The 55,861-nt window shown below is 58.4% G+C and carries 51 protein-coding genes (1 of these 51 only partly in view); 14 read left to right on the top strand and 37 right to left on the bottom strand.

Annotated features, from left to right (window positions below):
• Window positions 1-1,540: the 3' portion of a transporter substrate-binding domain-containing protein gene (locus tag ACUZ9Q_RS10745; RefSeq protein ID WP_449247854.1), read on the top strand. It extends 287 nt beyond the left edge of the window; 1,540 of the gene's 1,827 nt are visible here — the last part of the coding sequence; its start codon lies off the left edge, out of view; its stop codon occupies window positions 1,538-1,540.
• Entirely contained in the window at window positions 1,474-3,756 is a 2,283-nt protein-coding gene (locus ACUZ9Q_RS10740; RefSeq protein ID WP_449247853.1) for a response regulator, read from the top strand. The genes ACUZ9Q_RS10745 and ACUZ9Q_RS10740 overlap by 67 nt, the downstream gene beginning before the upstream one ends.
• A 95-nt stretch (window positions 3,757-3,851) precedes the next feature.
• Here the strand turns inward: ACUZ9Q_RS10740 and ACUZ9Q_RS10735 are convergent, their stop codons facing one another.
• On the bottom strand, window positions 3,852-4,553 hold the full coding sequence (locus ACUZ9Q_RS10735) for an LrgB family protein (protein WP_192113714.1): 702 nt from the start codon (window positions 4,551-4,553) through the stop codon (window positions 3,852-3,854).
• Window positions 4,541-4,933: a CidA/LrgA family protein gene (locus ACUZ9Q_RS10730; protein ID WP_192113715.1), complete on the bottom strand. Its 393-nt coding sequence runs from the start codon at window positions 4,931-4,933 to the stop codon at window positions 4,541-4,543. Before ACUZ9Q_RS10730 ends, ACUZ9Q_RS10735 begins: the two co-directional genes overlap by 13 nt.
• Before the next feature lie 173 nt (window positions 4,934-5,106).
• On the opposite strand from ACUZ9Q_RS10730, the gene ACUZ9Q_RS10725 reads away from it, so the two are divergent.
• Window positions 5,107-5,994: a LysR family transcriptional regulator gene (locus tag ACUZ9Q_RS10725; protein WP_297147884.1), complete on the top strand. Its 888-nt coding sequence runs from the start codon at window positions 5,107-5,109 to the stop codon at window positions 5,992-5,994.
• A 171-nt stretch (window positions 5,995-6,165) separates the two neighbouring features.
• On the opposite strand, the gene ACUZ9Q_RS10720 is transcribed toward ACUZ9Q_RS10725, so the two are convergent.
• From ACUZ9Q_RS10720 to ACUZ9Q_RS10665, 12 genes are all read right to left on the bottom strand, one after another.
• Window positions 6,166-8,085, bottom strand: a complete 1,920-nt coding sequence (locus ACUZ9Q_RS10720; protein ID WP_192113717.1) for a sensor domain-containing diguanylate cyclase — start codon at window positions 8,083-8,085, stop codon at window positions 6,166-6,168.
• A gap of 312 nt (window positions 8,086-8,397) precedes the next feature.
• Window positions 8,398-9,084 carry a CBS and ACT domain-containing protein gene (locus tag ACUZ9Q_RS10715; RefSeq protein WP_192113718.1) on the bottom strand — a complete coding sequence of 229 codons (687 nt, stop codon included), beginning with the start codon at window positions 9,082-9,084 and terminating at the stop codon, window positions 8,398-8,400.
• A 96-nt stretch (window positions 9,085-9,180) separates the two neighbouring features.
• Entirely contained in the window at window positions 9,181-9,963 is a 783-nt protein-coding gene (locus tag ACUZ9Q_RS10710; protein ID WP_192113719.1) for a fumarate reductase iron-sulfur subunit, read from the bottom strand.
• A gap of 10 nt (window positions 9,964-9,973) precedes the next feature.
• Window positions 9,974-11,830: a fumarate reductase flavoprotein subunit gene (locus tag ACUZ9Q_RS10705; protein WP_240824972.1), complete on the bottom strand. Its 1,857-nt coding sequence runs from the start codon at window positions 11,828-11,830 to the stop codon at window positions 9,974-9,976.
• 9 nt (window positions 11,831-11,839) lie between these two features.
• Complete coding sequence (locus tag ACUZ9Q_RS10700) at window positions 11,840-12,469, bottom strand: fumarate reductase (protein WP_022657294.1); 630 nt, start codon at window positions 12,467-12,469, stop codon at window positions 11,840-11,842.
• Window positions 12,470-12,569: 100 nt separating this feature from the next.
• Window positions 12,570-13,133 carry a Fe-S-containing hydro-lyase gene (locus tag ACUZ9Q_RS10695; protein ID WP_215648004.1) on the bottom strand — a complete coding sequence of 188 codons (564 nt, stop codon included), beginning with the start codon at window positions 13,131-13,133 and terminating at the stop codon, window positions 12,570-12,572.
• Window positions 13,134-13,142: 9 nt separating this feature from the next.
• Window positions 13,143-13,988: a fumarate hydratase gene (locus ACUZ9Q_RS10690; RefSeq protein ID WP_449247852.1), complete on the bottom strand. Its 846-nt coding sequence runs from the start codon at window positions 13,986-13,988 to the stop codon at window positions 13,143-13,145.
• A gap of 32 nt (window positions 13,989-14,020) precedes the next feature.
• Entirely contained in the window at window positions 14,021-15,349 is a 1,329-nt protein-coding gene (locus ACUZ9Q_RS10685; RefSeq protein ID WP_449247851.1) for an SLC13 family permease, read from the bottom strand.
• A gap of 744 nt (window positions 15,350-16,093) precedes the next feature.
• Entirely contained in the window at window positions 16,094-16,717 is a 624-nt protein-coding gene (locus ACUZ9Q_RS10680) for a flavodoxin family protein (protein ID WP_449247850.1), read from the bottom strand.
• A gap of 338 nt (window positions 16,718-17,055) precedes the next feature.
• Window positions 17,056-17,982, bottom strand: a complete 927-nt coding sequence (locus ACUZ9Q_RS10675; RefSeq protein ID WP_449247849.1) for a WcbI family polysaccharide biosynthesis putative acetyltransferase — start codon at window positions 17,980-17,982, stop codon at window positions 17,056-17,058.
• 13 nt (window positions 17,983-17,995) lie between these two features.
• Window positions 17,996-18,409 (bottom strand): 6-carboxytetrahydropterin synthase QueD, encoded by a 414-nt coding sequence (gene queD / locus ACUZ9Q_RS10670; protein WP_449247848.1) that lies wholly within the window; start codon window positions 18,407-18,409, stop codon window positions 17,996-17,998.
• Window positions 18,406-18,573 (bottom strand): hypothetical protein, encoded by a 168-nt coding sequence (locus ACUZ9Q_RS10665; protein WP_022657287.1) that lies wholly within the window; start codon window positions 18,571-18,573, stop codon window positions 18,406-18,408. The genes queD and ACUZ9Q_RS10665 overlap by 4 nt, the downstream gene beginning before the upstream one ends.
• A gap of 154 nt (window positions 18,574-18,727) precedes the next feature.
• Here ACUZ9Q_RS10665 and ACUZ9Q_RS10660 point away from each other — a divergent pair, with 154 nt between their 5' ends.
• Complete coding sequence (locus ACUZ9Q_RS10660; RefSeq protein ID WP_449247847.1) at window positions 18,728-19,786, top strand: DUF1848 domain-containing protein; 1,059 nt, start codon at window positions 18,728-18,730, stop codon at window positions 19,784-19,786.
• A gap of 54 nt (window positions 19,787-19,840) precedes the next feature.
• On the opposite strand, the gene ACUZ9Q_RS10655 is transcribed toward ACUZ9Q_RS10660, so the two are convergent.
• The 7 genes from ACUZ9Q_RS10655 to rfbD all read right to left on the bottom strand — a co-directional run bounded on the left by ACUZ9Q_RS10655 (window position 19,841) and on the right by rfbD (window position 29,087).
• Window positions 19,841-20,671, bottom strand: a complete 831-nt coding sequence (locus ACUZ9Q_RS10655) for a radical SAM protein (RefSeq protein WP_233483171.1) — start codon at window positions 20,669-20,671, stop codon at window positions 19,841-19,843.
• A 174-nt stretch (window positions 20,672-20,845) separates the two neighbouring features.
• Complete coding sequence (locus tag ACUZ9Q_RS10650) at window positions 20,846-22,009, bottom strand: metallophosphoesterase (protein WP_449247845.1); 1,164 nt, start codon at window positions 22,007-22,009, stop codon at window positions 20,846-20,848.
• A 6-nt stretch (window positions 22,010-22,015) separates the two neighbouring features.
• Entirely contained in the window at window positions 22,016-25,504 is a 3,489-nt protein-coding gene (gene dnaE / locus ACUZ9Q_RS10645; RefSeq protein WP_192113728.1) for a DNA polymerase III subunit alpha, read from the bottom strand.
• Between the two features lie 173 nt (window positions 25,505-25,677).
• A complete protein-coding gene (locus ACUZ9Q_RS10640; RefSeq protein WP_192113729.1) occupies window positions 25,678-26,175 on the bottom strand; it encodes a hypothetical protein in 498 nt (165 codons plus the stop codon).
• Window positions 26,172-26,966 (bottom strand): HD domain-containing protein, encoded by a 795-nt coding sequence (locus tag ACUZ9Q_RS10635; RefSeq protein WP_227118867.1) that lies wholly within the window; start codon window positions 26,964-26,966, stop codon window positions 26,172-26,174. Before ACUZ9Q_RS10635 ends, ACUZ9Q_RS10640 begins: the two co-directional genes overlap by 4 nt.
• 67 nt (window positions 26,967-27,033) lie before the next feature.
• Window positions 27,034-28,203: a DUF3179 domain-containing protein gene (locus ACUZ9Q_RS10630; RefSeq protein ID WP_227118865.1), complete on the bottom strand. Its 1,170-nt coding sequence runs from the start codon at window positions 28,201-28,203 to the stop codon at window positions 27,034-27,036.
• Complete coding sequence (gene rfbD, locus ACUZ9Q_RS10625) at window positions 28,200-29,087, bottom strand: dTDP-4-dehydrorhamnose reductase (RefSeq protein WP_192113731.1); 888 nt, start codon at window positions 29,085-29,087, stop codon at window positions 28,200-28,202. Before rfbD ends, ACUZ9Q_RS10630 begins: the two co-directional genes overlap by 4 nt.
• A 196-nt stretch (window positions 29,088-29,283) precedes the next feature.
• Here rfbD and ACUZ9Q_RS10620 point away from each other — a divergent pair, with 196 nt between their 5' ends.
• Together ACUZ9Q_RS10620 and ACUZ9Q_RS10615 are read left to right on the top strand one after the other, a co-directional pair.
• Complete coding sequence (locus ACUZ9Q_RS10620; RefSeq protein WP_297147844.1) at window positions 29,284-30,075, top strand: sirohydrochlorin cobaltochelatase; 792 nt, start codon at window positions 29,284-29,286, stop codon at window positions 30,073-30,075.
• A 63-nt stretch (window positions 30,076-30,138) separates the two neighbouring features.
• Entirely contained in the window at window positions 30,139-30,918 is a 780-nt protein-coding gene (locus tag ACUZ9Q_RS10615; protein WP_225530084.1) for a hypothetical protein, read from the top strand.
• A gap of 332 nt (window positions 30,919-31,250) precedes the next feature.
• On the opposite strand, the gene ACUZ9Q_RS10610 is transcribed toward ACUZ9Q_RS10615, so the two are convergent.
• From ACUZ9Q_RS10610 to mqnE, 7 genes are all read right to left on the bottom strand, one after another.
• Window positions 31,251-31,946, bottom strand: a complete 696-nt coding sequence (locus ACUZ9Q_RS10610) for a Crp/Fnr family transcriptional regulator (RefSeq protein WP_192113734.1) — start codon at window positions 31,944-31,946, stop codon at window positions 31,251-31,253.
• An 88-nt stretch (window positions 31,947-32,034) separates the two neighbouring features.
• On the bottom strand, window positions 32,035-32,364 hold the full coding sequence (locus tag ACUZ9Q_RS10605) for a 4Fe-4S dicluster domain-containing protein (protein ID WP_192113735.1): 330 nt from the start codon (window positions 32,362-32,364) through the stop codon (window positions 32,035-32,037).
• Window positions 32,365-32,379: 15 nt separating this feature from the next.
• Entirely contained in the window at window positions 32,380-34,152 is a 1,773-nt protein-coding gene (locus ACUZ9Q_RS10600; RefSeq protein ID WP_449247844.1) for an adenylyl-sulfate reductase subunit alpha, read from the bottom strand.
• A 30-nt stretch (window positions 34,153-34,182) separates the two neighbouring features.
• Window positions 34,183-35,730 (bottom strand): SLC13 family permease, encoded by a 1,548-nt coding sequence (locus ACUZ9Q_RS10595; RefSeq protein WP_449247843.1) that lies wholly within the window; start codon window positions 35,728-35,730, stop codon window positions 34,183-34,185.
• 302 nt (window positions 35,731-36,032) lie between these two features.
• The gene (locus ACUZ9Q_RS10590) at window positions 36,033-36,884 is read right to left on the bottom strand and encodes a menaquinone biosynthetic enzyme MqnA/MqnD family protein (RefSeq protein ID WP_192113738.1); all 852 of its coding nucleotides are present in this window, start codon (window positions 36,882-36,884) and stop codon (window positions 36,033-36,035) included.
• Window positions 36,885-37,000: 116 nt separating this feature from the next.
• Entirely contained in the window at window positions 37,001-38,131 is a 1,131-nt protein-coding gene (gene mqnC, locus ACUZ9Q_RS10585) for a cyclic dehypoxanthinyl futalosine synthase (protein WP_192113739.1), read from the bottom strand.
• Window positions 38,128-39,267: an aminofutalosine synthase MqnE gene (gene mqnE / locus ACUZ9Q_RS10580; protein WP_240824994.1), complete on the bottom strand. Its 1,140-nt coding sequence runs from the start codon at window positions 39,265-39,267 to the stop codon at window positions 38,128-38,130. The genes mqnC and mqnE overlap by 4 nt, the downstream gene beginning before the upstream one ends.
• Window positions 39,268-39,351: 84 nt before the next feature.
• Here mqnE and ACUZ9Q_RS10575 point away from each other — a divergent pair, with 84 nt between their 5' ends.
• Window positions 39,352-40,197 (top strand): 1,4-dihydroxy-6-naphthoate synthase, encoded by an 846-nt coding sequence (locus ACUZ9Q_RS10575; RefSeq protein ID WP_449247842.1) that lies wholly within the window; start codon window positions 39,352-39,354, stop codon window positions 40,195-40,197.
• Window positions 40,198-40,341: 144 nt separating this feature from the next.
• A complete protein-coding gene (locus tag ACUZ9Q_RS10570; protein WP_449247841.1) occupies window positions 40,342-41,748 on the top strand; it encodes an MATE family efflux transporter in 1,407 nt (468 codons plus the stop codon).
• A 154-nt stretch (window positions 41,749-41,902) separates the two neighbouring features.
• Here the strand turns inward: ACUZ9Q_RS10570 and ACUZ9Q_RS10565 are convergent, their stop codons facing one another.
• The 5 genes from ACUZ9Q_RS10565 to ACUZ9Q_RS10545 all read right to left on the bottom strand — a co-directional run bounded on the left by ACUZ9Q_RS10565 (window position 41,903) and on the right by ACUZ9Q_RS10545 (window position 46,766).
• Complete coding sequence (locus tag ACUZ9Q_RS10565; RefSeq protein WP_449247840.1) at window positions 41,903-43,474, bottom strand: response regulator; 1,572 nt, start codon at window positions 43,472-43,474, stop codon at window positions 41,903-41,905.
• A 229-nt stretch (window positions 43,475-43,703) separates the two neighbouring features.
• Window positions 43,704-44,102 carry a hypothetical protein gene (locus ACUZ9Q_RS10560; RefSeq protein WP_449247839.1) on the bottom strand — a complete coding sequence of 133 codons (399 nt, stop codon included), beginning with the start codon at window positions 44,100-44,102 and terminating at the stop codon, window positions 43,704-43,706.
• A gap of 316 nt (window positions 44,103-44,418) precedes the next feature.
• The gene (locus ACUZ9Q_RS10555) at window positions 44,419-45,033 is read right to left on the bottom strand and encodes a bifunctional nuclease family protein (RefSeq protein ID WP_022657265.1); all 615 of its coding nucleotides are present in this window, start codon (window positions 45,031-45,033) and stop codon (window positions 44,419-44,421) included.
• Entirely contained in the window at window positions 45,027-46,382 is a 1,356-nt protein-coding gene (miaB, locus tag ACUZ9Q_RS10550) for a tRNA (N6-isopentenyl adenosine(37)-C2)-methylthiotransferase MiaB (RefSeq protein ID WP_215648584.1), read from the bottom strand. Before miaB ends, ACUZ9Q_RS10555 begins: the two co-directional genes overlap by 7 nt.
• A 9-nt stretch (window positions 46,383-46,391) precedes the next feature.
• The gene (locus ACUZ9Q_RS10545; protein WP_192113746.1) at window positions 46,392-46,766 is read right to left on the bottom strand and encodes a hypothetical protein; all 375 of its coding nucleotides are present in this window, start codon (window positions 46,764-46,766) and stop codon (window positions 46,392-46,394) included.
• A gap of 427 nt (window positions 46,767-47,193) precedes the next feature.
• Here ACUZ9Q_RS10545 and ACUZ9Q_RS10540 point away from each other — a divergent pair, with 427 nt between their 5' ends.
• Window positions 47,194-47,730, top strand: coding sequence for a hypothetical protein (locus ACUZ9Q_RS10540; RefSeq protein ID WP_192113758.1), 537 nt, complete (start codon window positions 47,194-47,196; stop codon window positions 47,728-47,730).
• Between the two features lie 110 nt (window positions 47,731-47,840).
• Here the strand turns inward: ACUZ9Q_RS10540 and ACUZ9Q_RS10535 are convergent, their stop codons facing one another.
• Window positions 47,841-48,119: a DUF5334 domain-containing protein gene (locus tag ACUZ9Q_RS10535; RefSeq protein WP_192113747.1), complete on the bottom strand. Its 279-nt coding sequence runs from the start codon at window positions 48,117-48,119 to the stop codon at window positions 47,841-47,843.
• On the opposite strand from ACUZ9Q_RS10535, the gene moaA reads away from it, so the two are divergent.
• Window positions 48,118-49,197, top strand: a complete 1,080-nt coding sequence (gene moaA / locus ACUZ9Q_RS10530) for a GTP 3',8-cyclase MoaA (protein WP_192113748.1) — start codon at window positions 48,118-48,120, stop codon at window positions 49,195-49,197. The two genes, ACUZ9Q_RS10535 and moaA, sit on opposite strands and share 2 nt — an antisense overlap.
• 86 nt (window positions 49,198-49,283) lie before the next feature.
• On the opposite strand, the gene ACUZ9Q_RS10525 is transcribed toward moaA, so the two are convergent.
• Window positions 49,284-49,949: an O-methyltransferase gene (locus ACUZ9Q_RS10525; RefSeq protein ID WP_449247838.1), complete on the bottom strand. Its 666-nt coding sequence runs from the start codon at window positions 49,947-49,949 to the stop codon at window positions 49,284-49,286.
• A gap of 92 nt (window positions 49,950-50,041) precedes the next feature.
• On the opposite strand from ACUZ9Q_RS10525, the gene ACUZ9Q_RS10520 reads away from it, so the two are divergent.
• The 4 genes from ACUZ9Q_RS10520 to ACUZ9Q_RS10505 all read left to right on the top strand — a co-directional run bounded on the left by ACUZ9Q_RS10520 (window position 50,042) and on the right by ACUZ9Q_RS10505 (window position 52,826).
• Window positions 50,042-50,725 carry a TetR family transcriptional regulator gene (locus ACUZ9Q_RS10520; protein ID WP_297147820.1) on the top strand — a complete coding sequence of 228 codons (684 nt, stop codon included), beginning with the start codon at window positions 50,042-50,044 and terminating at the stop codon, window positions 50,723-50,725.
• Window positions 50,726-50,786: 61 nt separating this feature from the next.
• Window positions 50,787-51,398 (top strand): Holliday junction branch migration protein RuvA, encoded by a 612-nt coding sequence (ruvA, locus tag ACUZ9Q_RS10515; RefSeq protein WP_192113759.1) that lies wholly within the window; start codon window positions 50,787-50,789, stop codon window positions 51,396-51,398.
• Complete coding sequence (gene ruvB / locus ACUZ9Q_RS10510) at window positions 51,398-52,390, top strand: Holliday junction branch migration DNA helicase RuvB (protein WP_192113751.1); 993 nt, start codon at window positions 51,398-51,400, stop codon at window positions 52,388-52,390. The genes ruvA and ruvB overlap by 1 nt, the downstream gene beginning before the upstream one ends.
• 58 nt (window positions 52,391-52,448) lie before the next feature.
• Window positions 52,449-52,826: an ACT domain-containing protein gene (locus ACUZ9Q_RS10505; RefSeq protein WP_192113752.1), complete on the top strand. Its 378-nt coding sequence runs from the start codon at window positions 52,449-52,451 to the stop codon at window positions 52,824-52,826.
• Between the two features lie 141 nt (window positions 52,827-52,967).
• Here ACUZ9Q_RS10505 and ACUZ9Q_RS10500 read toward each other — a convergent pair whose 3' ends face one another.
• Window positions 52,968-54,971 carry a heavy metal translocating P-type ATPase gene (locus ACUZ9Q_RS10500; RefSeq protein WP_225530085.1) on the bottom strand — a complete coding sequence of 668 codons (2,004 nt, stop codon included), beginning with the start codon at window positions 54,969-54,971 and terminating at the stop codon, window positions 52,968-52,970.
• Between the two features lie 15 nt (window positions 54,972-54,986).
• Window positions 54,987-55,415, bottom strand: a complete 429-nt coding sequence (locus ACUZ9Q_RS10495; protein WP_215648578.1) for an ArsR/SmtB family transcription factor — start codon at window positions 55,413-55,415, stop codon at window positions 54,987-54,989.
• Window positions 55,416-55,861 lie beyond the last annotated feature (446 nt).

Here is a 55,861-nt window from a genome sequence, read left to right as displayed (position 1 = left end):
CGACATCCACTTCAGCATGTATATCACTCCCGACAGAGCCCGCTGGGCAAAGTTTGGCCCGGCCATTTCTCCCGGTATGGGAGGGCTTTTGCTTTCAACCTCTGCCGGGCAAAGGATTACTGACCCAAGCCAGTTGGGGGATGCGACAATTGTCGTGCTTGAAGGCTCGTTGCAGGAAGATTACATGCGGGAGCATTTCCCCAGGGTTCAATTGATGGTGGTGCGCAACGGGGCAGAAATGTTCATGTCGGTGGCCAACGGGCTGGCAGACGGCATTTCGAGCAACTTTCCTTCGGCTTATGGCACCATTGACCGGTTGGGCCTCAACAGCTTTTTTATGCCTCAGGCATTCCCCCTTTTTTCGCGCAACCTTCATCCGGCTGTGCTGCGTAACAGGGATGACCTTGCCCGGTTGATGGATGAAGGGCTTTCGCGCATATCCCGCGCTGAAATGGTGGCGCTTGAAGAAAGGTGGGTCCGTAATCCGGCGCACCGCGTTTGGGGCGACATGCCTCGCTCCCTGCTGCTCACCCCAGCGGAGAGGGAATGGCTGGCAAGCCATCAGACCCTGCGTGTTGCCCTGGAGGATGATTGGCATCCCATTGAATTTATGGATAGCGAGGGCACATACAACGGCATTGGTATGAACCTCATGCAGGTTGTGGGGCGATACCTTAATGTTGCCATACAGCCTGTTTCTTCCAATGTGCTGAAAGAAACCACAGGCCCCCGCCGGGCGGACGTGGAGCCTTTTCTGGAAGGCACGCCGCCAGAGGGCGGCCCCTGGCTGTTTACCAATCCTTTTTTGCAGCTGCCGTTAGCCGTTGCAACGCTTGACTCCGAGCGTTTGGTCACAAGCCCTGGCGATCTGGCCGGCAAAAGTGTGGCGGTGCATGATCATGCAGGCCTTGCAGGGTATTTGCGCGCCCAGTTGCCGCGATCAAAAATCGTGGAGGTCTCCAGCTTGATAGAGGGCCTTTCTGCGGTGCAGGGCGGGCAGATCGATGCTATGGTGGGCATTGCACTTTCTGTGGAATATGCGGTGGTGAACAAAAACCTGCGCGATCTGCGCGTGGGCCTGCTGCCGCAGTTGCAGTATTCCGCCCGGGTGGCCGTGCGCTCAGACTGGCCGCAGCTTGTCGAAATCATGAATAAAACACTGGACAATATCCCCCATGAGCAGATGGCCGCGATCATGAAGCGCTGGGCCAATCTGCGGATTGAGCGCGCCATGAACTGGATGCTCGTTTTGCAGATCGGCGGGGTGGCGGCAGTGTTTCTGGGCAGCCTGCTTGCGGTTATTTTGATCTGGAACCGCAAGCTCGCACAGGAATCGGCAGAGCGGCAAAAAGCTCTGGAAGCGGCCAGAGCCAGCGCCTCAGCCCTATGGCAGCGCAAACAGCAATTGCGCAGCATTGTGGATAACCTGCCAAGCCTCATGATGCTTAAGGATTCGCAAGCCCGCTATACATCATGGCGAACAAGTTTTTTGAAACATTCACGGGCTATGCCGAATCCTACGTTGTGGGAAAAAACATAGCCGATCTGCTTTCCCCTGAACTTGCAGAACAGGGAATGCGCTTGGACAAACTGGTTATAGAAACCGGTAAGGTACATAAAACTGAAGAAGTCCGGTACGATGCCGTTGGCGAACAACATATTCTGGATGTTGTGCGCGTTCCGCTGTTTGAGCCAGACGGTACAGTTTACGGCATGGTCTACATGGGGACAGACGTGACGGAACGCCGGGCCGCAGAACAGGCCCTGCGCCGCGCCCAAATGGAAATGTCACAGATATTCAATGCTGCGGGCAGCGCCATGCGGGTTATTGACCGCAACTATATAGTCAAGGAAGTCAACGATACCTACGTAAACTGCTTTGGTTACTCGCGTGAAGAAATGGTGGGGCACTGGTGCGGCGAATACCCCAGTGGAACTGATTGCGGCTCTGATTGCGTGGGCAAGCGCATTCTTAACGGCGAGCCGCGGGCTGCCATCCGCCAGCAGAGGCGAAAAAAAGACGGTACATGGGTATTTTGCGATCTGGTTGCCACGCCATTTCTTTCGCCGGATGGCGAGCTGCTTGGCATTATTGAAGATTGCCGGGATATTACCGACCTTGTGGAAAGCCAGCAGGCGGCAGAACAGGCCAGCAAGGCCAAGAGCGAATTTCTCGCCAATATGAGCCATGAAATCCGCACCCCCATGAATGCTGTTGTGGGGCTTACCCATTTGACCCTGCGCACGCCTCTTAATGCAACACAACGTAACTATTTGAAAAATATTGATAGTTCCGCAAAATCCCTTTTGCGGATCATTGACGACATCCTGGATTTTTCAAAAATTGAAGCCGGTCGCATGGACATGGAATATTTGGACTTTAACCTGGAAGAAGTCCTTCTGGGACTATCGAGTCTGGATACAACCAAGTCTGGCGGCAAAAATATTGAGCTTTTGTTGCGTATCGACCGGGAGGTTCCCCTGTTTTTCAAGGGCGATCCTCTGCGGCTGGGGCAGGTACTGGTCAATCTTGTGGGCAATGCCATCAAGTTTACGCCTGCTGGCGAGGTTGTGGTGCGCGTTGCGCTTGAGGAGCAAAAAGACCAGAAGGCGCAACTGCGTTTTACCGTGGCAGACACGGGCATTGGCATGGGGCAAGAGCAGCTGGACAAGCTGTTTCAGGAATTTACCCAAGGGGATTCATCCACAACACGGCGTTTTGGCGGCACCGGCCTTGGCCTTTCCATCAGCAAGCGGATTGTGGAGATGATGGGGGGCGAAATAGGCGCAGAAAGCGAACTTGGCAAGGGCAGCACGTTTTACTTTACCGTCAATCTGGACTTGCAGGAAAATCCCCAGCGAAAGCCTGTCCCGGCCATGAAAAACCTTTCCGAGCGCAGGGTGCTTGTGGTGGACGACTCCTTCTCAAGCCGCGAAATACTCCGGCAAGAGCTGGAAGATATGGGTTTGCGGTCCGGCACGGCTGACTGCGGCGATGCCGCGCTGGAAGAACTGGTGCGCGCCGCCGAAAGCGGCGACCCCTATGATCTGGTGTTGATGGACTGGAAGATGCCCGGCAATAACGGCATTCAGGTGGTGCGGCTGCTGCGCGGATGCCGTGAACTGTCCTATATCCCTACCGTCATCATGGTCACGGCCTATGGGCGGGAAGAAATTATGGAAGAGGCGCAGGCCGAAGGCATCAGCCATTTTCTTATCAAGCCTGTCAGCCCTTCTTTGTTGCAACACGCCATCCTGGATGTTTTTGGGCAGCGGGTAGTTGATGAAGATTCATCCGGCCTGCCCCAGGAGTTGCGCATTCCGGCAAAATACAGAGGCCGCAGGGTGCTGCTTGCCGAAGATAACGAGGTTAATCAGCTGGTGGCCAAAGAATTGCTGGAATCAGCTGGCTTTGTTGTGGATATTGCCAGTTCCGGTCTTGAAGCGCTGCAAAAGGCGGAAGGAACAGATTACACCATGGTGTTTATGGATATCCATATGCCTCAGATGGACGGCATTGAAGCTGCAAAATTGCTTCGCGCCCAGGCGCGTTATGCCCACACGCCGATCATTGCTCTCACCGCCGACAGCATGGTGGGCGACAGGGAAAAAAGCCTTGCAGCGGGTATGAACGACCATCTTGCAAAACCCATTGATCCCTACCGCCTGATTGAAGTGGCCGTGCAGTGGCTGGAATGGCGGGCAGATCAGATTGGCCATGCTGGTGATCCAGGCCAGTCCACTCAACCTGAATAAGCCAGAACAACTGGAAATAATCTGTAAAAAGCGATGCGGTCGGCAAGCCGACCGCATCGCAAAAAAGTTCGCCCTCGCAAGAGCAGCAGATACAGTTACAGCAGCGGCAGCCGCTGCACTATCCAGACTGCCACAGGAGCCAGAGCGGCAGTAAGAATGCCTGCCAGAATCATGGCCAGGCCGCCCATAGCCCCCTGTTCCTGCCCTTCCTGCAAGGCAGCGGCTGTCCCCTGAGCATGCGAAATTGTGCCCATGGTCAGGCCGCGCGCAAAGGGATCCCTGATGCGTATGACGTTCAGCCCCCACAAACCCAAAAGGGAGCCGAGCGTACCGGTAGCCACTACAAAGGCCGCAGTCAGGGACGGGATGCCGCCATACATTGATGCCACCTCCACGGCAAAGGGGATGGAAACCCCCTTGGGAAGAATGGAAATTACCACGTCTTCGGGCAGGCCGCCCAGTCTGGCAATAACCCCGGCAGAGAGCATGGCTGCAAAGGCCCCCGCGCACACGCTTGCAAGAATGGGCAAGGCATTGCGCAGCAGCAGGTGTCGATAGCGGTACAAGGGCAGCGCAAGGCTGACGGTTGCCGGGCCGATGAGCAAGGTCATGACCTGCCGGGCTGGCTCATAGGTTTCATAGGGAACATCGCACAGTACCAGCACGGCAATAACTATGGCGGCGCTGCCAGCCACGATATTGATGAGCGGATGTTTGTAACGCATGTACAGGCTGCGCACCAGCGCGTATGCCAGCACGGTGCCCGTCACGCACAAAAAAGTGTTTATGATCTGCATGGTGCTTCTTCCTCTTTCTTTTCAGGCGCAGCGCGGCGCAGGGCTCTGGCCATAAAACCCACAATCACCAGCGGCAGGGCGGTGCTGCCCACTATGGCAGCCGCAAGCACCCATCCGTAATCATAAAAAACGCTCCCCCATTGCATCAGCCCTACCGCAATGGGCACAAAAAAGAAGACCAGATGCTTCAGTAGAAATTCTGCCGCCATGCTGATGTGGCTTTCTTTTACAATGCCGGTAAGAAGCAGAAAAAACAGTACGATTATGCCCAGCACATTGCCGGGGATGGGAATGCCTGTCAGCCTTGTGAGATGATCACATCCCCAGAATATGGCTGTCAGAATTGCGGTCTGCCAAAGCAGTTTCCATGTTGCGCGCATACGGTATTCCTGATGTTCGAGGTTGCTGCCGCCTCCCGTTACCGCTGGCAGAAATTTGGCAAGTGAGGGTTTTCCTGCCAACGACAACGGGCGGCTTGCGGCATAAGTTATGAGATGATAGTCGTCATAGCAAATGAATAAAAATGAAAGAAACAGTCATAAATGGTGAATAAATGGAAGTCTCAGACCTGCGCACATTCATGGCCGTCATGGAAACCGGCAGCATAAGCCATGCCGCAAAGGCTTTGCACCGGGTGCCCTCGGGCGTTACCGCCCGCATCATGCTGATGGAAGAAGAGCTGGGCATCCAGCTGTTTTTGCGGGAAAAAAAGCGCTTGCTGCCCACAGCAAGGGGACAGACACTTTACACCTATGCCCGCCGGATAACCGCGTTGATGGATGAAGCCGAGCTGTGCGTAAGGGGGATGGAGCCGGGCGGCAGGCTACGCATTGGCGCACTGGAAAGTGCGGCGGCGGCGCGTTTGCCCGAAGTTCTGGCCCGTTTGCATGCGGAATATCCCGGCATCGAGCTTGAGCTTGTGATAGGTACCAGCAGTTCCCTGTACGGGGATATTCTGGAAAACAGGCTGGATGCGGTATTTGTGGTTGATGCGCCCACAGATGAACGGCTGGAGAGAATGGAGGCATTTACTGAGCGGTTGGTGCTGATTGCCACCAGGGAGCATCCGCCCATCCATACGCCGGACGACATAGGGCGCAAGGCCGTGCTGGCTTTTCAGGGGGGGTGCGCCTACCGGAACCGGCTGGTGAACTGGTTTCGGGCCTACGGGTGGGAGCCGCAGCATATTGTTGAGCTGGCTTCGTACCACGCCATTGTGGGAGGCGTTATTGCGGGCATGGGGGTTGGGGTGGTTCCGGCATCGGTTCTTGAGCTGTGCCGCACCAACGGCATGCTTTCCGTGCATGCCCTTGAACACCCCCTGTGCAATGCCGTAACCGAGCTTGTGTGGCGCAAGGGCATGGCCTCGGCCAACGTGGCGGCTATCTGTCGCTGCCTCACAAGCTGTGAGAAAAAAACATCTGCCATTCCCGCAGGATAGCTGAGGCGGGCACCCCTCATTTGCCGCCGTGGCTGCGGGACCAGCGGCAAGCCAGAGTCACTCCTTTGGCATTGCCTCAAGACAGCCTGTGGAACGGCCAGTGCTTGCTGTCCACCTGTCCAGCTAAACTGGGCCCGAACCTGTTGCCGTATCTGTTGGGGCAGTCTTGGCCTATACCAAGGGCGCGGTTTCAAAAAAGGTATACGTGTCCTTGCCCTTCTGCTTGGCGCGGTACAGGGCTGTATCTGCACTTGCATACAGTTCGCTGAAGTTTTTGCCATGCAGGGGAAAGAGCGCCACGCCCATGCTTGCGGCAATGTGGTGCTGCCCCTCGCCTCCATACGTGGTGTGGCGGATGCACTTGCAGAGTTCTTCAAGCTTTGTGGTCAAGGCAGCACTGCTTTGCTGGCATGTAAGAACAATAAATTCATCGCCGCCGATGCGGCCTACCAGATCTCCGGGTGCAAAGGCCGCCCGCAGACTCTGGGCAAACTCCTGAATGATCCTGTCGCCCGCAACATGGCCCAATGAGTCGTTGAGTTCCTTGAAGTTATCTATATCAAGCATGATCATGGCCAGGGCGCCAGCGTCGCACTGATGTTCCGCCAGGCGTCTGTCAATTAGCGCTTCTGTGGTCATCTTGTTGTAAAGACCAGTTAAGCCGTCTTTTTGGGCCATATCCTGGAGGCTGAGTTCCTGTCTTTTGTCGTGGTCAATGTTCTGGCGGCAAATGACAATGTGGATGGAATCATTCTCTGCCCAGCGCAAAATATAGCCGGTTTCTCTGAACCAGATGTACTGGCCGTTGCCCTGCATGCACTGGAAATCGCAACTCAGCTTGTTACGCTGCTCCTGAAGGGCAGTGCGTATGGATTCCGGGCTGAAAGTTTGCAGGTACAGGTTTACATGTTCGGGCAGGATATGCTTTGCCACAATGGTTTGCAGCATGGTGCTGTATGATGTGTTTGGCTTGAGGCCCAACTGCTGCATAAACTTTTTCGTGCCCTCACCGCAGGCAACATCATTGGTTATGTCAAATTCAACAATGCTTTCGTAAATATGCGATGTGGCGTTTTGAAGTATGGCATGATACTTTAATTCTTCAGCAATAGTGAGAGAAATTATCTTATTTTTGTATCTACGTATTATTGCTGTTACAATAAAAATGACAATTATCATTGTAAAGCCAACAACAATAGCGCCAGTGTAGTATTTTGTTCTGATCTGTCTGATTATTTCAGAGGTGTTTTTGTCTGTAATGAGGAAAAGATCAGGAGCAGGAAGGTAGCGCGTGACGGCATAGCCATCGGTGCCATGACCAGAATACCATGTGTCTGAAATTTCTGTGCTGTTCTTTTTCAGGGTATTTTTGACTGCGGCAAAGGTTTGCGCGGTATAAATATCCGCGGCAGGCCTGCCCTGAGCGGATGAAGATATCTGGATGGCCCCGTCGGCGTTCACAAGATAGGATTTAACCGCAAATTGTTGCTCATACTTGATAAGCATGGCCTGTATAGTGTTTACAGTAAAACCAACGCCCACAATGCCCACGGTTTCGTTATTCTTGTTTTTAACAGCACAGTTTACAAATACTGTAATGGTGTCGTGCGCAGCTTTGTCGTTATCAATATTGAGTGAAAATTCCTGATTGCTTGCAATAAATTCCCGTACCCATTTGTTTTCAGGATTAGAATGGTCAACAATGCGGTCAACACCAGAAAAGTTGTAGTAACGGTCTGTCTGCATGGAGACAAGAAAAACAGAATCATAATTGTATTTTTTTCTGTAAGCGGCGAGGTATTCCCTGATATTCAGCGTGTACGCCGGGTTTTTCAGGTTTTCCCTTTCCTGCGAGAGAAAATTGATCAAAAAACTGTCGTGCGCCATTGTCAGCGAAATATGTATGGATTGGGCAAAAATGGCGTCAATCTGATACATCATGCCTTCTGAGGCCAGGCGTGTCACGCTTTCCGCTTCTTTTTTCAGGGTGTCCACATTGGAACGGTAGCCTATTACAGAAGTGACGGAAAAGCCGATAACAATAATCAGGCAGATTATGAAATTGGTTCGGAAGGCATAGTTCTTGTGCATGGAGCGTCCTGAAGCGTGAAGGCAGACATGTCTGCAAGGAGTGATAAGACAGTATCCGGATGTGTTGAAAGTGAATGCGCCGATGCTGGACGGGCAAGGCCTCTGCCCTGGGCGTGGCATGTCCCCCTCCCTGCAACACGGAATGCCGTTTTGTATACCGTATTGCAGAAAGGAAGCCAAGGCATCTACTCGGAAATATGCCGATGGGCATAAGAAAAAACCGCCACGGCACAGCAGCCGTGGCGGCACTTTTACCGCTGTTCATGGGGCCTGCCCCGCAGCCAGCTCTCCGTGAGCCGGGCAGGGGGATGCTTAGCCCAGATCCACGTTTGACTTAAGGTAGAATTCGTCCTCGCGCGCCCAGTAACGCAGGCCGGGATGGTCGCGGAACTGCTCAAGCGCAACATTTTGCGACATGGCATCGGGACCTTTGAAACGTATCTTGACCTGACGCATGCCATCGGTTGAAGCCGACGACAATACAGAAATAATGCTCATGCCATGCGCCTTGAGCCTGTCGAGCAGTTCGCGCAGGGTGCCGGGCTGATAGGGAACTACAAAGCCCACCTCAACGCCGGGTTGTTCTGCGCCGCTCATGTCGAGCAGGGCCTTGAATACATCCCAGCCCGTGATGATGCCCACCAGTTTTTCCTCATCGTTCACCACGGGCAGGCAGGCAACGTGCCTGTCGATCATCCTTTTGGCCGCCTGCTCAATCGTGCTTTTATACGTGATGGTCACCGGATCGACCACCATGACATCTCTGGCCTTGGTTTCGCTCATGATTTCCAGAAGCTCAATGATTTCGAGCCCCGTGGACTTGCTGGGAGCAAAACTGCGGACATCGGAAGACGAGATGAGCCCAACCACAACATTGTTGGCGTCAACCACAGGGAGTCGGTTTATTTTGTGTTCCTTGAACAGCTTCCGGCACTGGAGCAGGGTTGCGGTCGGCGGAATGGAAATTACCTTGGATTGCATCCAGTCGAGTATCAGCATGGCATCCTCCCTGGGGGTAGTGCGAGGGTTGCCCCTCCCGTCTGGTGGGAATGGAATGGGCGGACTATGCCAGCCCATTCCATGAGGCAAGCGTTGTTATTTGGAACAGCCGCATCCACAGCCCTGCAATTTGTTGCGTATAAATTCAGGCAAAATACCGCGCACAGATTCCATTGTCACCATGCGGCGCATGATGCCCAGTTGATCCTGAAGCGGCAGTTGCTTGGGGCAGACGTTGTCGCAGGCCAGTAGCCCCATGCAGCCGAATACGCCGCTATCATCGCCGATCAGTTCATAATAGTCCGCAGGTGTGCGGTTGTCGCGCGGGTCAATGTAGAAGCGCGCCATGCGGTTGATTGCCGTTGCGCCGATAAAGTCTTCGCGCATGCGGGCCGTGCCGCAGGCCGCCACGCAGCAGCCGCATTCAATGCAGCGGTCAAGCTCGAATATCTGGGTAGCCAGTTCGTTGTCCATGCGCTCTTCCTGCGCCTTGGGGTCAAACTCCTTGGTGGTGTGTATCCACGATTCGATCTTGGCTCCCACATTGCGAAACCATGTGCCCGTATCCACCGAGAGGTCGCCCAAAAGCTTGAACACCGGCAGGGGATGCAGGGTGATGTGGCTTGGCAGGTCGCTTGTCTGCGTGTGGCAGGCCAGACCGGGCCGCCCGTTGATGACCATGCCGCACGAACCGCAGATGCCAGCGCGGCAGCAAAAGTCAAACTGCAAGGAGGCGTCCTGCGTTTCGCGGATCATGTTCAGCGCGATAAACAGCGTCATGCTGTTATGTTCTTCAAGCTGGAATGTCTGCATATGGGGATGCGAGAGCGGATCCAGCGGATTGTAACGGAATATTTCAAACGTCAGATTGCGTCCCATATGGCTCTCCTTACCCCTGTTGTGCGTACGGTACAATTTTTTCCGGGCTGATGTCGGCGGTTATGATCTTGCCGCCGCCGTATCCACGGTCGCCGGGGGGCAGAATATAGAACGGCGTTGCCGGTTCGTACTTGAGGGTGGGCAGGGTGTCGCCTTCCTTCCAGTAGGCCAGGGTACGGTTGAGCCATTCCTTGTCGTTGCGCTCGGGGTAATCCTCGCGGGCGTGCGCGCCACGGCTTTCTGTGCGCATCAGCGCGCCGTAGGCCGTGCACAGGGCCAGCTTGAGCATGCCCGGTACGCGCAGGGCCATGGAAAGCTCGGCATTGGGGCCGGGGATGTTGCCGCTGGCAAGGCGCATGTTCTTTGTGCGCTCCAGCAGTTCCTGCAACTTGGCAACGCCTGCTTCCAGATCCTTGCCGTTACGGAAAATACCCACATGCTCCATCATGATGTCCTGCATGGCGTTGCGCAGGGTGTAACAATCATCGCCGGTACCGCGCAGCAGGGCAGAGATGCGCTCCTTGACCTTGGTGGCGGCGTCCTTCATGGCCTGGGTGGAGAAAACAGTTTCGTAACCTTTGAGGAATTCCACCAGCTTTGCGCCAACAATGCGGCCAGAAACAATGGTCTCCGCCAGCGAGTTGCCGCCCAGACGGTTGAATCCGTGCATGTCCCAGCAGGCTGCTTCGCCAGCGGAGAAAAGTCCTTCAAGGCCGTAGGCGTGCCCGTCCTTGTTGATGCGTACGCCGCCCATGCTGTAGTGGTGGGTGGGCCGCACAGGTATAAGCTGGTGGATGGGGTTTACGCCCAGGAAGTGCGTTGAGATGTCGTACACTTCGCGCAGGTTTGTGGTGATATGTTTTTCGCCCAGATGGCGAATATCCAGCCACAAGTGCTCGCCATAGGGGCTTTGTACGCCAAGGCCCTTGCGCATGTGCTCGGTCATGCGGCGCGACACCACATCGCGGGAGGCAAGTTCGGCTTTTTCCGGCTCGTAATCGGGCATAAAGCGGTATTCGTTCACGTCCAGCAGGGTGCCGCCGTCGCCGCGGCAGCCTTCTGTGACCAGAATGTCCGTGGGCACGGTGCCTGTGGGGTGAAACTGCACGGCTTCCATATTGCCCAGGGGCACAACGCCCGTTTCAAGGGCCGTGATCTGGCCGCCGCCGTCACAGATGATGGCATTGGTGGTGGCCCGGTAAATACGGCCATAACCGCCCGTGGCGATAAGGGTTGCCTTGGCGAAATAGCCCACCAGTTCGCCGGTGCGCAGATCGCGGGCAACGCAGCCCATGCAGCGCTGTCCATCATGAATCAGGGCCTCGGCCTGCATGCGGTCATGCACGTCAACGCCCAGTTGCAGCAGGCGGTTATCAAGGGTGAACAGCACGGCGTGGCCTGTGCCGTCAGACGTATAACAGGTGCGCCATTTGGCAGTGCCGCCAAAGGCGCGGGAGTGGATCAGCCCCTCGTTTTCCTTTTTTTCCGTTGCCTGAAAGGGCTTGCCGCCCTTGTAGTAGGTGTGTTCACCGGGCACAACGCGGCTCCAGGGAACGCCCATCCAGGCCATTTCGCGCATGGCGATGGGGCCTGTCTCGGCAAACAGGCGGGCCACTTCCTGGTCGCAGCCCCAGTCGGAGCCTTTGACCGTATCGTTGAAGTGCACCTCGGGGCAGTCGCCCTCGCCCATGATGGAGTTGCCCAGCGCCGCCTGCATGCCGCCCATGGCGGCTGATGAGTGTGACCGCTTGGGCGGCACCAGTGAAAGACAGATAACGCTGAAACCCGCCTGCGCCGCTTCCACGGCAACGCGTTCCCCGGCCAGGCCGGCGCCTATGCAAAGAACATCGCTTTCAAAAACTCGCATACGCACCCCCTATCCCAAGAACCACACGCGGGTCAGAGCCGCCGCGCCGAGCAGAAGATAACAGCCCATGACAATCCAGGTCCACTTGCGCCACGCCGGGCGCGTGGCCTTGACGCACACGCCGAACTTGACGGCCAGGCGGTACACGCCAATGCCCGTATGCAGAATGACGCAAGGCAGAAAGAACACGTAGAAGGCCAGCCAGCCCGAGTGCAGGCGCTTGGCGCTGCCCGCCACATTGATGGGCAGGTCTGTCATGACGCTGTAAATGTGGTAGAAAGCGCCAGCCAGAATAACGATGGCCGTAAAAACCTGCACCAGCCACAGCCACGTATCCACTTCCTTGAGGCCCTTGCTGTGTTGCACAAACACGCCAAGTTCATTGGCGCGGAAGGGCATTTTGCGGGCCGCAATGTAAAAGTGGAACAGGATCAGCAGCATGATGACGGGGGCCGCCACCTGCGCGAGCATGGTGACTTCAAGCAACCATGCAATGCCGTTGGTCAGTGCGGGGCTGAGGACGACTGTTCCTTCCAGCACAAGATGCACACATACAAACAGCGCCAGTACAGCGCCAGAAGCCGCTTGCCAGAAATCAAGGCGGGTTCGGTCATCGACAGGGGATCTGCTCAAGGCCATACCTACTCCTTCATAAAGATATCAGGCATTACAATATGGCGCGACAAACTGCGCCAATTCTAAGCATTCAGCATTTGGCATGCACAGGGGCGGCCGCAAGTCAGGATCGTCTGTACGGGGCCTGCCCTGTTTCGTAGTAGTTGTCGCCCGTGCTGTCGATGACCACAATGGCGGGAAAATCTTCCACTTCCATGGCGGCCACTGCTTCGGGCCCAAGGTCTTCGTAGGCCAGCACCGTATATTTTTTAATGCTGCGGGCGATCAGGGCGCCTGCCCCGCCCACGGCGGCAAGATACGGCACTCCATGTTTTTTCATGGCTTCCACCACTTCAGGCTTGCGGTAGCCCTTGCCGATCATGCCTTTGAGGCCCTGATCAAGCAGCCGTGGGGTATAGGCATCCATGCGCCCCGAGGTGGTTGGCCCGGCAGCGCCGATCACTTCGCCGGGTTTGGCCGGGCTTGGCCCCACGTAATAGACCACCGCGCCCTTCAGATCCACGGGCAGGGGTTCGCCCTTGTCCAGTGTTTCCACCAGGCGTTTGTGGGCCGCATCCCGCGCGGCAAGAATGGTGCCCGAAATCAGCACCCGGTCACCAGCGCGCAGTGAACGCGCAGTGGCTTCGTCAAAAGGAGCGCGTATTTTTTTCATCTGGTTTTCCGACATGGTGGCCTCCTACAGCGTAACTTCGGCGTGGCGCGCCGCGTGGCAGTTGATGTTTACGGCCACAGGCAGGGAGGCAATGTGGGTGGGCGCCCACTCCACATGCACTTTCAGCGCCGTAGTCAGCCCGCCAAGGCCCTGAGGGCCAATGCCGGTCTTGTTGATAAGCTCAAGCAGTTCTTCTTCAAAGGCCGCATAGCGCGGATCGTGGTTGCGGCTTTCAAGGTCGCGGGCGGCGGCGCGCTTGGCGCAGATGGCGGCCATTTCCATGGTGCCGCCAAGGCCAACGCCCACCACCATGGGCGGACATGAATTGGGCCCTGCTGCCAGCACGGCATCCAGCACCACCTTGCGCACGCCTTCAATGCCGTCAGCGGGCACGAGCATTTTGACCACGCTCTTGTTTTCAGAGCCTGCCCCCTTGGGGGCCAGGCGCAGGCGCAGCGAATCGCCGGGCACAAGACGGGTGTGGATTACTGCAGGGGTGTTGTCGCGCGTATTTTTGCGATCAAACAATGGCTCCGCCACACAGGATTTGCGCAGGTAACCGTCCACATAGCCTCGGCGCACGCCCTCATTGACGGCGTCTTCAAACGCGCCGCCCACAATGCGCACATCCTGCCCCACATCGGCAAAAATCACGGCAAGGCCGGTATCCTGGCAAATGGGAATGCCGTCGCTGGCTGCGATTGACGCATTTTCCAGCAGTTGTTCGAGAATGTTTTTACCCACGGGCGAGGGTTCAACCTCATGCGCCCTGCGCATGCCGTCCACCATATCCTGCGGCAGGCGGCAACAGGCGCGCACTGCAAGGTCGGCAACGGCGCGCGCTATATCCTCAACATTGATTTCCTTCATGTCTTCCTCTTTATAAGTACGACTGCTGCTGGCTAGGGATGGAAAGGCCAGATCAGCGGGATAAGCAGCCAGCACATAATGAGCGAAATCAACTGCAAAGGCCAGCCAGCCTTGACGTAATCCATGAAGCTGTATCTGCCGGGGCCAAGCACGATGGTGTTGGGCGGGGTGGCAATGGGCGTCAGGAAGCAGCATGAGGCCGACATGGCAATGCCCATTGTGATGGGCAGGGGAGAAATTCCGGTCGCCAATGCGATCGGCAGAGCCAGCGGGGCCATGAGGGCCGCAGTGGCGGTATTGGACATGAAGTTGGTAATGGCGGCGGTGAGGGCGCAGCACACAAACATGAGCATCCACGGGTCATTGACCGTGCTCACCACTGCGTTAGCAACAATGGCGGCTGCGCCGGACTTGTCCATGGCAGCCGACATGGAAAGCATGCCCGCGAACAGAAAAATTGTTGTCCAGTCAACGCTGCGGAAGGCTTCACGCATGGTCATGCAGCCTGCAATGACCATAAGGCAGGCGCCCAGAACGGCGGCAGTGGTCAGGGGCATAAGTTCACTGGCCATCATGGCGACCACAAAGGAAAAAATCAGCACGGAATGCCACATTTTGTGTTCGCGTCGGATCTTGGCGTCAACTTCGATGTCGTCTTCGCTGTCGTCATGCAGCTTTTCCGGCAAGAACTTGTGGCCTATAACTGCGTAATAGAGCAGGCCAACGACCAACAAGGGCATGCCGATAAGGCCGAATTCAAAAAAGCCAAAGGGGCTTTGCCCTGTCTGGGCAAGCATGGAGTTGATAATGCCGTTGGGCGGCGTGCCTACAAGCGTTACCGTGCCGCCCAGTGACGAGGCAAAGGCAACGGGCATAAGCACCTTGCCGGGTGCAAGTTTGGCCTTGATGCACATGCCAAGCACCATGGGGACGGCCACAACTGTGGTGCCGGTGTTGGAAAGCACGGTTGAAAGCAGGCCGATGGCCGCCATGGTGTATACGATGAGTTTAACCGGATTTCCCTTGGAAAGCTTGACTGCCAGGCCGCCCACCTTGTCTGCAAATCCGGTTATAAACGTGGCTTCGCCCACAATGAACATGGCCATGAAGAGCACAACGGTGGGGTCGCCAAAGTAGCCAAAGGCAACCTTGGACGAAACCACATTTGTGAGAGACAGAGCCACCGGCACAAGCAGGGCCGTGATGGGCAGGGGGACAACTTCCGTAAAAAACATCACCGCGGCAACCAGCAGGATGCCCAGCGTGATGTATGCCTTGGTGGGGTCTTCTGGTAGCTTGATGCCAAGACTGGAAGCTGCAAAGGCCTCATGTCCGGCAAAAAGAACAATCGCAAGCAGCATAAACGCCCATAGAGCTGGTCTTTTCATCCGCCAACCTCCTGCATCATGAAATTTACGGCGTCCCTGCTCGACTTTTCGCGTTTATGGTATACAATGGCAGGGAAAATAAATGGATACCTGAAACAATGCCAGATATGAAAAATCGTGGCAACAGTATTATGCTGAATGATTGATCAATCTTCATAATTTATTCAACGTATGCAGCATGAAAGATGGAATTTTTTTTTATATTAAGCAGTATGTAATAAAAATCACAAATACGCATATTATGCGGTATGAATATTTATCGGTCATAAATATTGTAGTGGTTTGATCTTCATTAATTGTCTTTTTGTATAAATTTTATATCGCAATTTTCAATGAAGGTATGCTTTTTTGTGCAAGACACATATTCAGTGCAAAATAATCTGTATGGAGGCCCAAAGATAAAGCGCGAATGCGCGGATAAAACTTTATCAGCCTTACTGGGGACATTGAGATAACAGCAGCCAGCGTGCAGCGCGTGTGAAAAGTTCCGTCAGAGCGCGTAGAAGGCTTATGCGCGGCGATCATCCTGACCGGATATGCTGTTGCATAAAACAGGGGCATATAAAATGAACAGCCAGACAATAAAAAAGGCTGCCCGAAAATATTTCGGACAGCCCTGATCACTGATATTTGCCTGTTACTGTGGTTGTGCGTTTGCCCCGCAAACGGGTAGATAGTGCAGGAATATCTGCACGGTATCTCACATGGTGTCTGGTTCTAGCGAATAAAGTTGGTGGGATCCCACGGCTCCGGGGTTGGAGTTGCCACGCCCGCGGCCCTGCCAGCGGCGATGCACTTGAGCAGCCATGCCATGTTGTCCCCAAGGGTGCGCATGATCTGCAAGCCTTCCTTGTCCTGCATTACCTGCTCCGGCGTATTGCCGTGCACGGCGTTCCAGTACTGGGAAGAAACCACGGGCATGCGCGCAATGGTAAAGTATTTGTTCAGCCGATCAAAGGAAGCGCTGGCCCCGCCACGGCGGCAGCTCACCACGGCGGCGGCGGGCTTGAAGGCATAGTGGAGGGACTTGCCATAGAACATGCGGTCAAGAAAGGAGCACACGCCGCCATTGGGGCCGGCGTAGTAAACAGGAGAACCCACAACAAAGCCGTCTGCCTCGCGCAGCAGGTCAATGGCCTCGTTAACGTGGTCGGCATTGAATACGCAATGCCCGGTATCATTGCATTTGCCGCAGCCAATACAGCACTGTATGGGCTTTGTGCCCAACTGGAGCATCTGTGTTTCAACGCCGTTTTTTTCCAGCTGCGCCGCAACCGTGGACAGCGCGGTAAAGGTACAGCCCTTGGGATGAGGGCTGCCGTTGAGCATGAGTACCTTCATGAGAATCTCCTTTCGGGTGCAAAATTCCCGCCCCGCTGTGAGCGGAGCGGCGAGGCCGGTGCCCCGTATGATTTTGTTGGTAAAAAGCCAGCCAGATGTTGACGCTTGGGAGCGTCAGGCCAGCAGATGCCGGGCTGCGCAGGCTTGGTGAATGTGTTTGCAAGCCTGTGCGTAATTTCGTCCATGATTTTTTGACCTGCCAACAGTACGCAATGCCTTTCACGTGCGCAAGCCACGCAGGGGCCTGCCGCCCCCCTTGGGCTGTGTGCCGCCTGTTCGCGGCTCTGCACCAGCCAGGGATTCAGAAACAGCCATGTCGGCAAGTCAGAATCAGTCTGTCATATTTTTGCGGCCAGCCGCAGGGCGTCCGGCGAGAGGTTTTTTAGAAAGGTCAGAAAGTCCGGCACATTGTTTGCGCGGCAGGCCATGTAGCACAGGGTATATTCCCTGTGCGTGAGCAGGGAGTGGAAGATGGGCCAGCGTTTGTCCGCGCTGGCAAAGGGCAGGTGCAGCGTGCTCCCCACCGCCGGATGGATGGGCAGCCAGAAATCTTCAAGTGGGTGAACATATGACCCGCGTGTGGAGGGGGGCAGAACGCCAAGGCCCAACAGGTGCAGCAGGCTGTCCGCCATGTGGAACAGCAGTTCGCGGCCAGGGTGGTTGACCGTGATGAACATCTGTTCAGCACGCCAGCGCTCGCGCAGCAGCGGCGCGCAACGTATGGGGGCATCGGCCTCCTTGGCTTCCTCACGCGCAAGCGATTCTTCAGCCTGCGCGTTGAGCGCGTCCGCATCGCCCAGCAGCGAGGCTGCGCCGCGCAGATAGAGGGTCAGCGCCTCTTGCGGCGTGACCTTTTGCAGCAGCGTCTCCAGCAGGCTGTCGGCAAAGTTGATGCGGTCATCGCGGGACCAGAAAGGCCAGTAACCCTTGAAAAACAGGTTGGGAATCTCAATGGACAGGCAGTGCTGCGGCAGGCGCGGCAGCATCTGTTCTGTGGAAAGGTCGCCCCACTTGGGCGCAAGGCGCTGGTAGAGAAAAAGCTCGCAGCGTTCAATATCGCTGTCTGCAATACTTTGCCGCGTATAGTTCACATACTGGCGGATGTTAAACCGGCTGGCAAAGGCCGGGGTGTTTTCCAGCAGGGGCCGCAGGGCATCGCCCTGGCAGTTGGCGTGCAGAAGACACAGAGCCTTGGTCATGCTGGTTCCGTCTGTCTTGGGTGTGAGGGGGCCGTATTCTTGGGGTGCGCCAACGTCCATCCCCATTCGCGTCCCTGAATCAGTCGTCCACTTCCATGTAGGTGGCGCTTTGCGCGGCTTTTTCAGACACTGTGACGCTGTAAAGCCGCACTTGCCGGACCTGGAGATCGTCATGTGTTGCCAGCAGCTCTGCCATGCCCCGCCAGATATGCCGGGCAAGGTTTTCTGACGAAGGATTCATGACGTCAAAGGGCGGCGTTTCGTTGAGCAGGCGGTGGTCTAGCGCGTCAAGCACGGTTTTAAGACCGCTTTTGAGCGTTTTGAAATCAAGCAGCATTTCAGTGTCCGGGGTCAGGCGCTGCCCCTGCACGGTCAGTTCCACCGCAAAATTGTGGCCGTGCATGCGCTCGCACTTGCCCTCGTAATGCCGCAGGGCATGACCAGCAGAAAAATCGTCCCGCACGGTCAGCCGCCAGAAAGCGCCCTTTGTCATGACAGTATCCAGTAGACCACGAAGGCCGAAATAATGACAACAATGATCGCCAGCATGATGCGGGCGTTCTGGTTCCATTCAAAGCCTGGATGTGGATCATCCAGATCAGGGTCGCCAGTGGAGGGCGGCGTGAAGAGGCTTTGCATCCAGGAAAAGAAAGACATGAATTTCCAGTTTGTTACAGGTTATTGATTGTGCTTGCCCTTAAGCATAACAATTGCGCCGGATAAGTCAAAATGCACGTCAGAGCGATGGTTTCAGGCAGGCCTCATGCCCCGTGCAGTTGACGAAGCCGCGCAGCCCTGAAACACTTTGGGCATGAAGTGGCGTACAGTACAGATAACCACCGCATCGGGGCCGGCAAGCGCAGTTGCTCCAGAGATCATTGCGGCCAGCCGGGCAACGGATATTCCGGCCTTTTACGCTCCCTGGTTTATCAACAGGCTGCGCGCGGGATATGCCTGCTGGATCAATCCCTTCAACGGGCGGCCCCAGTTTGTGTCTTTTGCCAACACGCGGGTTGTCGTGTTCTGGAGCAAAAATCCGCGGCCTTTGCTGCCCTTGCTGCCGGAGGTGGAGGCGCGGGGCCTCGCCTGGTATCTGGAATTTACGCTCAATGATTATGAGGCTGAAGGCTGGGAACCCAATTTACCGCCGCTTGCCCAACGCATCGACACCTTTCGCCGTTTTGCGGATGCGGCTGGGCCGGAAAGGGTCGTGTGGCGCTTTGATCCCCTGATGCTGGCCGGGCCACTGGCGCAAAATCCTGGCGGTTGCCATGCGCTGCTGGAAAAAATGGCCCGCATCGGCAAAGCCCTGAAAGGCTGTACCCGCAAGCTGGTGTTCAGTTTTGCCGATATTGCCGACTACCGCAAGGTGCGGGAAAATCTGCGCAGGGCGGGCCTTGCCTGGCGTGATTTTACACAGGCGGAGATGCAGACCGTGGCAGCGGGGGTGGCCGCTCTTGCTGCGGAAATGGGCGTGGAACCCTGCACCTGCGGCGAAAAGGGCGACCTCTCGGCTTGGGGCATCAGCCATAACCGCTGCACCGACCCGGAACTTATCCTCAGGCTCACCAACAGACACCCGGACATGCTGCGTCTCTTCGGCATTACGCCGCAACGGCAACTGGGCCTGCCCCTGGAAATGCCCTCAGGCGCGAACCTTGCCAGCACAGCACATGAGTACCCGCGCGACACAGGCCAGCGGGCGGTGTGTCTGTGCGTACCCTGCAAGGATGTGGGCCAGTACGACACCTGCCCCCACGGCTGCGTATACTGCTACGCCAATACCTCTCCCGCCGTGGCTGCCCGAAATTTCCGGCGGCATGATCCAGAGGGGGAGAGCATTTTTGCAGAGCCGGAGAGGCCCGCCTGACATTGGACCTGGTTCGTACGCCTGATTTTGCGGGGGACGCTGAACCCGCTCAGGCTACTGAAAAAATTTGCCGCGTGCGCGGTCAATACGTTCACGCAGCGGTGCATCCACAAAAAACAGCTCGCAGGCAAGAGCCAGTTCCTGCGCCCGGTGCATAAAATACGCGGCTGCGGTAATGGAATGCTCGCTGACCGCGCCAGCATTTACTTCCAGAAAATTGAAGGACAACTGTACATTCACTACGCCGAAGCGGCGGCAGATCTGGAAAAACTGCTCAACGTCGGCGATCTTGTTATTTTCTTCAAAAATTATGTATTTGATATCAATTTGTTCTGGCGTGATTGCTGCAACAAAATACTTTTCCATCGAAGCCATCACGTCATTCCACCAGTCGCCGCCCTTAACTCGGGCATAGGCTGCGGCATTGCCGGAATCAAGACTGATGTTGATTTTGCCGCCGCCGGTGGAAAGCATTTCGTCAATCCAGGCAGAATGACGCAGCGCATTGGTATGCACGTACTGAAAGTAGTCATGCTCGCGCAGCCAGCGGCCTGTGGCTTCAAAATCAGGCAACAGGGTGGATTCTCCCCCGCCCCAGCTTACTGCGCAGTTTTTTTCCAGTGCGTCCTGCTCATACAGGCTCTGTATGGCGGGGAGAATGGCAATGGGGCGTGGGTGCTGTCCAGGCTTCCACAGGTCGCAGTAGACGCAGCGGCAGTTGCAGATGTGTCTGTGGTGATTCAGGGAAAGAACGGCAAATCGCAGCTTGGGCACACAGACAGAATGCGAAAGGGGAACAAGATCGGGGCAGCCCGCACATACCTGGGGATTCTGCTTCTGCACTTCCTGCGCAACGCTGGCGATATGGCGGGTATATGCCTCCATATCCACCGCGCCGCCTGCAAAAGAAAAACTCGGTACAACGATATTGTGCGTATTGCAGCAGGGTTGCAAGGCCCTTTCTTCAAATACAAGTTCCCGAACAAACCTGGAGCAGAATAACACGCGGCCTCCTTCCGGAACCAGATGCCCGGGGCGTCGATCATCTCATGGCGATAACTATGGAGCGGCATTGTCCGCAGAAGCAAAATGCACCGTAACCAGCAAAACCTCGGCGCGGCCCGTAGTGCGCAGGGGCGGCCCCCAAGTGCCTGTGCCAGCGCTGACGATAGAGTGGAAGTTGCCTTTTGTCAGCAGGCCCAGCGGGTTTTCGTATCTCAGTTCCGTCACAAAGTTAAAGGGCCAGAGCTGCCCGTTGTGCGTGTGGCCTGACAGCACGAGCGCAGCGCCTGCATTGCGCGCTTCTTCAAGGGCGGCAGGCTGGTGATCCATGACCACAAGGGGCAGCCCACGGTACTGTTCTGGCAGATCGGCCAAAATTTCCTCCATGCTGCCCCGCTGGATGCCCGTAAAACCGGGCTTGCTCAAATCGTCCCTGCCAGCAAGCACAAAGCTGTTGTCCACCACGGCCCACTGGTCGCGCAGCACATGCATGCCCACAGCGCGCAGAAAATCCAGACTTTTATCGATGGAACCAGAGATATACTCGTGGTTGCCCGGCACAGCCCAATGCCCAAGGCGCGGCTGGGCCACGGCCAGGGCTGCGGCAGTGGCTTCCGCATCCAGTTTTATATGGTCGTCAATGATGTCGCCCACATAGAGGATTGCGTCCGGCTGCTCCGGGGCCAGCAGTTCGATGGCTCTGCCCAGCCGCCCTGCTGTGAGGAGGCGGCCCAGATGTATGTCGGTAATAACGCCCAGTTTCAGCGGCTTGTCAACGTAGGTGCTGGGTACGGGGCCTTGCGTGCGCACAGTGATGTCGTAGTGCCGCAGCACGGGAAAGGCCGCGTTGAACCAGCTGCCCACTCCCAGCAGCAGGGGCAGGCCCATAACCAGCAGCACTGCGCCCCAGCGTGGGGTGGCGGGCGGCATTGCGCCAAACAAACGTGCGCCAAGGCCCCAGATGTCGGCAATCAACACAAGCGCAAAGGCGTAGAAGGCCACGCCCATCCAGAATGCCCCGGCCCGCAGCGCCCACATATGGGCAAGGGTATCGCCATGCCCCTTGTAGAGCAGGGGAAAGGCCGCACCCAAAGCAAGCACAAGGATGCAGAGGATTATGCGCAGCCAGCCCGTGCCGGAAAGCGCGCGCCACAGCCACCAGGATATCCAGCCGTTGATAACGGCCAGGCCTATGCCTGTTACCAGAAAAAATCGGAACATATAGTGTTATGAAGCCCAGGCGGCAAGAGCTTTATCCAGATCCGGCCCGGGGCGTACTTTCAGAGAGTTGTCGAGGTGCAGAATGCACACGTGCCCATCAAGAAAAACCTGGGCATGCGCTTCCACCGGGCCGGGGAATTTTTCCAGAAGATTGCGCAGGGCCAGCATGTCTTCGCGTCCGAGGCGGTGCTGCGGTATCTGCACGCATATGGGGGTGTCGCTCTGGCCGCAGGCTTCGGCCAGCGAGCGGACGGTCTGGCCCAGCAGCTTGATTTCGCGCGGGCCTTCGTCAGCTTCTTCATCCATGTCTGCGTTGTCGCCGTTGTCGGTCTGGCTGTCGAGGCGCGCCACCAGGCAGATGGGCTGCTCTGAGCGTAAAAGATCGCGGCATTCGGCGTACGTGCGTGGAAAAAACGTCACTTCGGCGTGGCCTGTGAGGTCTTCAATGCCCACAAAGGCCATGCGCTCGCCCTTGGACTTTGTCAGCACTTCCTTGACGCTGACCACCAGCGCCGCACAGCGGATTTCCGCACCGGGGAACAGTTCGCGCGCGTCTTCCAGCGTGGTGAGCCCCAGGCGGCGGATTTCGCGTATGAATGGCTGGAGCGGGTGGCTGGTCAAAAAGAAGCCCAGGGCTTCCTTCTCTGCCCGCAGTTTGTCGTCGTCCGCCATTTCGGGCAACGAAGCTTCGGGGCAGTCAAGCCCTATGCCGGGCTGGGGCGCGCTTTCCACAACCGGAGCCATGGAGAGCAGCGAAACCTGATTGGATGTTTTGTCCTTGGCCTTTTTTTGCGCGCGGGCAACCACAATCTCAATGGCAGCCAGCATGGCGGCGCGGGGTACGCCAAAGCAGTCGCACGCGCCGCCCTTGACCAGCGATTCAAGCACGCGCTTGGTGACCTTGCGCAGGTTTACCCGGCAGCACATGTCAAACAGCGAGGCAAAGTCGCCGCCTTCGGCCCGGGCTTCCACAATTTCGCGTATGGCTTCATCGCCCACGTTCTTGATGCCGCCAAGGCCAAAGACCACCTGCCCGTCGTGGGCCGTAAATTCGCGCTGGCTCTGGTTTACAGAGGCCTGCACTACATTGATGTCCATGTCCTTGCAGCACGAGACATACTTGAGCAGCTTGTCCTGATTGCCCATTTCCGAGGTGAGCAGGGCGGCCATGAACTCGACCTTGTAGTGAACCTTGAGGTAGGCCGTGTAGTACGAAATGAGGGCATAGGCGGCGGAGTGCGACTTGTTGAAGCCGTATTCGGCGAATTTTTCCATCAAGTCGAAAATTTCGTTGGCCTTGTCCTTGTCAATGTTGTTCTTTTCCGCGCCGGTAACAAAGTTGACGCGTTCCTTGGCCATGGCTTCGGCTTTCTTTTTGCCCATGGCGCGGCGCAGCAGGTCGGCCCCGCCAAGCGTATAGCTGGCGATGATCTGGGCGATCTGCATGACCTGTTCCTGATAGACGATGACGCCGTAGGTATCGCGCAGGCAGTCGGTGAGCGACTGGTGCGGATACACAACGGGCACCTGCCCGTGCTTGCGCTTGATGAATTCGTCCACCATGCCCGAACCGAGCGGGCCGGGGCGGTACAGGGCCAGCATGGCGATGACGTCTTCAAAGCACGAGGGCTTGAGCATGCGCAGATACTGCCGCATGCCCGAACTTTCCACCTGGAACACGCCGTCCGTGTCGCCACGGGCGTAAAGTTCGTAGGTTTCCGTATCCGTAAGCGGCAGGTTGTCGAGATCTGGCGGTTCATGGCCCTGAAGGGTGATGTTGTCCAGGGTGTCCTGAATCAGGGTCATGGTTTTCAGGCCAAGAAAGTCGAACTTCACCAGCCCGGCTTTTTCCGTCATGGGGCCGTCAAACTGGGTCACAAGTTCGCCGCGTTTGCCCTGATAAAGGGGGAGGTATTCCTCCATGGGCTTGTCTGAAACCACAAGCCCGGCGGCGTGGGTGGAGGCGTGGCGGGCCAGACCTTCAAGGCGGCGGGCCGTGTCCAGCAGGTGTTTGACCTTGGGGTCGGAGTGGTAAATGTTTTCCAGCTCCGGCTCTGCCTCAAGGGCCTTTTTGATGGTCATCTTGAGGTCGGCGGGCACTAGCTTGGCGATGCGGTCAGTTTCCGCAAAGCTCATGCCCAGGGCGCGGCCCACGTCGCGCACAACGCCCTTGGCCTTCATGGTGCCGAAGGTGGTGATCTGCGCCACCGAGCCTTCGCCGTAGGTTTCCACCATGTGCTTGATGACCTCGACGCGGCGGCGTTCGCAAAAGTCCACGTCGATATCGGGCAGGGAGACGCGTTCGTTGTTCAGAAAGCGTTCAAACAGCAGATTGTAGGGGATGGGATCAAGGTTGGTGATGCGCAGAGCCCACGCCACCAGCGAGCCGGCGGCGGAACCGCGCCCCGGCCCCACGGGAACATTGTGGTTTTTTGCCCAGTTGATGAATTCCTGCACGATGAGGAAGTAACCGGGAAAACCCATTTCAAGGATAACGCGCAGTTCGTACTGCAAGCGGTCCCGGTAGAGCTGAACATCAATAGTGTCTCTGTCGGGGTGTTTTTCCAGCCGTTTTTCCAGCCCTTCTTCTGCCAGCCGCCGAAATTCGGAATCAAGGCTGGCCCCTTCCGGCAGCTTGTACACAGGGAAGTAGTGGTGGCCGAAGTCCAGCTCCACATTGCACTGCTCGGCAATGCGCATGGTGTTGGCCAGTGCTTCGGGCACATGGGCAAAGGGTTTTTCCATCTCTTCGATGGACTTGTAGTACAGCTCATGGGTGCCAAAGCGCATGCGCTTGGGGTCGTCCATGGTGGTCTGCGTCTGAATGCAGAGCAGCACTTCGTGGGCTTCGGCATCGTCAGCGGTGAGATAGTGGCAGTCGTTGGTGGCAACCAGCGGCACGCCCGTGGTTTCCGCCAGTTCCAGCAGGGCGTTGTTGGCCTTGGTCTGCTCCGGCAGGCCGTTGGACTGCAACTCAAGATAAAAACGGTCGGGGTAGATATCGGCGTATTCCCGCGTGAGGCTCAGGGCCTTGTCCATGTCGTCCGCAAGAATGGCGCGGGGGATTTCGCCCGCAATGCAGGCCGAAAGGCAGACGAGGCCCTCGGAATACTTGCGCAGCAGGGGTTTATCCACGCGGGGTTTGTAATAAAAACCCTCAAGGTAGCCCTGTGTGACCAGCTTGACCAGATTGTGGTAGCCTGTGGTGTTCTGGGCCAGCAAAATCAGGTGGTTGCGGCGGCGCGCCAGGGGCGAGTCCGTGCTTTTATCCTTGTGGTCGTGGCAGACGTAAACCTCGCACCCAAAGATGGGTTTGACGCCGTAATCCTTGCAACCCTGATAAAAATAGGCCGCGCCAAAGAGATTGCCGTGGTCGGTGATGGCGCAGGCGGGCATGCCGAAATCCTTGGCGCGGGCGCACAGATCCTTGATGCGGATGGCGCCGTCAAGCAGGCTGTATTCGGTATGGCAATGAAGATGGACAAAATCTGACATGAAAACTCCAGAAGCGGAAAAGGCGGGCGTTACCGGCGCAAAGGCCTGACAGGCGAGCGCCTGCACAGGGTGCGGCAGCGCCAGAGCAGCTTATAGCACAGGCAGGGGGGGCCTTCAAGGCGGGGCCATGAGGCCAGAAATGCAGGATGGGCCGCGAGAGGAGATCCAACGCCTCAGGCGCGCTGCAAATGCAGCAAAGTCGCAGCGCCTGCAAAAATGGGGCGGCGCTCGTGCACCAGCGCATTGCATTGGTGCACAAGCCCCTCAATGCCGCCCCTTTGAATAAAACTTGCTTGAGGTGCCCCGTCTGCCGCCGCTGTTCTGCGTGCTTTTGTCAGCGCCATGAGGCCGCGCGCAGCCAGCGTTGCGGGCAGCTCAAGGTTGCGTTCCGCCAGCTTGAAATCAGCCACCAGGACTACTTCAGCGCTTTCAAGCGCGAGCCGCAGCAGGGCTTCTGCCTGCGCCGCAGGCAGATAAAACAGCGTAAAAGCCAAGCGCGCACAGGCCAGGGGCGCATGGCTGGCGCTTCGCAGTGTCTGCACATCTGGGTTGAGCGGGGCATGCGCGTACGCATCCGGCCACGGCACACGCCGCGCCAGCGCCGCCTGTGGAAAAAATGCAGGGCAGGCTGGCAAAGCATCAAGGCTGGCTGCCGTAGGGGCATGCGTCACTGCGCGTCCTCCAGAATATGCAGCAGGCAGTCGCGGGCTTCGGCCTGCGGAACCGTGTCCGGCATGCGGCGCAGCAGATTTTGCGCATGCCCGTCCTCAAGAAATTTGCGGCGGCTTGAGACAAAGTGCAGATCAAAAAACCATGTTCCCAGCAGCAGGCGAAAATCGTTGACGCAGCGCAGGTCGGCATAGGCTGCCACGCGTTTTTCCCGCACGGCATTGAGAACCGCCTCGCTGGCGATGGTGGGGTCGTCCGGCTGTTGCAGCACCACTGTGGGATTATACGGGGCTGGGCCGCTCAAGTGCTCGTCCATGACCCGCAGAATGTCCAGCTTGTCCGCATCACGCACCACATTGGTGACCAGAGCGATGTTCTCCGGCGTCCCCTTGGGCAGGGCAAAACGGTTGTGCATGCCCACCGCCGCCATGACCAGCTTGCGCATTTGCGGTGTCTCGCTGACAAGGCGGCGTTCGGCCTTGAGAACCCGCACGCCCATCTGCCCGTGATTGCACGATTCCCTGTCCCTGAACGTGTGATATCGCAGATACTGCTCAAACCGGCCCACGTCATGGTACAGTGCTGCCAGCAGGCAGGCCCGCGCAGTCTGTGGGTCAAAACCCTCGCCTTCAACGGTGTGCCGGGCATTTTCCAGCACTTCAAGGGAGTGCCGGAGTTTGAGATCCATGGGTGAGGCATCGCCCTGTTCCAGAGCTGTTTTGGCGGCGGCATATGCAGTAAACCACGCCAGATGCAAGGATATGTCGGCGGATGCTGTGACAGTGCAGTTCATGGGTAATCAAATACGCTCTGGTTTTGCGCAATGCAAATGGCTTGACCGGGGCACGTGGGCAGTGGGGTTATTCCCCCGGCGGAGCTGGCGAGAGCAGCTTTTCCGGCACCTCGCCGGGGCCGGGAATGACCAGTGTTTCCGGATTCATGCTGTACCATGCAAACCACATGGAATACGCGCCGTAAAACTGCGGCATGGACGCGCCCTTCATGTTGCCGTCAAGCGCCACGCCCGTGGCAGGATCCCACTGGCTGCGCGTGGTCAGATCCATGAGCTTGCCGTTCTGGGATATGAACAGGAATGGCTCGGCCCATATCTGGCGGTTAAAAAGACGCACGACCTCAAGGCCCCGGTCATAAACTGCCAGAAGGGCATTGGGCCCCACAAAAAAATTCACGGCCCCCTTTTTGCGCACATAGCCTATGTCGATAGCCAAAAGGTACCCCTCATATTCAATGCACAGCATGGGCGTTTTGCGGGCAAAACGTTTGTCCATGCGCTCCACTGGATAAATGAGCCTGTCGTTATCGTAGTAGGTTCCCTTGCGCAGGTAGTTGCCGTAGGGATCGCGCCCGTAGGGCTTGTTGCCATTAGGCTTGGCAAGCACCAAGGCATGCGGAAAGGTGCGCTTTGCCGCGCCCCAGGTTGTCCAGTATACGGGCACCATGGGGAGCCCTCGGCCCAGCAGGGGGCCGTCAAAGGCCATGCCTGTTTCCTGTAGCCAGAGACTGCCGGAATTGCGGTCAATCAGAACGCTGTTGCCGTCGTAGAGGCGGCCTTCCGTGTCAAAAATAAGGTTCAGGCCCCCCATGGAAGAATCATAGGCCATGAAGGTGCCGGTGGTGGGGCAGTAGGTGATGGCGTAGGCCTTGTCGTCCACGATTTCGTTGACAACCTGATGCCATACCATGATGCGTTGCGGGTAAACGCGCGCGCCCCCTTGCAACATGGCGATAAACACCACCTCGTCATCGCTGAGGCTCAGGTTTGCATCCTGAATGCGGTCGTAGCGCGGGCGGTACAGGGAAGGGATGGAGCCGTATTTGACGCCTGTTTCAATCAGCTTGCCGTTGATGGCGGCAAGCTCCTGCAAGCTGCGTGGTCTGGCCTGGGCATCATTGGCATTCCAGAGCGCTGCGAGCGTGAGCAGCGTGAGGCCCGCCATGATCAGGCAAAGCGTGCGCAATGCGGGCAGGTTGGCTGAAAGCCGCGCAGGGCCAGGGCTTGGGCTTGTCACTGCGCCCCGCCTTTGCCGGTGTGCGCGGGCAGATAGTCGCTGAAAACATAATCACGCAGGGCCTGAGGCCACGGGCGCGGCGCTTTGCCAAGAAAGGCGGCCAGCTTGCTGTTGTCCAGCACGGAAAATACTGGCCTGCGCGCTTTTTGGGGCCATTCCGCCGAATCAATGGGCACAACCCGGCACGGGGCACCGGCCAGAGAAACAGCCTCGCAAGCCAGATCACACCAGCTTGCCTGCCCGCCGTTTACCGCATGCCAGATGCCTGTGGCCCTTTTTTCCGCCAGAGCGATGCTCCAGTGCGCCAGATCAAGGGTATAGGTGGGCGAGCCTGTCTGGTCATGCACCACGTTGATGGAATCGCGGCGCTGGCAGGCTGCAAGAATAGTATCCACAAAATTTTTGCGACCAGGGCCAAAAAGCCATGCCGTGCGTATGACGCACGAGCGGTCCGGCAGTGTTTCCAGAACGGCCTTTTCGCCTTCAAGCTTGGTGCTGGCGTATACAGAGGCCGGATGGGGCGTATCTGTTTCTTTCCACGCGGTTTCTCCCGGGCCGGAAAAAATGAAATCCGTGCTGAACTGCACAAGAAATCCGGCCCCCTGCGCCTTGAGGCAGCGCGCAATGGAGGCGGGCAAGGCGCGGTTGAGCTGGCAGGCTTCTTCCTTATGGTCTTCGGCATCGTCAACAGCCGTCCAGGCCACAGTGTTAAACACCACATCCGCCTGCGCCTCTGCAATGGCAGTTTGCAGAAACGCCATGTCCAGCAGATTGCCGTTTTGGCGGCCAAGTGTTGCAACTTCCCACTCGCGGGCTTTAAGCACTCGCGTCAGGGCCTGGCCCAGAAGGCCAGTTGCCCCCCCAAGTACCAGAGCTTTTGCCATGCGACCCCCAAGGTTTGCCCGCCAGCGCTGTGCTGGCGGTATCCAGGCCATTCTCCGGCACATTATCCTCGCATTGATGCCGGGGTCAATACAATACAGGCAGGTCAACATCAATTTCATACGAAGCCGCTTGGGCATTGCCAGCCGCAAGCACTGTCCTTGCTTCAAGGGCGCAAGTGACGTACAAAAAACCCCCATGAGACACGCTATTCTTCTGGTCGCCTTTGGCGCAAGCAGCCCGCAGGGGCAGAACGCCCTCAAGGGATTTGACGCCCTTGTGCGCCAGCGTTATCCCGGTATTCCGGTACGCTGGGCCTATACTTCGCTGCTCTTGCGCGAGCGCATGGCGCAGGCCCGCCAGAAGAGTGATTCCGTGTTCAAGGCAGTTTGCCGTCTTGGGCTTGAGCGGTTCGAGGCCGTAGCGGTGCAGCCCTTGCAGACCATACCCGGTCAGGAGCATGGTGATGTGCGCGCCGCAGTTGAAGAAGCCGCTGAGCACGAGCACCTGCTTTGCCGGATTGGCGCGCCCCTGCTGGCCACAGCGGACGATGTGCGCGCGACGGCGCGGGCGCTGGTGCGGCATCTGCCCGCCGAGCGCAGCGCGGATGAAGACGTGGTCTTTATGGGGCACGGCGCGGAACACGAGGCGGTTGCCCGCTATGTGGATTTGGCCAGCGCTGTGCGCGAGCTTGACAGCCGCGTGCATGTGGGGGCCATGAACGGCGCTGTAACGCTTGAAAGTATTTTGCCCAATCTCGCTTCACGCCGGGTATGGCTTATGCCGCTTTTGTCGGTGGTGGGCCGTCATGCTCTGGAGGACATGGCGGGCGAGAACGGGCACAGTTGGCGCAGTCGCATTGAGGCCCAAGGGCACCAATGCCTGCCCGTGCTCATGGGGACGGCGGAATACGCCGATGTGGCTGAAATATGGCTGCGGCATCTTGAAGATGCCGTGCAATCCCTTGCTGCTGGCTGGGAGAAGAGGTGACGTATGCGCGGATTTTTGGCGGCTATACTGGTTTCAGGTTTGTTGTTGGGGGGGTGCGGCGCTATGGGAACGGGTGATACCGGCCCCAAAGAAAAAGTAAACCTTGCGGCTGGCGTGCAGAACGCCAAGGCCAATGCCTTTAACCCCTACTTGCGTACTACTTTGCCCAACCTCCGCACGAACGATGCAGAGAGCCAGGCCATGCTGCAAAAAATGGGAGGGCGCGTTACGTCCATCGAGGGTGAAGCTGCCTATCGGCCCCAGTGGAAAAACGAGATATATCCCGTATTTTTCGGCGAACCCAAGGCCCCTCACGAAGTTCTGGTGCTGCTTGATTTTGCCTCGCCGCAGAGCGAGAAGGTCTGGCATGCCGTGGCTGAGGCCAGTCGCTCGGTTTCGCCCCAGCAGTGCAAGGTGGCGGTTTTTGCCAACAGCAAGGAATACTACGGAACCGACCTCATGGGCATGGGCATCTGGATTTCTTACTCCCGCCCCGGTCAGGGCATGGCCTACATGACCTACGCGCTCTCGCGCTGGAACGAGATCAAGGCTGCCCAAAAGAAAAAAGGGCACGTTGTGGCCTTTAACAATGAATATGACGCCACGGCGGAATCCACTGACTTCCCCATCCACTACAGCTACATGAGCAAGCTGCGGCCCCCGGTGAACCCCGCCGAGGAACTGGCCGTGGGCAAATACTGCTACAATGCGGGCAATGTGAACCTGTATCAGGCCCAGCAGATTGCCCAGTATTTTGGCATCAAGACCCTGCCTGCCGTGATTGTTGACGGCAACGTGCTGTCGTCCGTCTCTGCCAGCAGCATTCTCAAGGCCATGGAATAGCCGCCTGACGCAATATTCGGACGGCCTTTGGCCTTCTGAAACTGCACGCATAATGCCGCAAAGCCCGCTCGAAAGAGCGGGCTTTGTTTTTACCTTTCACGGACGGCAAAATCCGTTGCAGGGGCAGAAACCGGAATGGAGTGGAATGAAAGGGGCCGCAGGCAGCCAAATGGCGGGCATATGGCAGGCACTGGGTGCAGCCCTTGTTCTGGCTTACCATTTCCAGGCAGGGCAGACTATAAGCTGCAAGATTATTGGGTCTGCGGCAAACTTTCTTCTGTGCAGAAGGGTTGGCTAGCGCGCCCGTAGCGCCGGAGTGCGTGGTGGCGCGGCTACAGCAGGTTGTGGTCGAGGCGGTAGATCATTTCAATGGGATTGAGCAGCACAATGCGCCTGCCTGCGCCCACAATAAGCCCCGCATTGCGAAATTGCTGCAAGGTGGCGCTGACTGTGGGCTGGGTGGAGCCGACCATGGAGGCCAGTTGCTCCTGCGGAATGCTCAGTGGGATTTCGCAGGGTTTGTTCCAGCCCTCGGTGGTGCGAAGCGTTTCGTAGGCCAGAGAAATGAGCAGGCTTGCCAAGCGGTTGGCCACGTCGCTGTTCTGGCGGCGCACCAGATCGCCCATCTGGCGCAGCCTGCGCCCAAGCAGGGTAATGACGCTGCGCGCCAGCGGATAATGCTCCTGAAGCATGCTTTCAAAATCCTGCCGGTTGATGGCGTACAGCACGGATGCGCTGGCCGTTTGCGCGCTGGCCTTGCGCGGGGAATTGTTCAGCACTTCTGAAATGCCGAATATTTCGCCCTTCATACGCAGCGAGAAGGTCATTTCCTTGCCTGCGCGGTCCATGCAGAAAATACGTATCAGGCCGGATTCTATATAAAAGCAGGAGTCTCCCGCGTCACCTTCAAGAAAGACCATCTCATTCTTGGACAGTTCAAGGCGCTGGGCGTTTTTTAAAAAGGCGCTCTTGGCCTCGTCAATGCCCTTGAAAAAGTCTTCCTTTTCCAGATGCCAGAATGTGTCCATGAATGCCCTTCCCTATGTGGTGCGCCAGCGTCCCGCCGTGCAGGAACGGCGGGACGCTGGCGACTATTTTTAATACTACTCTGCGCTATCAGGCCTTGTCCAGCCTGTTCACATAACGGTAGGTCTGTTCCTGCCCGTTGATGTCGCGGCATTTCCAGATAATGAAGTTGGAGCCCATGATGGGGCGCAGCGTGGCCTTAAAGTAGCCCAACTGGTAGGGCATCTTGATTTCAAGCGCACCTGCGGGGCAGGCCTTGATGCAGGACATGCAGTCCCAGCAGTCGCGGGCGGCCCGCAAATAGGCCTTGCCCGTGGCGGGGTTCAGAGCCATGAGATCGCCGGGGCAGATTTCTTCGCAATGGGTTTCTTCGCGCCCGTTACAGCCGTTGCATTTGTGCGTGTCAATTTTTGGCGGCATTGTTTTTCTCCTGACTTAGGGCTTGTACCTGTCGCCGGGCAGCAACTGCTCGTAGGGACGGGTAAAGGTTGTCATTTCTCCTGTGGCGGGATCGCGGCGCGACTCCACAAAGCAGTCAAAGTTTTCATCGTCGCGCTGGGGGTAGTCCGAGCGGGTCTGCCAGCCAGCCCAGCGGGTTTCCTTGCGGGCCTTGAGGTGGTGCACCACGGCTTCGGCCACGTCCACGCGATCCATGGTTTCATTGGCCTGCATGAGGTCGTGCAGATCTTTGGCGCGCAGATGCTTGAACTGGCTTTGCAGAATCTTGATGTGCCGCAGGGCGTAATCAAGCTGCTGCTCGTTGACGCGATAAAACTGGCTGGAACCGCCAGCGTATTCATCCATGAGCCTTTGCAGGCGTTCCTTCATTTCCAGCGGGCTTACGCCTTCTTCTTCGCGCGTGAGCAGGGGAGCGTACACGCGTTCCTTTTCCTGCGCGATCTGGGCGGCATCAAGCTCCGGCGCATCGGTTACGGCCATGTAGGCAAGAGCGCCGCGCGCGGCCAGTTTGCCTTCGGCGCAGCAGCCGCCCACAAACTTGTTGGGATTGCCGCCTGCGGTTTCGCCCGCTGCGAACAGGCCGGGCAGGGTTGTCATGCGTTCCATGTCCACCCAGTAGCCGCCGCCGGTGTGCCCGCCCATGATGTAGGGATCGGAACCGAAGATTTCGATGGGTTCCTTGGACGGATCCTGCCCACGGCTGGCGAGGAAGAGCACGAAAGAAGGACGCTCGTTGAGGTAGTCTTCCATCATGGCCTTGGTTTTTTCCGGGGTCATGTTAGTGGTGTCGCAGAAGCAGGGGCCGCGACCGTTCAGCCATTCTTCCATGGGAGCGTTTGCGCGGATGTAGCGCGGGGCCGCATCGCCGCCAAGGCTTGCGTAGCGGCTCATGACGCGCTCGCCCAGGGAGTTGATGATGGGCGCGCCATAACCCACGGAAATGGTATCCACCGGGCCGCAAAAGTCCTTGGTGCGCGTGGCGACCCAGCGCTGCTCAAGGCTGCTGAGTTCCGCACCCTGGCGCAGGCCCATGGCGTAACCGGAACCAACGCAGTAGGGGCACATCCAGATTTGCGAGCCGCTGTCGGTGGAGTCTGCGGTGTAGGACTTGTAAAGCGTGCCCGCGCCGCCGGTGCTCACCACTGTAGCACGTGCGCGGAACACGTAGAACTTGCCGTCGCGCACGCCAAAGCCCGTAGCACCTGTGCAGCGGCCATTGTGCACCAGCAGGCCCGTTGCTGCCACGCGGTTGTAGACATCCGCCCCGGTTTCAAGGGCTTTTTCAGCCATGATGGGCTTGAGCTGCTCGCCGTGGATGGAAATATCCCACTTGCCGCGGTAGCGGATGTTGCCCTGCTCATCACGGAGAATGGGCAGGCCCCAGCGCTCCAGGTCTTCAACGCATTCGTTGAGTTCCTGAGCGTTGGAGAGGGCCAGATCTTCGCGCAGAGGGCCGCCGCCAACCTGCGAGCGGCTCCAGCGCACGAGGTCTTCGGGCGTCTTGTTGGGCGGGATATAGGTGTTGATGGCGTCCATACCGGCAGAACACGCGCCGGAACGCATGATGTCGGCCTTTTCCACAATAACGATCTTGGCTGCGGGGTTGAGACGCGCAGTTTCCGTTGCCACAAAGCAACCGGCATTGCCGCCGCCGATGATCAGCAGGTCGGCGGTTACCTCGACGGTTTCAATGTCGTTCAGGCTGGTTGGCCGAAAATCGACCGCATGTGTTGTTTTTATGCGTGCCATAATGTCCTCTCGGGCAAAGGGTTGGGGCGATTAAAAAGGCCAGGCTGCGGCGGGGTTCCACACGGGCATGCCGAGCAGCGCGTACCAGGGGGCCATGATGCAGACGCCGTAGGCAATGGCGATAAGCACGGCCACAGAACCCACCTTGGCGTAATCAGAGGTAGAGAAAGTTTCTGTGCTGTGGGCGATGACGGCGGCGGTAATCTGCGTGGGCAGCAGGTAGGCGAACGTATCCGTATCGCACACCAGCAGGGTAAAGGCCACGGGGTGCAGCCCCAGCTTGGGCGCCATGGCAAATACCACCGGGGCAAGCATGGCCACGGCAGCCACGTTGGAGAGCATGCCAAGGCGGATAATGTGCGTGCCCACCATCATGGTCAGCACTGTCTGCCACCAGTTCATGCCCACAACCATGCTGTGGATGTGGTCGGCAAGCCACTGGGCCACGCCAGCCTGGGTCATGGCGGTGGTCATGGTCATTGCGCCGCCCAGCAGCAAGAATGTGCCCCATATGGTCTTTTGCTGCACGGCCTTCCATGAGCAGGGCATCATGCCGGGGGCAAAAAGCACCATCATGCCCACCAGCCCGATAACGCCCAGGGGCTGGCGGTGCAGTTCATAAATAAAGCTGCCCTTGCCCGTCACAAACATGAATCCGACCAGCAGAAAAATGCCCAGCAGGGTTTTTTCCGCCATGCTCATGGGGCCAAGTTCTTTGTAGCTTTTTTCAATGGTGGCGGAGCCGCCCGCAATGGAAACGCAGTTGGTCTTGAAGTAGTAGCGCGTCCACCAGTTGGTCAGCACAAACATCCCCAGATACGGGAACTGCAGGAGCATCCAGTTGAGAAAGTTGATGTTGGTGAAGCCGTTTTTTTCAAAAATACCCACCAGAATCATGTTGGGCAGGTGGGCGGTCATGATGAACATGCCGCAGATCATGGAGCCGTAAACGAGAGACTGGATGACAAGGGCCTTTTTGGCGGCGCGTTCTTCGGGCGTATCACCCAGCAGATTGCAGATGCCCTGCACTACGGGCAGCAGGGTGGCGGCGCGGGCGTTGGCCGCAGGCACCAGAAAGCCCAGAACAATATTCACAAAGAACATGCCCCAGATAACCCGGCATACGGACGAAGCCTTGAAGCGGGCCAGAATGCCCAGAGCGATGCGGCGGTCAAGGCCGATGAGCTGCATGACCGCTGCCACCATAAAGGCAAACAGGCACAGCCAGATAACGTGGTCGGTGAATCCGGCAAAGATGGTAGCCATGGGCGGCTTGCCGTTGTTCCAGGGCAGGGCCTGGGTGATCAGCAGCATGGTGGGAATGGAAATGCCTGTCACGCCTGCGGGCATGGCCTCGCTGACCCACATGATGCTGGCCCATACCACAATGCCGAGAACGGCCATGCCGTTGTGCGTCAGCCCGTCAAAAGCGGGGATCACAGTCCACAGCAGAAAAAACGCAACCCATGCCAGGGCAAAACCCGTGAAAGCGCGCAGGGGATTTTTGCCCCTATTACGAATATTTTCACAAAGATAGCCCCAAAAAGACCGCCCTGCGGCGGAAGAAACCTGAGTCATATACCTACCCCACGATAAAAGAGTGTCAGTACGCGCGTGGGCACTGACACTAGGTTAGTTTGCTCTTCCATTCCATGTGCTGGATGATAATTCGGAGAAAAATATTTTGGCCTGGCTGTAGGCTTTGCGGCAATTTTTAAGGCTGAGCATACCTCTGTGAATGATGGCAACTTACTGAATTACTATGTAAATACGGCAAAAAAATGGAGCAGCCCGGACCACGTGCTCCGGCTGCTCCATGCCGATTTTTTTTGCCCTGCGCCCAAAATTTTTTTCAGATGAAAAATGCCCGCAGCGAATAATTACAGTTTGAAAAACTCCAGAGCCGGTGCCTTGGCGATCATGCCCGCATCTGCCAGCATTTGATAAAAAAGGCTCAAGCCGCGCTGTTCTTCCTCGCCCAGGGTGTAAACAAGACCCTTGCTGTAGTAGAAGGCCAGCTCCTCGCGCGAGAGGGGGCAGCCGTGGGCCGTGAGGTCGAGGATGACGTCCATGTGCTCAAGGCCCCAGTCGCGGCCCTGCCGCAGCAGCGCGCCGGGGTCGCTGGTAAAGAGTTTTGCCTCGGCGGCGGCGCGGCTGACCACCCACAGGCCGAAAATAAAGGGCAGGCCCGTCCAGTCGCGCCACGCCTCAGCCAGATCGAGACGGTGCGGGTACTCGGGATGGTTGCGCAGGCGCAGGGCTTCATCGCCAATGGCCAGAAAGGCCACGGGCGGGTTTTTGCCGCGCAGGGCCGGGGTCACCTGCCCGGTGGTGAATGTGACGTTGAGCTTGAACCTGTCGCGCATGATGAGGCGCAGCAGGGCCACCGAGGTATGTGTTTCGCCGCTGATGAGGATTTCCTGCCCTTCAAGCTGTTCAAAGGGCACGCGCGAGAGCAGCAACACGCTCATGACCGGGCCGTGGGAGCCGATGGAGAGGTCTTCCACAAGCTGGTAGCGCTCCGGGCGGCTGGCGTATTCAAAACACGAGCAGGACGAAACGTGCAGTTCGCCGCGCGCCATCATGGTGTTGAGCAGGGCTGGCGGGCCGGAAACAAGCTCGTAATCGTGGGGCAGAATGCCAGCTTCCAGCGGATGATAGATGGGCAGTACGTTGAGATAGCCAATGCGGCCCATGCGCAGTACAGGGGGCGTTTTTTTTTGCTCGGTCATGGGGCGGATTACCTTTTGCCAGGGGCAAAGCCGATGGGCGAAATTTGAATGTGCGGCCAAAACGCGTTTCCGGGGGCGAACCCCCGGAAACGTGGATTAACAGTGCGTCGGAAACCTTACACTTCAGGCTGGGGAACCACGGGCGTGTAATCCATGGTGCGCTGCACAGGGGTAAAGCCCGCCGTGCGGATGACCTTGTGGATGTCGCTGCGATCCATGCGGAAGGAAACCCCGGCTGCGGCCACCACGTTTTCTTCAATCATCAGCGAGCCGAAGTCGTTGGCGCCGTAGAACAGGGCCAGTTGGGCCACCTGCGGTCCCATGGTCACCCACGAGGCCTGGATGTTGGCGATATTGTCCAGCACCAGACGCGAGACTGCCAGCAGGCGCAGGTATGCGGGCGCGGGCAGCGGGTCGACGTCGATGCGCGTGTGCGCTGGCTGGAATGTCCACGGAATAAAGGCTGTGAAGCCGTGGGTGCGGTCCTGCACCTCGCGCACGGCAAAGAGGTGATCCAGCCTGTGAGCGGGTTCTTCCTCATGGCCGAACATCATGGTGGCGGTGGTGCGCAGGCCCAGCTTGTGGGCTTCTTCCATAACGCCGAGCCATTGCTCGGCAGTACATTTGTTGGGCGAAACCTGGGCGCGTACGCCCGTGTGCAGAATTTCCGCGCCGCCACCGGGCAGGGAGTGCAGGCCAGCTTCTTTCAGGCGGCGCAGCACTTCCGTAACGGAAAGACCGAATTTTTCGGCCCAGAAGAAAATCTCCGGCGGCGAAAAGGCGTGGATGTGCAGTTGCGGCCATGTGGCCCGCATCCAGCGCAGCAGGTCTTCGTACCATTCCAGCGGCAGGTCGGGGTGATGCCCGCCCTGGAGCAGCACCTGGGTACCGCCGAGGGCAAGAGTTTCCTCGATTTTCTGCGCCATTTCCTCTCGGCTGATGACGTAGCCGCCGTCCTGGTCCGGCGCGCGGAAAAAGGCGCAGAAGCGGCAGGCGCACACGCACACGTTGGAATAGTTGATGTTGCGGTCGCCTACGTAGGTGACAATGGGCTCAGGGTGCAGACGCAGTCGCATGGCATGGGCCAGTTGGGCAAGCGTGTGCAGGCTGGCCTTGTAGTACAGGGCTTCGGCGGCGGCGCGGTCAAGGCGCTGACCACTGGCGGCAAGGGCTGCGGCCTGGCGCACGTCTTCAAATTCTGCGCCCTGTTCGTCAAAGGGGCTGTGCGCGGGAAAAAACGTACTCACTGGCGCGCCTCCGTGGATTCGTCGTTCAGGGTATTGAAAGTGGCGTTGCGGCGCACCGGGGTAAAGCCCGATTCGCGGATAAGGTGCTCCAGCTCCTCAATGGTCATGCCCTGAGCGGACTGCGCGCCCGCCATGTGGCCGATGCGCTCTTCAATGATGGTGCCGTCCAGATCGTCCGCGCCGTACCACAGGGCCACGGGGGCCAGCTTGGGGGCCATCATGATCCAGTAGGCCTTGAGGTGGGGGATGTTGTCGAGCATGAGGCGCGAAACAGCCACGGTGCGCAACTGATCCAGCCCGCGCTGGGGGCCGACCTTGTCTTCCGGCAGCTTGAGGCGGCTGTGATCCGTAAGGAAGGGCAGGGGGATAAAACAGGTAAAGCCGCCGCTTTTGTCCTGCTGCTCGCGCAGACGGCAGAGGTGGTCGATGCGGTGCTCGTATGATTCGATATGCCCGAACAGCATGGTGCAGTTGGTGGCAATGCCAAGACTGTGAGCTTCGCCCTGAATGCGCAGCCATGCCTTGGCATCGGCCTTGTGCGGGCAGATCTGCGGGCGCAGCTCTTCATCAAAAATTTCCGCGCCGCCGCCGGGCATCATCACAAGGCCCGCGTTCTGCAGGCGTTTGAGCACCTCAAGGGTGCTGATGCCTTCAAGGCGCGCAAAATGTTCAATCTCTACGGCGGTAAAGGCCTTGACCGGCAGGTTGGGGTTAAAGGCCCGCACCGCGCGGATCATGTCTTCAAACCAGGCGAGGGGGCGCGTGGGGTGGCAGCCGCCCACAATGTGCAGCTCGTCCAGATGCAGGGGGGTCGCGTCTGCGGCGCGCAGGCGGGCCAGCACGTCGTCGAGGCTCATGGCAAACGCGCCCGGCTCGTCCTCCCTGTCGCGGCGGAAGGCGCAAAAGGTGCAGCCGTTGACGCACACATTGGTATAGTTGATCTGCCGGTTGACCACATAAAAGGCCTTGTGCCCGTGCAGGCGGCAGCGCACGTGCAGCGCAAGCGCGCCCACGGCGGTAATATCGGGGCAGTTGAACAGTGTCAGCCCGTCTTCGGGCGAAAGCCGCTCCCCGGAGAGCACCTTTTCGCGGATAGACGAAAGGCCCAGTGCGGCGTAGTATGTTGCGTCTAGCATATCTGAATCCTGTGCATGGATTGGGGGCAAAATGCCGCTCGCAGATTAAGCCCCGCCGCCGCACACTGTCAACGTGAGGGAAAAATGTCTGCCTTGCCGCCGCCAAATCTGTCATTCGGTCTTTCGCCCTGCCCCAACGATACCTATATTTTTCATGCCATGCTGCACGGGCTGGTGCCTGTTCCTGCGCCCATCACCCCGCATATGGCAGATGTGGAAGAACTGAACAACCTTGCCCGGCAAAAGGCGCTGGATGTCACCAAGATGTCGCTTGGCGCAACCACCGAGATCATGCAGGATTATGCCCTGATGTCTTCGGGCGCGGCGCTTGGCTGGGGCTGCGGCCCCCTTGTGGTGGCGCGCAAAAACCTCAAGCCCGAAGACTGGCGCAATGCCACGGTGGCGGTGCCCGGCCTGCTGACCACGGCCAACCTGCTGCTGACCCTGCACGGCGGTTTCCAGGGGCCGCGCAAGGAAATGCTGTTCAGCGACGTTATGTCTGCCGTGAGCAACGGCGAGGCTGATCTTGGCCTGATCATCCACGAGGGGCGCTTTACCTACGCGCGTCAGGGACTTGTAAAACTGCTTGATCTGGGGCAGTGGTGGGAGGCGGAGTTTTCTCTGCCGCTGCCGCTGGGGGCCATTGCCGTGCGGCGCGACCTGTCCATACCCCTGGCCCGGCGCGTGCAGAATACCATTACTGCCAGCCTGGCTTACGCCAACGCGCACCCCGATGATTCGCGCGAGTTTATCCGCTCGCACGCGCAGGAAATGGAAGAAAGCGTCACCAGCGCCCACATCAAGACCTTTGTGACGGATTTCAGCCTTGATCTCGGCCCGGCAGGGCGTGCGGCCATTGAAACACTGGTGGGCCGGGCTGCGGATATCATGGGCAAGACCCTGCCTTCTGAAGGGCTGTTTTTGCGTTAGCGATCAGGGCAAACCCGGCCCGTAACCCTTTGCCTCCCCATGTTTCGCGCGTTGCGGCGCGGACGGAACACGTTTTACCCCGGACTCTTCCGGCTTGTTCTGGCGCTGGCTTTATGCCCGCCACGGATCACCTGCGAGAACCCTATGTTTGAAAAAATATTCTCCCTTTCAGAGGCCCGCCGTTTTTATGCGGTGGGGCTGCCCATCTTCATTGCCCAGCTTTCGCAAACGGGCATGACCTTTGCTGATACAGCCATGAGCGGGCTTTACAGCGCTCAGGCTCTGGCCGCTGTGGCCGTTGCGGGTTCCATATGGGCCCCTGTGGCCCTGCTTGGCATTGGCTGCCTGCTGGCGCTCTCTCCCCTGAGCGCGCAATTTGTTGGCTCAGGACGGCCTGATCGCGCGGCGCACCTGCTGCGGCAGGGCCTGTGGCTTACCCTGGCCATGAGCGTTGTGCTGGTGGGCTTTTATTATGCCATCTCGTTCCATCTGGAGCTTTTTGGGCTTGAGCCCGCGCTTGCAGACATGGCAGGGGCCTACCTGCGCGCCATCATGTGGGGTTTGCCGGGATTTCTGCTTTTTGTGAACCTGCGCAGCTTTCTTGAGGGTTTTTCCCGCACTCGTCCCGCCATGGTCATAGGCCTGCTCGGGCTGGCGCTTAATGTTCCCTGCAACTACGTGTTCATTTACGGCAAGTTCGGTTTGCCGGAGCTTGGCGGCGTGGGCTGCGGCGTGGCCTCTGCCATCAGCTTCTGGTTTATGGGCCTGTGCATGCTGTATTATCTGCGCCGCGACCCGCAGTATAAATGCCTGGGGCCGCTGTTTGCGCCCCTGTTTCGCGGCGGCAGCGCAGAAGAGCCGCGCTTTGACGGGGCGCTGGTCTTGCGGGTGTTCCGCATTGGCTTTCCCGGCGCGCTGGCTCTGTTTTTTGAAGTTTCGCTCTTTGCCCTCAGTGCCATTTTGCTGGCTCCTCTGGGGACTGTCATGGTGGCTGGTCACCAGATTGCCCTTAACTTTGGCGCGCTGGTGTTCATGGTGCCGCTTTCCATCAGCATGACGGCAACCATACGCGTTGGCCGCTACCTTGGGGCGCAACAGGCCGAGCGCGCCAAGATTGTGGCCCGCACGGCCCTGACCCTGAGCGTTGTTTTTGCGCTGCTCATTGCCTCGCTTACCGTGCTGTTCCGGCATAGTATTGTGGCCATTTATACCCAGGATGCGGCAGTGGCCGCCCTGGCCATGCAACTTCTGCTCTATCAGGCCGCCTATCAGATTGTGGACGGCTTGCAGGTGACGGGCATAGGCATTCTGCGCGGGCATAATGATACGCGGATTATTTCTGTCATCTGCTTTGCAGCCTACTGGATTATCGGGCTACCCTTGGGTTTTGCCCTGGCGCGTACAAATCTTCTGGTCCCCTCAATGGGGGCGGCGGGCTTTTGGATTGCCTACATCGTGGCCCTGGGATTCGGTGCGGCATGTTACCTCTGGCGGGTGCGGCATCTGCATTCGCTTACCACGGAAGACATGCTCCAGCGCGTGAAGCGTTAGAGCGGCATCATCGCGTTATCCCAACGCGCCAGAACATCTTTTTCTGCGGCCGGGCACCAGTATGAGCGTAAAAAGAGGCGCAGGCGGGCAAAGCCCGCCTGCGCCTCTTCAATACTGGTACGCTGGAGAAGAAATACCGTCAGGCCTTTAGCTGTTATTTGCGGAAGGCCTGCTTCCAGGTAAATTTTACTATGGACATCATATCCGTGAGGCTGCTCTTGCCGCCAAGCAGGCTCCCGGAACTTTTGCCCCGCGCGAGCGGGTCGAGCAGCGGCGGGATGGGGGTATTGCCTGAAATGGCAGGCTGCGCATCTTGCGTGGTGCGGGTGTTCTGCGTTGACTGGGCTGCGCCCTCGTGCTCGCCCCACAAGGGGATAACTGGCGAGGATGCGCCCTGCCCGGCGCGCAGATTGCCTGCTCTGGCGGCAGAACCCTGCTGGGAGGACATATCCGGTTCGTCCTCGTCGGCAAGGGCAATGCCAACTTGCCCGCGTTGCCGTGCTCCAGCCTGCGGGGCTGTGCCTGCTGTCTGAGCCTGATTGGCCTGCACATTGCCCATTTGAGCCTGACCCACCTGCATCAGGGGGTCATTTGTCCATTCTGCGGGCGCGCCTTCTGCGTCCCCACGCTCCTTGGCGGCCTGACGGCCTGCCCGCCACTGGCGTTCTGCCGCGTCTTCAAGCTTTTTGGCCTCGGCCTCGCGGGTCAGGGTTTCAAGCGTGGTGCGGATTTCTGCGCTCAAGGCTTCTGCATCAGCCCCCAGAGCCTGCTCAAGGCAGGCTTCCATGCTTTTCAGCATGTCGTCCGGGGTATCCGTTGCAAGGCAAATCTGCGCCATGCGCTCACTGATCTGCTCTCTGGGGGTGATTTCGTACCCCTGAGCCAAAATTCCTGCTGCAAAATCAAAGTTGCCCTGGCGTATCTGCTGCAAGGCCTCGGACAAAAACGGGCTTCGCGCTGCGGGATCTTCCTGAAGCATGCGGGCATAGACAGCGCGGGCGCGGTTCCACTGCCGCGCGCGCACGAATGTGGCTGCCGCCAGCGAAAGATAGTGGCGGTAGCGGGCCATGTCGCCCTTGCCCTTCCACGCCGCAGCCATGCCCAACTCCGCCTTGCCCTGAATAAGCGCGCCACGCATGGCCCGCTGGAAGGCATTGATGGCGCTGTTCCATTTGCGCTGTTCAAGGCACTGCATGCCCACGCGGAAATAGTCTTCAGGCTGGCGAATGGGCTTGAGCAGGATACCGTAGGTGGCCACGGCCTCGTCAAAGGCTCTGGTGTCTGCAAGGTGGGCGGCTTTTTCCAGATCATCAAGCGAAGAACGCGAGTTGGCCAGAAAATCAAGATGGGCCTTGAGCTGGCTGAAGGAGTACGGCCTTGATATGAGTGCGCTTGCGCCGCAGCCAAGTGTGCGGAGTTGCTCCACCTCGCTGTCGTGGGGCAGAATCAGCAGTACGGGCATGTCGAGCAGCAGGGGGTGCAGGCGCAGGATGGCGCAGAACTGTTCGCCGTCCATATCAGAAAGGCGCTGCGAGCAGATGACCACATCGGGCTTGAAAGAAGGGGGAAATTCGTCAAGGCCAGCCAACATGCGCGCTGCCGCCACGCCGGAGGTCAGACCTTCAATGCGGTCAACCCCGACTTCGCGCAATGCGCGTCTGTCCAGAGCGGCCATTGATTCGCTTTCGCTGAGAAGAAGAACATGGATCTGCCGTGGGCGGGTCATGCTTGTCCTTGTCGGAATAACCAGTTGAAAAGCTGCCGGCAGGAAGGGCAGGCAGTGGCTTCCGTAACTGCACTATACCCGCTGGAGCGGGCTTGCGCAAGAAAACAGGGCCGTGAAATTTAATGAAAGCCTGTCGCGAATGGGCGTAATGGCTTGTGCCTCCATAAAAAACACCTTGTCGCTGGTCGTGGCGGCAAGGTGTTTATGTGTCTGATCTGTCAAAACCAGCCTAATTGGCAAAGGGTATTATGCGCGCACGTTGCTGCGCATCCTCGCTGCCGCAGAATTCTGGCGGGCAGGAGAGAACTGCGTGGCAGTATGGGCAGTGCAGCGTGCCATCTGCCCGTTCAAGGCGGATAAGCCCTCCCTCGTTTTCATAGCAGCGCGGGCAGAACGGCCCCAGATTTATGTCCTTGGCCTTGAGCCAGTAGAGGCCGTTGCGGCGGAACAGGTTGCTGGCAAGCTCAACGATTTCTTCAAGGGTCTTCAGGCGGGTCTGCAACAGATTGAGCTCGTCGTGCAGGGCTATGCTGCGCGATTGCACTTCCATAAGCAGGCGGCGGGCCTGTTCGACATGCCCGGAGGCAAAAAGGTCGTTGATTTCTTTGAATAGTCGATAGTGCAGCATGGTTCGCTTCCCCATTGCTGCTAATAATCGGAGCAAGACGCTATATCTTTAGGGAACGGAAATCGGCTATTGGCGCGGGCTGAAAAAATTTACCCATGATTTTAGCCAGTTGGTGAGGCATTTTTTATTTAGAATATTTTTAGAGTTCTGGAAAAAAACTGGATTTGCCGGGTGCAGGCTTGCCCGCAAGGGCTGCCGTATTGTCTCTGAAAAGTGCTGCCTGTATGAAAAATGGGGGAAACAGGAGGTGCCCAAACCCACGCGCGCAATCAAGCAACGCGGATGTGGTAAAGATAAAGAGAATTGTTGCGGCTGGTTACATCTTGCGGCGTGAAACCGGGTCAAGAGAACGCAGCATCTCGCGGTATCGGGTTTCTTCATCCGCGGAGAGGGAGGGGGGCAGCTCGCCGTGGCGCAACAGGGCGCCGCCCAGCATATCCGCCTCTTTTTGGGCGCCGACGCGGCGCACCATGTCGGTGGCGGCATCAGGAATCGGCGTGGTAACTTCCACGGCAGTGCTTTGTTCTGCCCGCTGCTGCTCCTCGGCAGAAAGGCGCAGTACTTCCTCCTCCACCAGAATGGGCGCCCCTGCGCGCATGGCCAGGGCAATGGCGTCCGAGGGGCGGCAGTCCACCCGGGTTCTGCCTTCCGGGCCGGAAAGCACAAGCACCGCGTAGAAGGTGCCTTCGCGCAGGTCGTTGATCTCCACGCGTCGCAGTTCGGCCTTAAAGGCTTTGAGCGTCATGAGAAAGAGGTCGTGCGTGAGAGGGCGGGGCAGGCTTTCGTTGTTGAGCACCAAAGAAATGGCCATGGCCTCCATGGCTCCTACCCAGACGGGCAGCACGGCATCGCCGCTGGCTTCGCGCAACACCACGATGGGCGTTTTGCTCTGCGGGTCGATGGTGAGGCCGAAAACGCGCATTTCTACCATGGTTCCCCCAATCGTTGGGCCATGAGGCTGTGTTTCTTTGCCTCGGTAATGCTCACCCGTACCATGCGGCCCGTGTGGTCCACTTGCGGCGGCAGTTCCACATGCACGGGCGCGCCGTAGGGATCGCGGCCTTGCCAGCTTGGCTCCGGCCCCTGGCCTTCCTTGGGGCTGCGGTTTTCGATCAGCAGGGTGGTTTCCCCGCCCACCCGTTGCTGCAACCAGCGCGCGCCAAGTTCATCCTGAAGGGCCTGGAGGCGCAGCAGCCTGTCCTGGGCCACATCGGCGGGAATTTTGTCGGGGAAGAGCGAGGCCCGCGTTCCCGGCCTGTCCGAGTAACAAAAGGAGAAGCTGGACATGAAGTTGCTGGCGCGCATCATCTGCAGCGTGTCCTGAAAATCCTGCTCGCTTTCACCGGGAAAGCCCACAATAAGATCAGTGGAGAGGGCCAGATCGGGCCGGGCGGCGCGCAGGCGCTCCACCAGATTAAGAAAGGCCGCGCTGTCGTAGCGGCGTTTCATGCGGGCCAGCACAGCGTCCGAGCCTGCCTGCATGGGCAGGTGCAGGCGGGGGCAGAGCTGGGGCAGTTCCGCAAAGGCGGCGATATCTTCCGGCCCCATATCCTTGGGGTGCGGGGTAACGTAGCGCAGGCGTTCAAGGCCCGGCAAGGCGGCAACCTTGCGCAGCAGAGCGGCAAAGCTCGTGCCGTCGCCGCTTTTATCCTGCCCGAATGCGTTGACGTTCTGCCCAAGCAGGGTGATTTCTCTCGCGCCGTTGTCGATCAGCGCCTTGCATTCGTCAAGAATGGCCGTGCTGCTGCGCGATTTCTGGCGGCCCCGGGTGAAAGGCACAATGCAGTAGGCGCAAAAATTGTCGCAGCCCTGCATTATATTGGCATAGGCCACAGAGCCGCTGACCACGCCGGGTTCGGTTGTGCCCTCGCGCTCCACATACTGGCTTGTAAAATCAAGCAGGGAGAGGCGCTGGGCGGGGTTTTCCAGCAGACGCTCGATGGCTTGCGGGGCATTACCTATGCCGTCGCTGCCCGCCACAAGGCGTACCTGGCTTTCTTTTTCAAAGATGCTTTCGCCAAGCTGCTGGGCCACGCATCCGGCCACGCACACCAGCACTGCAGGGTTGCCGCCCGAAACCTGACGGATGCGGCCAAGCGTGCTCATAACCTTTTGTTCCGGCTTTTCACGCACGGAACAGGTATTGACCACCACCACCTGGGCGTCTTCAAGCGGCGCTTCAAAAAAACCGCGCGCGCCGAGCGCACGCCCCAGCCAGTGGGAGTCGTGCACGTTCATCTGACAGCCAAAAGTGATGATATGGTAGGTCTTTTCAATCATGATCTTGTATTACTGCTCAATGTCCAGGTCTGCATCGTACATGCCATGCGCGCCTTCTTCTTCAAGGGCGGCCACGCGGTCTTCAAGCCAGTCAAGCACGGCGCGGGCCGTGTGGTAGTTGAGCAGCACACGGCTGTGGATGCAGCGGTTCACTTCGCGCGCGTCCACCTCGCCGGGGGTCATTTCGTGGCCGATGGAGCCGTCGGGGGCCACCAGCTGCTCAGAGAAAGCGGGCAGGGCATCGCTTTCGTGATAAAAATTCATTTCGATCTCGCCCTGCGGGTTTATGCCGCCCCAAACGCCGTGGGCTGTTTGCAGTCTTGCGTTTTCATCCATCTGATATTTATAGCGGATCTTTGCGGGGTGGTCACTGGGCTTGTTCATGCGGCATCCTTGTGGTGTGTGGTATCAGGGGCCTGGCCGCAGGCTGAGGCTCCGTTAGCAACGACATCAGCTGTGCGGCAATTGCATATGATAAAAAAGAGGCCCTGCCAAGTAAAGGCAACATGCTGTCCGCGCAGGGGGCGGCATTGCTTCGCATGCATCATGCCCGGTCGGCCCGCTGTAAAAAATTTGGAGCGAAAGAATCAAATCACCGCAAAAAGCAGCGCCAGCCCGGCTCTGCGGCCCATGCAACAGCCTTGCTGCGGCAAACATGCTCTTGACGATGTGCCTTGCATGGATAGAATATCTGCTGCGGCTCATAAGCACGGCCATGCGCGGCAGCGCGCGGGCTAATCAGGCAATGAGCATCCAAGGAGAACAAGTGAGCGAGGCAAGCAGCAAACCGTATGAAATCCGGCGGCATGAAATGCAGCCCTACTTTGATCTGGAAGCCTTCATGTCCATGAGCAAGGAAACGCGCCTTGGCGGTGCGATTCTTGAACGCCTTGTGGGCCTGTGGGGCGAATGGCTGCCGCAACTGAACGTCTGTGAGATTGCGGCTGGCAAAATTTCGTATCTGGCTGTCTGGCTGCCGGAAGAAGTGGAAAATTTTGTGGATGAAGCCTGGGGCAAATCTGCCTCTGACGGCTTTATGATCAACAACCTTGCCCAGTTCATGTGCATGGCCGCCGTGCAGGAAGCCCTGCCCCAGGTGGAAGACGCCGGTTGCGCGCCTTCACCGCGCCCTACAGAAACGCTGCGCGAGGCGCTGGCCTCCTTGGGCATTGAATACCGCGAGGCATTCGGCACCCTTACGCGCCGTTATGCCGTGGTGACGCACTATCCCTTCAAGGGCGGCTGCGAGATTTGCCATCTTCAGGCCCAGTGTCCCAAGGGGCAGGGTCAGGCTGAAAGCCCGAGCATCCTTTTGCCGGGGCATGAGGCGGAAGCGGGCGATAACTAGGTGCTGGAACGGGCGGCTGTTTCTGAAAATGCCGTTTCTGCTCCCGGCTGCGCGCCGCAAAGCGCGGGCCACAGCCATGTGGGGCACAGAATGCTTTTCGGCAACAGCCGCTAACGGCCTTCCATCACTAGGGTGCGGGTTACTCCGGCCGGGGTGCGCACCACAAGTTCCACAGTGCGGGCATTGCGGGCAACCGATTCAACGAGGCAGGTTTCCGTGGCGTCCTTGTCATAGTTGCGCACATCCACCGTGTCGCCCTTGGAGGGAACACGGTCGGGGATGACCTCGACAAGGTCGGCGGAATCGGCGTCAAAGCCGTCCCAGGCCAGCGCGGGTATGGTCATGCAAAGGCAGCCCAGCAGGGCGGCTCCGAATAGCAGGTGTTTCATGCAAGCATGTGTAAATCCATTTGCCCCTCTTGGCAACTGTGCCGCCCCCGGTGAAGAACTCGCGCCACTGGCGCACCCCGCCCCCCTGTGCGATGGTCATGGCCGCGTGGTGCGGTATCTGCGTCTTTCGGTCACTGACCGCTGCAACCTGCGCTGCGCCTATTGCCGCAGCGAGATAAACCAGAAGTTCATTCCTCACCCCAAGGTGTTGCGCTATGAAGAAATGGCGCGCCTTGTGGGCATGATGGCCGCGCTGGGCGTTTCCAAGGTGCGGCTTACCGGGGGCGAACCCTTTGCCCGCAAGGGCTGCGACGAACTGCTGCATATGCTGCATACGCGCTACCCATCCCTTGATCTGCGCCTGACCACCAACGGCACCCTGCTTGAGCCGCACATTTCGCTGCTGCGCTCAGTGGGGGTGAGCGCCGTAAATCTTTCCCTCGACAGTTTTGACCGCGAAACCTTTGCCAGAGTGACCGGGCGCGACCTGCTGCCCGCTGTTCTCGCCTCGCTCGACGGGCTGCTGCAAGCGGGTATTCGCGTAAAAATCAACGCCGTTGCCATGCGCGGCGTCAATGACGGGCAGATGGACGATTTTGTTCATGCCGTGCGCACCATGCCCGTTGACCTGCGCTTTATCGAATTTATGCCCATGGGCAGCGGCACCCTCTGGGGGCCGGAGACGTTCTGGTCTGCCGCAGACATCCGGGCCGAGGCCGAGCGCCGCGTGCGCCTTGATCCCGTGCAGGACAGCAGCGCGGAGGCTGGCCCCGCCAAGATGTTTGCCGTGCAGGGCGGCAAGGGCCGCATGGGATTTATCACCGCGGTATCCTGCCATTTCTGCGGCACGTGCAACCGGCTGCGGCTCACCAGCGACGGCAACCTGCGCACGTGCCTGTTTGACGACAGGGAATATCACTTGCGGGGGCTTCTGCGTAATCCGCGTTTTGATGACGAGCATCTGGCTCGCGTGGTGCGTTTGGCCTGTGCTGGCAAGCCCATCGGTGCCGATCTGCTCAAGGCCCGCAAAAAAGGCTCCGCCGTGGCCGATAAACAGATGGTGGGCATTGGCGGTTGATGTCGGCGATCTGAGCGTAACCTCACGGCTGCGGCTGCCTGTCAGCCTTCACTGGCCGGGAGCTTCTGTTGCAGGCAGACTGGCCCTCAGCCCAGCCGCACGGCAAGATTCACGTCGTCATCAAAATCCAGCGTCATGTATCCGTTGGCGGGATCGCGCACGTAGGCCAGGTATTCCGGGCTGTCGGCCGCGTCATCGGCGATCACTAGAGCGCCGGTGCGCAAACCAGTTTCTGCCAGTTTCAGAATATCGCAATACAGGGCCTTTGCCCCGTCGAGCAGCAGCATGTCTATATGCTGTGGCAGGTTGCTGCCCAGGGTTTGCAGGGCATCGCCAGAGCGAATTTCCACCAGATCGGCCAGTCCGGAAGTTTGCAGATTCTGCTGCGCCCGCGCCACTTTTGAGGGTTCAAACTCGCTTGTAATCATCTGGCCGCCACCGTTGTCGCGCAGGGCTGCGGCAAGAAACAGGGTGGAAATGCCGAATGAGGTGCCAAATTCCACCACTACTCGCGCATTGCTGCAGCGCGCCAGCATGTACAGAAGTTCGCCGGTTCTGCGGGAAACGGGAATGGCAAAGTTTTTCAGGCTGGCATAAAAACCGGCATATGCGGTTTTGCAGCCTTTTTGCTGTTCCAGCGCTTGGGCGCTCAGGCCTGTTGCCGCACAAATATCTTCGACCGTGGTTGTTTCCGCCTGGGTAAGCAGGGTATCAAGCAGATGGGCCAGTGGTTGCGTGCTGAGGCTGTTCATGTGTTGCTCCTTGTTATGGTTGCACGCCTGTGCGTGTATGGGTAGAATATGACGAAATATTCACATTTTACCATTCGCATTGCGCCGCATCCATGAGCAAACACCAAGAAACGAAAATTATTCAACGAAAACAACCACGTCAGGCACGGTCTGCCGATGTGGTGGCCGCGATTCTTGAGGCTGCCGCTCGCGTTTTAGCCACTGAGGGAGCGCAGCGTTTTACCACTGCACGCGTGGCCGAACGGGCCGGGGTCAGCATTGGTTCGCTGTACCAGTATTTTCCCAACAAAGCGGCCATACTTTTTCGGCTTCAGTGTGAGGAATGGCGGCAAACCACCAGCCTTTTGCAAACCATTCTGCAAGACGCGGGCATGCCGCCGCTGGATCGGCTGCGTACACTTGTGCACGCCTTTGTGACGTCGGAATGTGAAGAAGCAGCCATGCGCGCGGCCCTGCACGACTCTGCGCCCCTGTACCGACATGCGCCGGAAACAGCAGAAATCAAGGCCGAGAGCCGCCAGGTTTTTTCAGATTTTGTGGCCGAGGCCTTGCCCCTCGCCACAGAAAGCCAAAGGGCATTGGTCGCGGAGTTGACCTCTGTAACTCTGGCTGCGGCGGGCAAACACTTTTCCTCGCAAGGGCGCAGCCCGCAGGAAAACGAGGCCTGTGCCACAGCCGTGGCAGACATGCTTTGCGCCTATTTCAGCGCCATTGCTCAGGGGCCGCTAGCCTGTCCGCAGGCGGGGGATGGGCCATGCACGGCAAGCGCCATTTGAAACCCTTCGCCTTTCAGTCTATGCTCTGGCGGTAGCAACCTTTACTTCTCGCAAGGAATCCATGATCGCCTATCTTGAAGGCCGCCTGGCCGAAATATGGGGCAATGCCTGCCTGATCGTTACCGAAGGGGGCGTGGGGTACGAAGTGGCCCTGCCCGCCCACACGCTTGCCAGTCTGCCCGGCAGGGGGGAACCCCTGGCGCTGTACACCAGCCTTGCCGTGCGTGAAGACGCGCTGGAACTCTTTGGTTTTGCCACCTTTGAAGAGCGCCAGACCTTTGAAGTGCTGGTTTCCATCTCCAAGGTGGGCGCGCGCACTGCCCTTGGCATCCTTTCCATCTTCCGGCCCGACGACCTGCGCCGGGTTGTGTTTGAGGATGATGTGCTGGCCCTTACCCGCGTTTCGGGCATCGGCAAAAAAACTGCCGAGCATGTTTTTCTTGAGCTGAAATACAAGCTCAAGGTCGAGGACGCCCCGCAGGCGGCGGCGCTGACCACCGGGGTGCGCCCCGGCTCTGTATTCCGCGATGTGCTGGACGGCTTGGGCAATCTTGGCTACGAGCCGGACGAATGCGCGCCCCTGGTCAAAAAACTGCTGCACGAAGAGCCTGATCTGGACGTGACCGGCGCTCTGCGCGCCACCCTCAAGGCTCTTGCCAAGGGGAAGGTCTGATGACCGATCTTGCGAACCCGTGCGTTGCGGAGTGCACCACAGGCATTGACGAAAGTGTACGCCCGCACAGCCTTGACGACTTTATCGGGCAAGATGAACTGCGCGCCAATCTGCGCGTGTATCTGGGGGCTGCGCGCGAGCGCGGCAAGGCGCTGGACCACACGCTTTTTTACGGCAATCCTGGGCTTGGCAAAACCACGCTGGCGCAGATCATGGCCTCCGAGCTGGGGGTCAATCTTATCTGCACCTCCGGGCCGGTGCTTGAGCGCAGCGGGGATCTTGCCGCCATCCTCACCAATCTGAACAGGCACGACATCCTTTTTGTGGATGAAATCCACCGCATGCCCATTGCCGTGGAAGAAGTGCTGTATCCTGCCATGGAAGATTTCAAGCTCGATCTGGTCATCGGGCAGGGGCCTGCGGCGCGCACGGTCAAGATTGACCTTGAGCCTTTCACCCTTGTGGGGGCAACTACGCGCATGGGCTTGATTTCTTCGCCCCTGCGTGACCGGTTCGGCATTGTGGCGCGGCTGGAATATTACAGCCCGGACGACCTTGCCCGCGTGGTGCAGCGCACGGCGCGCATCCTGGGCGTGGAGGTCTCCACTGACGGCGCGGCGGAAATTGGCCGCCGTTCACGCGGCACGCCCCGCATTGCCAACCGCCTGTTGCGCCGGGTACGCGACTTTGCCCTGGTGCACGGTGACGGGCTGGTGACTGGCGAGCAGGCTTCGGCGGCGCTCAAGCGCATGGACGTGGACGAGCTGGGGCTGGATCAGATGGACCGCAAACTGCTGGAGGTGCTCATCAAGCACTATGACGGCGGTCCGGTGGGCATCAAAACTCTGGCAGTGGCCTGCTCGGAAGAAGTGCGAACTATTGAAGATATTTACGAGCCATATCTTATCCAGTGCGGCTTTTTAAAGCGCACCCCGCGTGGGCGCATGGCAACAGCTTTGGCCTACAGGCACTTGAAAATGCTGCTTTCTTAGGTGTATGATCTGCCCGGCCAGTTTTTTACACCGAACTGAATGAAAAGGCGGAGAAAGCATGCTGTTGCAAGTAATTGAAGGAAAATTCAGCGTCTGCAAGGTGGAAAACCTGCGCGCCGTCAATTTCCATGTGCCGTGGCTGTTTGTGGGCAAAACTGATGCGGAAATTTCGGTGGTCTGCCTGACTGCGGATGTTCCCCACGCCACCCTGGCAAGGGAGGACGGCTGGCGCGCACTGCGCGTAGCGGGGCAGATGGATTTTGGCCTTACTGGTGTTATGGCGGGTTTGTCCACTGTGCTGGCGCAGGCGGGCATCAGCATTTTTGCCGTGTCCACTTTTGATACGGATTATATATTGATGAAGGCTGAAAAGCTTGCCCCGGCCATTGAGGCGTTGGAGGCGGGCGGCCACACCGTGGAACGCGCTGCCGTGTAAAAGATCGGTCGGCGTACGCAGGATGCCGGATTCCGTTTTTGAGAAGATTTGCCGCCGGTGGCGCAGAGGCGCAGCGGGGGCAGGACAGAATATAAAACTCGGGGGAAGGGGGCTTTGTGGCCCCTTCCCCCGAGTTGCTTGCTATACGTCGATCTTGCCAGCGCGAGCCGCGTTGAGCACGGCCATGAGGGCCACGCCCACATCGGCAAAGACGGCTTCCCACAGGCCGGAAAGGCCCACGATGCCCAGCGCCATGAACAATCCCTTGATGCCCAGCGCCATAACAATGTTCTGCCACACAATTGTGCGCGTGCGGCGCGCAATGCGCAGCAGCTCTGGCAGGCGGGCGGGGTTGTCGTCCAGAATGACCACATCGGCGGTTTCAATGGCGGCTTCCGCGCCAAGACCGCCCATGGCCACGCCCACCCCTGCCGTTGCCAGCACCGGGGCATCGTTGATGCCGTCACCCACAAAGATGGTGTTCTTCACCGGGCCAAGGGCTTCAAGCGCTCCGGCCTTGTCTTCGGGCAGCAGGTCTGCGCGCAGGGTGTCCAACTTCAGGCGCTGGGCCACGGGGCGGGCCTGTTCTTCCCTGTCGCCCGTGAGCATGGCGATATTCTGGATGCCCAGGCGGCGCAGTTCCTGAATGGCTTCGGGCGACTGCGGCTTGATGCGGTCTGCCACCACCAGCGCACCCAGCAGCTTGCCGCCCTTGGCGACCTGCACCACGCTGCCGGGCATGGCAACTTCCATGGGGGCAATGCCACGGCTTGTGAGCAGGGCTGCGTTGCCCGCCAGAAGTTCATCGCCGCCAGCAGCGGCAGCCACACCCATGCCGGGGATTTCTTCCATGCTGGTGAGCAGTGCACCATCAACCGTGATGCCTTGCTGTTGCGCCGCGCGCATGACAGAGCGGGCAATGGGGTGGTTGGAGCGGCTCTCTGCCAGCGCTGCGGCGGTCAGCAGTTCATTGGGGGCAATACCTTCGGCGGGCAGCACGGCGTTTACTTCAAATACGCCTTCGGTGAGGGTGCCGGTTTTGTCCAGCGCAGCTACGCGGATGTCGCGCAGGCTGTCGAGCACCGCGCCGCCCTTGATGAGTATGCCCCGGCGCGAAGCAGCGCCAATACCGCCAAAGTAACCCAGCGGAATGGAAATAAGCAGGGCGCAGGGGCAGGAAATGACCAGCAGCACCAAAGCGCGGTAAATCCACTGGGAGAAGGGGCCAAGCCCGAACAGAGGGGGCAGCACCGCCACCAGAAAAGCAATGCCCGTCACTGCGGGGGTGTACCAGCGTGCCATACGAGTGATGAAGCGCTCCGTCGGGGCCTTGCGGGCCACGGCGTTTTCCACCATTTCAAGAATACGGGCTATGGACGAATCGGCAAAAGCCGTTGTCACTTCAACCCGCAGGGCAGCGTTAAGATTGATGGTGCCAGCAAGTACACGACTGCCGGGAGCTATGCGCTGGGGCACTGATTCGCCCGTGAGCGGGGATGTGTCCACCTGCGAATCGCCTTCAAGCACGGTGCCGTCCAACGGAATTTTTTCGCCGGGGCGCACAAGAATGTGACTGCCGGGGCCAAGGGCTTCGGGTTCCACATCGCGGGTAGCGCCGTTATCCAGCATTTCGTGGGCAATGCTGGGCCGTGCGGCCAGCAGGGCCTTGACCGAACGGCGCGAGCGCCCGGCGGCGCGCTCCTGCACAAATTCACCCACGCAGTAAAACAGCATGACGCCAACGGCTTCCGGCAACTGCCCGAGGGCTATGGCAGCGATTGTTGCGCCGCCCATGAGCGTGAATTCGTTGAAAAAGTCCTTCTTCAGGATGCTTTGCGCCCCTATGCGCAGGACATCATAACCACACAATATATATGGCAGGGCGTAGAAGATGCCAATGACCAACCAGTTGGGCATGATCTCGGCAAGACGTTCATCCGCAACCATACCAATGGCGAAAAGCACGGCGGATATTGCCATAATGGCGATTTCGCGCCTTTCGTGGTCGTGCCCGTGTTCATGCTCGTGCCCATGATCATGGCAGCAGGCGCAGGCGTGATCCTGGTCGCGATCGCTCGGTTCTTCCGGCGCGCATGAAGCGCAGCATGCCTTCATGGGCAAGGGGCTAAGCTTGGTGGATTCCATTCAAATCTCCTGACTTTATGCGGGGCTGCCAGCGGTTTGCGCGGCATCGTCTTCTGTGTCATCTGCCTGATCGGCTGGGACGGGAATATGCTTCTGCTTGAAGAATTCGTGGATGCTGGTGTTGTGCGAAATACCCGGCAAGGCCGCTGCATCCTGAGCAATCTGCGGGCAGTCGGCCAACTCGCGGGTTGTCAGCGCCAGAGCATCGCGCACACAGTCTGTGGGATTCTGCGGCAGGCGGTAATAAACCCAGCGACCATTCTTGATGCTCTCGATCAAACGCGCCTGCCGCAGGATAAAGAGGTGTTTGGAGGTGGTGGATGCCGCGAGCCCCAGGAGCGTTGTTATCTCGCAAACACACAGGGGCCGCAGGCGCAGGGCCATGAGTATTCGCAGGCGGTTTTCGTCGCCAAGCGCCCGAATAGCGGAAATGTAGCTGAGCATAAGTACTCCGTAGGGATGGTGGAGGTGGATGTCCTTTTCATTTCGCTGTGTGACGAAATATAAGAAGTGGGGCTTTTGAAGTCAAGCATATTTCGCCAACTGACGAAATGATAGCCTGGGCATCTATAAGAAGGGGCAAACGATTGAGTGGCAAGTTTGTGGGGGGGGGTGAAGTGTGCCCTTGCTGTGTGCCATGCGAAGATTGATCTAGCAGTGCGGGAGTGTTGCGCATTGAACGGCGATAGGCGCGCTGGTGGATGAGCAATGGCTGTGGCAGGGTGAGGGGATGGTTGTGGCAGTGTGGAAATCCCCCTGAAATTGGCTTTTGGCGGGGGATTTGCCTGAACATTTGTGCAAAAATGGTTTTTGTGTTGACACGGAGGGGGTGTTTGCTTAGAGTGCATTTCTCGCGTCACGGGATCGACACATTGAGTCTCGGCGAAATT

The organism is Desulfovibrio desulfopostgatei (assembly GCF_053570645.1).
Note: the sequence above shows the minus strand (reverse complement) of the source record. Positions and strands in the feature narration are given on the sequence as shown.

What these genes read in the sequence shown, in the direction of transcription:
- ACUZ9Q_RS10665 (WP_022657287.1), bottom strand. Translation starts at nt 18,573, where the DNA reads ATGTCTTTCTTTTCCTGGATGCAAAGCCTCTTCACGCCGCCCTCCACT.
- rfbD (WP_192113731.1), bottom strand. Translation starts at nt 29,087, where the DNA reads ATGGCAAAAGCTCTGGTACTTGGGGGGGCAACTGGCCTTCTGGGCCAG.
- ACUZ9Q_RS10560 (WP_449247839.1), bottom strand. Translation starts at nt 44,102, where the DNA reads ATGCTGCACTATCGACTATTCAAAGAAATCAACGACCTTTTTGCCTCC.
- mqnE (WP_240824994.1), bottom strand. Translation starts at nt 39,267, where the DNA reads ATGCTAGACGCAACATACTACGCCGCACTGGGCCTTTCGTCTATCCGC.
- ACUZ9Q_RS10595 (WP_449247843.1), bottom strand. Translation starts at nt 35,730, where the DNA reads ATGACTCAGGTTTCTTCCGCCGCAGGGCGGTCTTTTTGGGGCTATCTT.
- queD (WP_449247848.1), bottom strand. Translation starts at nt 18,409, where the DNA reads ATGACAAAGGGCGCTTTCTGGCGGCTGACCGTGCGGGACGATTTTTCT.
- ACUZ9Q_RS10675 (WP_449247849.1), bottom strand. Translation starts at nt 17,982, where the DNA reads ATGGGGATGGACGTTGGCGCACCCCAAGAATACGGCCCCCTCACACCC.
- miaB (WP_215648584.1), bottom strand. Translation starts at nt 46,382, where the DNA reads ATGATTGAAAAGACCTACCATATCATCACTTTTGGCTGTCAGATGAAC.
- ACUZ9Q_RS10730 (WP_192113715.1), bottom strand. Translation starts at nt 4,933, where the DNA reads ATGCGCGCAACATGGAAACTGCTTTGGCAGACCGCAATTCTGACAGCC.
- ACUZ9Q_RS10720 (WP_192113717.1), bottom strand. Translation starts at nt 8,085, where the DNA reads ATGCACAAGAACTATGCCTTCCGAACCAATTTCATAATCTGCCTGATT.
- ACUZ9Q_RS10540 (WP_192113758.1), top strand. Translation starts at nt 47,194, where the DNA reads ATGCAGCCCTACTTTGATCTGGAAGCCTTCATGTCCATGAGCAAGGAA.
- ruvA (WP_192113759.1), top strand. Translation starts at nt 50,787, where the DNA reads ATGATCGCCTATCTTGAAGGCCGCCTGGCCGAAATATGGGGCAATGCC.
- ruvB (WP_192113751.1), top strand. Translation starts at nt 51,398, where the DNA reads ATGACCGATCTTGCGAACCCGTGCGTTGCGGAGTGCACCACAGGCATT.
- ACUZ9Q_RS10620 (WP_297147844.1), top strand. Translation starts at nt 29,284, where the DNA reads ATGAGACACGCTATTCTTCTGGTCGCCTTTGGCGCAAGCAGCCCGCAG.
- ACUZ9Q_RS10570 (WP_449247841.1), top strand. Translation starts at nt 40,342, where the DNA reads ATGTTTGAAAAAATATTCTCCCTTTCAGAGGCCCGCCGTTTTTATGCG.
- ACUZ9Q_RS10555 (WP_022657265.1), bottom strand. Translation starts at nt 45,033, where the DNA reads ATGGTAGAAATGCGCGTTTTCGGCCTCACCATCGACCCGCAGAGCAAA.
- ACUZ9Q_RS10520 (WP_297147820.1), top strand. Translation starts at nt 50,042, where the DNA reads ATGAGCAAACACCAAGAAACGAAAATTATTCAACGAAAACAACCACGT.
- ACUZ9Q_RS10715 (WP_192113718.1), bottom strand. Translation starts at nt 9,084, where the DNA reads ATGCTGATACTCGACTGGATGCAATCCAAGGTAATTTCCATTCCGCCG.
- ACUZ9Q_RS10505 (WP_192113752.1), top strand. Translation starts at nt 52,449, where the DNA reads ATGCTGTTGCAAGTAATTGAAGGAAAATTCAGCGTCTGCAAGGTGGAA.
- ACUZ9Q_RS10605 (WP_192113735.1), bottom strand. Translation starts at nt 32,364, where the DNA reads ATGCCGCCAAAAATTGACACGCACAAATGCAACGGCTGTAACGGGCGC.
- ACUZ9Q_RS10690 (WP_449247852.1), bottom strand. Translation starts at nt 13,988, where the DNA reads ATGAAGGAAATCAATGTTGAGGATATAGCGCGCGCCGTTGCCGACCTT.
- ACUZ9Q_RS10600 (WP_449247844.1), bottom strand. Translation starts at nt 34,152, where the DNA reads ATGGCACGCATAAAAACAACACATGCGGTCGATTTTCGGCCAACCAGC.
- ACUZ9Q_RS10495 (WP_215648578.1), bottom strand. Translation starts at nt 55,415, where the DNA reads ATGCTCAGCTACATTTCCGCTATTCGGGCGCTTGGCGACGAAAACCGC.
- ACUZ9Q_RS10700 (WP_022657294.1), bottom strand. Translation starts at nt 12,469, where the DNA reads ATGGCCTTGAGCAGATCCCCTGTCGATGACCGAACCCGCCTTGATTTC.
- ACUZ9Q_RS10660 (WP_449247847.1), top strand. Translation starts at nt 18,728, where the DNA reads ATGAAGTGGCGTACAGTACAGATAACCACCGCATCGGGGCCGGCAAGC.
- dnaE (WP_192113728.1), bottom strand. Translation starts at nt 25,504, where the DNA reads ATGTCAGATTTTGTCCATCTTCATTGCCATACCGAATACAGCCTGCTT.
- ACUZ9Q_RS10590 (WP_192113738.1), bottom strand. Translation starts at nt 36,884, where the DNA reads ATGACCGAGCAAAAAAAAACGCCCCCTGTACTGCGCATGGGCCGCATT.
- ACUZ9Q_RS10500 (WP_225530085.1), bottom strand. Translation starts at nt 54,971, where the DNA reads ATGGAATCCACCAAGCTTAGCCCCTTGCCCATGAAGGCATGCTGCGCT.
- ACUZ9Q_RS10525 (WP_449247838.1), bottom strand. Translation starts at nt 49,949, where the DNA reads ATGAACAGCCTCAGCACGCAACCACTGGCCCATCTGCTTGATACCCTG.
- ACUZ9Q_RS10545 (WP_192113746.1), bottom strand. Translation starts at nt 46,766, where the DNA reads ATGAACAAGCCCAGTGACCACCCCGCAAAGATCCGCTATAAATATCAG.
- moaA (WP_192113748.1), top strand. Translation starts at nt 48,118, where the DNA reads ATGCAAGCATGTGTAAATCCATTTGCCCCTCTTGGCAACTGTGCCGCC.
- ACUZ9Q_RS10725 (WP_297147884.1), top strand. Translation starts at nt 5,107, where the DNA reads ATGGAAGTCTCAGACCTGCGCACATTCATGGCCGTCATGGAAACCGGC.
- ACUZ9Q_RS10655 (WP_233483171.1), bottom strand. Translation starts at nt 20,671, where the DNA reads ATGGAGGCATATACCCGCCATATCGCCAGCGTTGCGCAGGAAGTGCAG.
- ACUZ9Q_RS10650 (WP_449247845.1), bottom strand. Translation starts at nt 22,009, where the DNA reads ATGTTCCGATTTTTTCTGGTAACAGGCATAGGCCTGGCCGTTATCAAC.
- ACUZ9Q_RS10685 (WP_449247851.1), bottom strand. Translation starts at nt 15,349, where the DNA reads ATGCTGCTTGCGATTGTTCTTTTTGCCGGACATGAGGCCTTTGCAGCT.
- ACUZ9Q_RS10740 (WP_449247853.1), top strand. Translation starts at nt 1,474, where the DNA reads ATGGCGAACAAGTTTTTTGAAACATTCACGGGCTATGCCGAATCCTAC.
- ACUZ9Q_RS10575 (WP_449247842.1), top strand. Translation starts at nt 39,352, where the DNA reads ATGTCTGCCTTGCCGCCGCCAAATCTGTCATTCGGTCTTTCGCCCTGC.
- ACUZ9Q_RS10635 (WP_227118867.1), bottom strand. Translation starts at nt 26,966, where the DNA reads ATGAACTGCACTGTCACAGCATCCGCCGACATATCCTTGCATCTGGCG.
- ACUZ9Q_RS10705 (WP_240824972.1), bottom strand. Translation starts at nt 11,830, where the DNA reads ATGCGAGTTTTTGAAAGCGATGTTCTTTGCATAGGCGCCGGCCTGGCC.
- ACUZ9Q_RS10615 (WP_225530084.1), top strand. Translation starts at nt 30,139, where the DNA reads ATGGGAACGGGTGATACCGGCCCCAAAGAAAAAGTAAACCTTGCGGCT.
- ACUZ9Q_RS10695 (WP_215648004.1), bottom strand. Translation starts at nt 13,133, where the DNA reads ATGTCGGAAAACCAGATGAAAAAAATACGCGCTCCTTTTGACGAAGCC.
- ACUZ9Q_RS10680 (WP_449247850.1), bottom strand. Translation starts at nt 16,717, where the DNA reads ATGAAGGTACTCATGCTCAACGGCAGCCCTCATCCCAAGGGCTGTACC.
- ACUZ9Q_RS10565 (WP_449247840.1), bottom strand. Translation starts at nt 43,474, where the DNA reads ATGACCCGCCCACGGCAGATCCATGTTCTTCTTCTCAGCGAAAGCGAA.
- ACUZ9Q_RS10610 (WP_192113734.1), bottom strand. Translation starts at nt 31,946, where the DNA reads ATGGACACATTCTGGCATCTGGAAAAGGAAGACTTTTTCAAGGGCATT.
- ACUZ9Q_RS10735 (WP_192113714.1), bottom strand. Translation starts at nt 4,553, where the DNA reads ATGCAGATCATAAACACTTTTTTGTGCGTGACGGGCACCGTGCTGGCA.
- ACUZ9Q_RS10535 (WP_192113747.1), bottom strand. Translation starts at nt 48,119, where the DNA reads ATGAAACACCTGCTATTCGGAGCCGCCCTGCTGGGCTGCCTTTGCATG.
- ACUZ9Q_RS10710 (WP_192113719.1), bottom strand. Translation starts at nt 9,963, where the DNA reads ATGGGACGCAATCTGACGTTTGAAATATTCCGTTACAATCCGCTGGAT.